Source organism: Bradyrhizobium sp. GW821-FHT13H06 (assembly GCF_058803975.1).
On sequence record NZ_JBXAPN010000001.1, the window covers coordinates 1,065,146 to 1,119,580 of the forward strand.

At 64.2% G+C, this 54,435-nt stretch carries 57 protein-coding genes and 4 pseudogenes (2 of these 61 only partly in view); 24 read left to right on the forward strand and 37 right to left on the reverse strand.

The genetic code is table 11. From position 1 onward, the window contains the following. The 6 genes from AC1RQP_RS05125 to AC1RQP_RS05150 form a co-directional block, all read left to right on the forward strand. Window positions 1-818: the 3' portion of an adenylate/guanylate cyclase domain-containing protein gene (locus AC1RQP_RS05125; RefSeq protein ID WP_492936125.1), read on the forward strand. 586 nt of this gene lie to the left of the window's left edge; the window shows 818 of its 1,404 coding nt (coding positions 587-1,404); the start codon falls outside the window, past its left edge; its stop codon occupies window positions 816-818. Window positions 819-913: 95 nt separating this feature from the next. After that, window positions 914-2,359: a DNA repair protein RadA gene (gene radA, locus AC1RQP_RS05130; RefSeq protein WP_492936126.1), complete on the forward strand. Its 1,446-nt coding sequence runs from the start codon at window positions 914-916 to the stop codon at window positions 2,357-2,359. Between the two features lie 167 nt (window positions 2,360-2,526). Continuing rightward, window positions 2,527-3,156: a CvpA family protein gene (locus AC1RQP_RS05135; RefSeq protein ID WP_061876699.1), complete on the forward strand. Its 630-nt coding sequence runs from the start codon at window positions 2,527-2,529 to the stop codon at window positions 3,154-3,156. A gap of 28 nt (window positions 3,157-3,184) precedes the next feature. Further along, complete coding sequence (purF, locus tag AC1RQP_RS05140) at window positions 3,185-4,708, forward strand: amidophosphoribosyltransferase (protein WP_239623218.1); 1,524 nt, start codon at window positions 3,185-3,187, stop codon at window positions 4,706-4,708. Window positions 4,709-4,849: 141 nt separating this feature from the next. Continuing rightward, entirely contained in the window at window positions 4,850-5,590 is a 741-nt protein-coding gene (locus tag AC1RQP_RS05145) for an SDR family NAD(P)-dependent oxidoreductase (protein ID WP_492936127.1), read from the forward strand. 272 nt (window positions 5,591-5,862) lie between these two features. Then, entirely contained in the window at window positions 5,863-7,089 is a 1,227-nt protein-coding gene (locus AC1RQP_RS05150; RefSeq protein WP_239623216.1) for an ABC transporter substrate-binding protein, read from the forward strand. Window positions 7,090-7,209: 120 nt separating this feature from the next. On the opposite strand, the gene AC1RQP_RS05155 is transcribed toward AC1RQP_RS05150, so the two are convergent. The 8 genes from AC1RQP_RS05155 to AC1RQP_RS05190 all read right to left on the reverse strand — a co-directional run bounded on the left by AC1RQP_RS05155 (window position 7,210) and on the right by AC1RQP_RS05190 (window position 16,076). Then, window positions 7,210-8,463 (reverse strand): TCR/Tet family MFS transporter, encoded by a 1,254-nt coding sequence (locus tag AC1RQP_RS05155; RefSeq protein WP_492936128.1) that lies wholly within the window; start codon window positions 8,461-8,463, stop codon window positions 7,210-7,212. Further along, window positions 8,460-9,845, reverse strand: a complete 1,386-nt coding sequence (gene der / locus AC1RQP_RS05160; protein ID WP_492936129.1) for a ribosome biogenesis GTPase Der — start codon at window positions 9,843-9,845, stop codon at window positions 8,460-8,462. The genes AC1RQP_RS05155 and der overlap by 4 nt, the downstream gene beginning before the upstream one ends. 50 nt (window positions 9,846-9,895) lie before the next feature. Continuing rightward, window positions 9,896-10,441 carry a hypothetical protein gene (locus AC1RQP_RS05165; protein ID WP_239623213.1) on the reverse strand — a complete coding sequence of 182 codons (546 nt, stop codon included), beginning with the start codon at window positions 10,439-10,441 and terminating at the stop codon, window positions 9,896-9,898. 32 nt (window positions 10,442-10,473) lie between these two features. Next, the gene (locus AC1RQP_RS05170) at window positions 10,474-11,127 is read right to left on the reverse strand and encodes a tetratricopeptide repeat protein (RefSeq protein ID WP_239623212.1); all 654 of its coding nucleotides are present in this window, start codon (window positions 11,125-11,127) and stop codon (window positions 10,474-10,476) included. Between the two features lie 167 nt (window positions 11,128-11,294). Beyond that, complete coding sequence (locus AC1RQP_RS05175; protein WP_492936130.1) at window positions 11,295-12,887, reverse strand: class I adenylate-forming enzyme family protein; 1,593 nt, start codon at window positions 12,885-12,887, stop codon at window positions 11,295-11,297. Between the two features lie 73 nt (window positions 12,888-12,960). Next, a complete protein-coding gene (locus tag AC1RQP_RS05180) occupies window positions 12,961-13,545 on the reverse strand; it encodes an NnrU family protein (protein WP_082821888.1) in 585 nt (194 codons plus the stop codon). A gap of 200 nt (window positions 13,546-13,745) precedes the next feature. Continuing rightward, window positions 13,746-14,288: a UCP034077 family protein gene (locus AC1RQP_RS05185; RefSeq protein ID WP_492936386.1), complete on the reverse strand. Its 543-nt coding sequence runs from the start codon at window positions 14,286-14,288 to the stop codon at window positions 13,746-13,748. A gap of 165 nt (window positions 14,289-14,453) precedes the next feature. Further along, on the reverse strand, window positions 14,454-16,076 hold the full coding sequence (locus AC1RQP_RS05190) for a peptide chain release factor 3 (protein WP_492936131.1): 1,623 nt from the start codon (window positions 16,074-16,076) through the stop codon (window positions 14,454-14,456). Between the two features lie 157 nt (window positions 16,077-16,233). Here AC1RQP_RS05190 and sugE point away from each other — a divergent pair, with 157 nt between their 5' ends. Continuing rightward, window positions 16,234-16,548, forward strand: coding sequence for a quaternary ammonium compound efflux SMR transporter SugE (sugE, locus tag AC1RQP_RS05195; protein WP_492936132.1), 315 nt, complete (start codon window positions 16,234-16,236; stop codon window positions 16,546-16,548). On the opposite strand, the gene AC1RQP_RS05200 is transcribed toward sugE, so the two are convergent. From AC1RQP_RS05200 to AC1RQP_RS05230, 7 genes are all read right to left on the reverse strand, one after another. Further along, complete coding sequence (locus AC1RQP_RS05200; RefSeq protein ID WP_492936133.1) at window positions 16,541-17,548, reverse strand: inorganic phosphate transporter; 1,008 nt, start codon at window positions 17,546-17,548, stop codon at window positions 16,541-16,543. The two genes, sugE and AC1RQP_RS05200, sit on opposite strands and share 8 nt — an antisense overlap. A 69-nt stretch (window positions 17,549-17,617) precedes the next feature. Then, window positions 17,618-18,262, reverse strand: coding sequence for a DUF47 domain-containing protein (locus tag AC1RQP_RS05205; RefSeq protein ID WP_061876714.1), 645 nt, complete (start codon window positions 18,260-18,262; stop codon window positions 17,618-17,620). 155 nt (window positions 18,263-18,417) lie between these two features. Next, window positions 18,418-19,386: a branched-chain amino acid ABC transporter permease gene (locus AC1RQP_RS05210; RefSeq protein ID WP_239623207.1), complete on the reverse strand. Its 969-nt coding sequence runs from the start codon at window positions 19,384-19,386 to the stop codon at window positions 18,418-18,420. Window position 19,387: 1 nt separating this feature from the next. After that, window positions 19,388-20,251: a branched-chain amino acid ABC transporter permease gene (locus tag AC1RQP_RS05215; protein WP_028178028.1), complete on the reverse strand. Its 864-nt coding sequence runs from the start codon at window positions 20,249-20,251 to the stop codon at window positions 19,388-19,390. A gap of 72 nt (window positions 20,252-20,323) precedes the next feature. After that, window positions 20,324-21,547 (reverse strand): ABC transporter substrate-binding protein, encoded by a 1,224-nt coding sequence (locus AC1RQP_RS05220; protein ID WP_239623206.1) that lies wholly within the window; start codon window positions 21,545-21,547, stop codon window positions 20,324-20,326. Between the two features lie 111 nt (window positions 21,548-21,658). Then, window positions 21,659-22,405 (reverse strand): ABC transporter ATP-binding protein, encoded by a 747-nt coding sequence (locus AC1RQP_RS05225; protein WP_028178026.1) that lies wholly within the window; start codon window positions 22,403-22,405, stop codon window positions 21,659-21,661. Further along, complete coding sequence (locus AC1RQP_RS05230; RefSeq protein WP_028178025.1) at window positions 22,398-23,153, reverse strand: ABC transporter ATP-binding protein; 756 nt, start codon at window positions 23,151-23,153, stop codon at window positions 22,398-22,400. Before AC1RQP_RS05230 ends, AC1RQP_RS05225 begins: the two co-directional genes overlap by 8 nt. Before the next feature lie 309 nt (window positions 23,154-23,462). Here AC1RQP_RS05230 and AC1RQP_RS05235 point away from each other — a divergent pair, with 309 nt between their 5' ends. Continuing rightward, window positions 23,463-24,143 (forward strand): hypothetical protein, encoded by a 681-nt coding sequence (locus AC1RQP_RS05235; protein ID WP_492936134.1) that lies wholly within the window; start codon window positions 23,463-23,465, stop codon window positions 24,141-24,143. A 3-nt stretch (window positions 24,144-24,146) separates the two neighbouring features. Here AC1RQP_RS05235 and AC1RQP_RS05240 read toward each other — a convergent pair whose 3' ends face one another. Beyond that, complete coding sequence (locus AC1RQP_RS05240) at window positions 24,147-24,506, reverse strand: ArsC family reductase (protein ID WP_492936135.1); 360 nt, start codon at window positions 24,504-24,506, stop codon at window positions 24,147-24,149. Between the two features lie 104 nt (window positions 24,507-24,610). Between AC1RQP_RS05240 and AC1RQP_RS05245 the strand changes: the two genes are divergently transcribed. Further along, on the forward strand, window positions 24,611-24,982 hold the full coding sequence (locus tag AC1RQP_RS05245; RefSeq protein ID WP_239623203.1) for a tRNA-binding protein: 372 nt from the start codon (window positions 24,611-24,613) through the stop codon (window positions 24,980-24,982). 6 nt (window positions 24,983-24,988) lie between these two features. Here the strand turns inward: AC1RQP_RS05245 and AC1RQP_RS05250 are convergent, their stop codons facing one another. After that, the gene (locus AC1RQP_RS05250; RefSeq protein WP_239623202.1) at window positions 24,989-25,693 is read right to left on the reverse strand and encodes a glutathione S-transferase family protein; all 705 of its coding nucleotides are present in this window, start codon (window positions 25,691-25,693) and stop codon (window positions 24,989-24,991) included. 89 nt (window positions 25,694-25,782) lie between these two features. Continuing rightward, window positions 25,783-25,929 (reverse strand): hypothetical protein, encoded by a 147-nt coding sequence (locus AC1RQP_RS05255; RefSeq protein ID WP_239623201.1) that lies wholly within the window; start codon window positions 25,927-25,929, stop codon window positions 25,783-25,785. Between the two features lie 166 nt (window positions 25,930-26,095). Between AC1RQP_RS05255 and AC1RQP_RS05260 the strand changes: the two genes are divergently transcribed. Beyond that, the gene (locus AC1RQP_RS05260) at window positions 26,096-26,308 is read left to right on the forward strand and encodes a hypothetical protein (RefSeq protein ID WP_492936136.1); all 213 of its coding nucleotides are present in this window, start codon (window positions 26,096-26,098) and stop codon (window positions 26,306-26,308) included. Between the two features lie 6 nt (window positions 26,309-26,314). Here the strand turns inward: AC1RQP_RS05260 and AC1RQP_RS05265 are convergent, their stop codons facing one another. Next, window positions 26,315-26,980, reverse strand: a complete 666-nt coding sequence (locus AC1RQP_RS05265) for a DUF429 domain-containing protein (RefSeq protein WP_492936137.1) — start codon at window positions 26,978-26,980, stop codon at window positions 26,315-26,317. Window positions 26,981-27,467: 487 nt separating this feature from the next. On the opposite strand from AC1RQP_RS05265, the pseudogene AC1RQP_RS05270 reads away from it, so the two are divergent. From AC1RQP_RS05270 to AC1RQP_RS05280, 3 genes and pseudogenes are all read left to right on the forward strand, one after another. Beyond that, window positions 27,468-27,575, forward strand: a pseudogene (locus AC1RQP_RS05270) (hypothetical protein); the annotation flags it as partial. 89 nt (window positions 27,576-27,664) lie between these two features. Then, the gene (locus AC1RQP_RS05275) at window positions 27,665-28,237 is read left to right on the forward strand and encodes a hypothetical protein (protein WP_492936138.1); all 573 of its coding nucleotides are present in this window, start codon (window positions 27,665-27,667) and stop codon (window positions 28,235-28,237) included. Between the two features lie 383 nt (window positions 28,238-28,620). Then, window positions 28,621-29,592: pseudogene (locus AC1RQP_RS05280) on the forward strand (RtcB family protein); the annotation flags it as partial. Window positions 29,593-29,774: 182 nt separating this feature from the next. On the opposite strand, the gene AC1RQP_RS05285 reads toward AC1RQP_RS05280, so the two are convergent. The 4 genes from AC1RQP_RS05285 to AC1RQP_RS05300 form a co-directional block, all read right to left on the reverse strand. Further along, window positions 29,775-30,962: a serine hydrolase domain-containing protein gene (locus AC1RQP_RS05285; protein ID WP_492936139.1), complete on the reverse strand. Its 1,188-nt coding sequence runs from the start codon at window positions 30,960-30,962 to the stop codon at window positions 29,775-29,777. 70 nt (window positions 30,963-31,032) lie between these two features. Next, on the reverse strand, window positions 31,033-31,725 hold the full coding sequence (locus AC1RQP_RS05290) for a GNAT family N-acetyltransferase (RefSeq protein ID WP_492936140.1): 693 nt from the start codon (window positions 31,723-31,725) through the stop codon (window positions 31,033-31,035). 4 nt (window positions 31,726-31,729) lie between these two features. Then, window positions 31,730-32,077: a Lin0512 family protein gene (locus AC1RQP_RS05295; protein WP_492936141.1), complete on the reverse strand. Its 348-nt coding sequence runs from the start codon at window positions 32,075-32,077 to the stop codon at window positions 31,730-31,732. Between the two features lie 204 nt (window positions 32,078-32,281). Next, window positions 32,282-33,946, reverse strand: coding sequence for an acetolactate synthase large subunit (locus AC1RQP_RS05300; protein WP_492936142.1), 1,665 nt, complete (start codon window positions 33,944-33,946; stop codon window positions 32,282-32,284). Between the two features lie 152 nt (window positions 33,947-34,098). Here AC1RQP_RS05300 and AC1RQP_RS05305 point away from each other — a divergent pair, with 152 nt between their 5' ends. Beyond that, entirely contained in the window at window positions 34,099-34,971 is an 873-nt protein-coding gene (locus tag AC1RQP_RS05305) for a GNAT family N-acetyltransferase (protein WP_492936143.1), read from the forward strand. Window positions 34,972-34,986: 15 nt separating this feature from the next. On the opposite strand, the gene AC1RQP_RS05310 is transcribed toward AC1RQP_RS05305, so the two are convergent. Further along, window positions 34,987-35,712 carry an SDR family oxidoreductase gene (locus tag AC1RQP_RS05310; protein WP_492936144.1) on the reverse strand — a complete coding sequence of 242 codons (726 nt, stop codon included), beginning with the start codon at window positions 35,710-35,712 and terminating at the stop codon, window positions 34,987-34,989. A gap of 103 nt (window positions 35,713-35,815) precedes the next feature. Here AC1RQP_RS05310 and AC1RQP_RS05315 point away from each other — a divergent pair, with 103 nt between their 5' ends. Next, window positions 35,816-36,706 carry a LysR family transcriptional regulator gene (locus tag AC1RQP_RS05315; protein ID WP_239623191.1) on the forward strand — a complete coding sequence of 297 codons (891 nt, stop codon included), beginning with the start codon at window positions 35,816-35,818 and terminating at the stop codon, window positions 36,704-36,706. A gap of 16 nt (window positions 36,707-36,722) precedes the next feature. Beyond that, window positions 36,723-37,109, forward strand: a complete 387-nt coding sequence (locus AC1RQP_RS05320; protein WP_492936145.1) for an ester cyclase — start codon at window positions 36,723-36,725, stop codon at window positions 37,107-37,109. 21 nt (window positions 37,110-37,130) lie between these two features. On the opposite strand, the gene AC1RQP_RS05325 is transcribed toward AC1RQP_RS05320, so the two are convergent. From AC1RQP_RS05325 to AC1RQP_RS05335, 3 genes are all read right to left on the reverse strand, one after another. Further along, window positions 37,131-38,351, reverse strand: coding sequence for an MFS transporter (locus tag AC1RQP_RS05325; RefSeq protein ID WP_239623189.1), 1,221 nt, complete (start codon window positions 38,349-38,351; stop codon window positions 37,131-37,133). 453 nt (window positions 38,352-38,804) lie between these two features. Next, window positions 38,805-39,788: an NAD(P)H-quinone oxidoreductase gene (locus AC1RQP_RS05330; RefSeq protein WP_492936146.1), complete on the reverse strand. Its 984-nt coding sequence runs from the start codon at window positions 39,786-39,788 to the stop codon at window positions 38,805-38,807. After that, complete coding sequence (locus AC1RQP_RS05335; RefSeq protein WP_492936147.1) at window positions 39,785-40,336, reverse strand: hypothetical protein; 552 nt, start codon at window positions 40,334-40,336, stop codon at window positions 39,785-39,787. Before AC1RQP_RS05335 ends, AC1RQP_RS05330 begins: the two co-directional genes overlap by 4 nt. Window positions 40,337-40,459: 123 nt before the next feature. Between AC1RQP_RS05335 and AC1RQP_RS05340 the strand changes: the two genes are divergently transcribed. Beyond that, the gene (locus tag AC1RQP_RS05340; protein ID WP_492936148.1) at window positions 40,460-41,377 is read left to right on the forward strand and encodes a LysR family transcriptional regulator; all 918 of its coding nucleotides are present in this window, start codon (window positions 40,460-40,462) and stop codon (window positions 41,375-41,377) included. Window positions 41,378-41,446: 69 nt separating this feature from the next. Beyond that, complete coding sequence (locus tag AC1RQP_RS05345; protein WP_492936149.1) at window positions 41,447-41,908, forward strand: cupin domain-containing protein; 462 nt, start codon at window positions 41,447-41,449, stop codon at window positions 41,906-41,908. Between the two features lie 18 nt (window positions 41,909-41,926). Here AC1RQP_RS05345 and AC1RQP_RS05350 read toward each other — a convergent pair whose 3' ends face one another. After that, the gene (locus tag AC1RQP_RS05350; RefSeq protein ID WP_492936150.1) at window positions 41,927-42,505 is read right to left on the reverse strand and encodes a DUF308 domain-containing protein; all 579 of its coding nucleotides are present in this window, start codon (window positions 42,503-42,505) and stop codon (window positions 41,927-41,929) included. An 88-nt stretch (window positions 42,506-42,593) separates the two neighbouring features. Continuing rightward, window positions 42,594-43,178: a TetR/AcrR family transcriptional regulator gene (locus AC1RQP_RS05355; protein WP_492936151.1), complete on the reverse strand. Its 585-nt coding sequence runs from the start codon at window positions 43,176-43,178 to the stop codon at window positions 42,594-42,596. A 79-nt stretch (window positions 43,179-43,257) separates the two neighbouring features. Here AC1RQP_RS05355 and AC1RQP_RS05360 point away from each other — a divergent pair, with 79 nt between their 5' ends. Beyond that, the gene (locus tag AC1RQP_RS05360) at window positions 43,258-43,755 is read left to right on the forward strand and encodes a peptide deformylase (protein WP_492936152.1); all 498 of its coding nucleotides are present in this window, start codon (window positions 43,258-43,260) and stop codon (window positions 43,753-43,755) included. Between the two features lie 176 nt (window positions 43,756-43,931). Here AC1RQP_RS05360 and AC1RQP_RS05365 read toward each other — a convergent pair whose 3' ends face one another. Then, entirely contained in the window at window positions 43,932-44,585 is a 654-nt protein-coding gene (locus AC1RQP_RS05365; protein ID WP_492936153.1) for a hydrolase, read from the reverse strand. Between the two features lie 151 nt (window positions 44,586-44,736). Here AC1RQP_RS05365 and AC1RQP_RS05370 point away from each other — a divergent pair. Beyond that, window positions 44,737-45,618, forward strand: a pseudogene (locus tag AC1RQP_RS05370) (LysR family transcriptional regulator). Window positions 45,619-45,649: 31 nt separating this feature from the next. On the opposite strand, the gene AC1RQP_RS05375 reads toward AC1RQP_RS05370, so the two are convergent. Continuing rightward, entirely contained in the window at window positions 45,650-46,012 is a 363-nt protein-coding gene (locus AC1RQP_RS05375) for an ArsR/SmtB family transcription factor (RefSeq protein ID WP_492936154.1), read from the reverse strand. Next, a complete protein-coding gene (locus AC1RQP_RS05380) occupies window positions 46,012-46,674 on the reverse strand; it encodes an SRPBCC family protein (RefSeq protein ID WP_492936155.1) in 663 nt (220 codons plus the stop codon). The genes AC1RQP_RS05375 and AC1RQP_RS05380 overlap by 1 nt, the downstream gene beginning before the upstream one ends. 174 nt (window positions 46,675-46,848) lie before the next feature. On the opposite strand from AC1RQP_RS05380, the gene AC1RQP_RS05385 reads away from it, so the two are divergent. Further along, window positions 46,849-47,211 (forward strand): cupin domain-containing protein, encoded by a 363-nt coding sequence (locus tag AC1RQP_RS05385; RefSeq protein ID WP_492936156.1) that lies wholly within the window; start codon window positions 46,849-46,851, stop codon window positions 47,209-47,211. A 37-nt stretch (window positions 47,212-47,248) separates the two neighbouring features. Here the strand turns inward: AC1RQP_RS05385 and AC1RQP_RS05390 are convergent, their stop codons facing one another. The 3 genes from AC1RQP_RS05390 to AC1RQP_RS05400 form a co-directional block, all read right to left on the reverse strand. Next, window positions 47,249-48,502 (reverse strand): serine hydrolase domain-containing protein, encoded by a 1,254-nt coding sequence (locus tag AC1RQP_RS05390; RefSeq protein WP_492936157.1) that lies wholly within the window; start codon window positions 48,500-48,502, stop codon window positions 47,249-47,251. Window positions 48,503-48,632: 130 nt separating this feature from the next. After that, window positions 48,633-49,706: a linear amide C-N hydrolase gene (locus AC1RQP_RS05395; protein WP_492936158.1), complete on the reverse strand. Its 1,074-nt coding sequence runs from the start codon at window positions 49,704-49,706 to the stop codon at window positions 48,633-48,635. A gap of 120 nt (window positions 49,707-49,826) precedes the next feature. Then, complete coding sequence (locus AC1RQP_RS05400; RefSeq protein ID WP_492936159.1) at window positions 49,827-50,420, reverse strand: TetR/AcrR family transcriptional regulator; 594 nt, start codon at window positions 50,418-50,420, stop codon at window positions 49,827-49,829. A gap of 162 nt (window positions 50,421-50,582) precedes the next feature. Between AC1RQP_RS05400 and AC1RQP_RS05405 the strand changes: the two genes are divergently transcribed. The 3 genes and pseudogenes from AC1RQP_RS05405 to AC1RQP_RS05415 all read left to right on the forward strand — a co-directional run bounded on the left by AC1RQP_RS05405 (window position 50,583) and on the right by AC1RQP_RS05415 (window position 51,824). After that, window positions 50,583-50,981 (forward strand): RidA family protein, encoded by a 399-nt coding sequence (locus tag AC1RQP_RS05405; protein WP_239623174.1) that lies wholly within the window; start codon window positions 50,583-50,585, stop codon window positions 50,979-50,981. 122 nt (window positions 50,982-51,103) lie between these two features. Next, window positions 51,104-51,403 (forward strand): hypothetical protein, encoded by a 300-nt coding sequence (locus tag AC1RQP_RS05410; RefSeq protein ID WP_492936160.1) that lies wholly within the window; start codon window positions 51,104-51,106, stop codon window positions 51,401-51,403. Beyond that, window positions 51,400-51,824: pseudogene (locus tag AC1RQP_RS05415) on the forward strand (type II toxin-antitoxin system VapC family toxin). The gene AC1RQP_RS05410 and the pseudogene AC1RQP_RS05415 overlap by 4 nt, the downstream one beginning before the upstream one ends. A 241-nt stretch (window positions 51,825-52,065) precedes the next feature. Here AC1RQP_RS05415 and AC1RQP_RS05420 read toward each other — a convergent pair. Together AC1RQP_RS05420 and guaA are read right to left on the reverse strand one after the other, a co-directional pair. Continuing rightward, window positions 52,066-52,899, reverse strand: a complete 834-nt coding sequence (locus tag AC1RQP_RS05420; RefSeq protein ID WP_492936161.1) for a hypothetical protein — start codon at window positions 52,897-52,899, stop codon at window positions 52,066-52,068. Window positions 52,900-53,352: 453 nt separating this feature from the next. Next, window positions 53,353-54,435, reverse strand: partial view of a glutamine-hydrolyzing GMP synthase gene (guaA, locus tag AC1RQP_RS05425; protein ID WP_492936162.1) — the 3' portion only. 516 nt of this gene lie beyond the right edge of the window; only the last 1,083 of its 1,599 coding nucleotides appear in the window; its start codon lies beyond the right edge, outside the window — the gene reads right to left on this strand; the stop codon is at window positions 53,353-53,355.

A 54,435-nucleotide genomic window follows, 5' to 3' on the forward strand; every position in this document is an offset into this window, starting at 1 on the left:
GCATGTTCAACATCCTCGACCCCTCCTCGATTGGTTTCGGCGAGCGTTTCCAGCAAGTGATCGTATTCATTGTCGTCGCCGCTATCCTGGCGCTGGCGGTGCGCCGTTCCAATGCGCTCTTGATCAGTCATGCCGGACTCGAGCGCGAACGCGCCAATCTGGCGCGTTACTTCTCCCCCAACGTCGTCGATGAACTCTCCGGCAATGACGAGCCCCTCGCGAAGGTCCGCACGCAGGACGTCGCGGTGCTGTTTGCAGATATCGTGGGATTCACCGCCTATGCCGATGGACGCAACCCGAAGGACGTCATCGAGACGCTGCGGCAATTCCATGAGCGAATGGAACGGGAAGTGTTCCAGCACGGCGGAACGCTCGACAAGTATCTCGGGGATGGCCTCATGGCTACTTTCGGTACGCCGTTCGTCGGCGATTCCGATGCGCTGAACGCCTTGCGTTGCGCGAGGGGCATGATCGCCTCGATCGCCAAGTTGAACAGCGAGCGTAGTGATCGCAACGAACCGCCGATCCAAGTCAGCGTCGGCTTGCACTACGGGCAAGTGGTGCTGGGCGATATCGGCCTCAACCGGCTCGAATTCGCCGTGATCGGGACCACCGTGAATGCGGCGAGCCGCCTCGAAGCGCTGACCCGCGAATTCGGATGCGCTATCGTCGTCAGCGACGCGCTGGTACAACAGGCCCACGCCGAACCGAATCACTCGAGTACCGATTTCGCGGCGCTCGTCGAGCGGCCGGCACAGACCATTCGCGGTCTCGAGCGCCCCGTCGGCATCTGGACATGCGCTAACGTCGCCCCTTGAAGCTTGCGGTGGATGCATCGGCACCCATCGCCCTTCACAGCTCCTATTCGTGCTAAGAACTGCTCGCCCGCTGCACCGAGACCGCTATTTCCCCCATGGCCAAGAGCACCCTCTCCTTCGTCTGCCAGAACTGCGGCGCGGCCTATAACCGCTGGCAGGGCAAGTGCGAGTCCTGCGGCGAGTGGAATACGCTCGCGGAGGAAGACACGAGCGGCAGCGTGCCGGTATCGATCCGCTCCAAACGCAAGGGCCGAACGTTTGCGCTGGAGAGCCTTGCCGGGAAAAGCCCGGATGCGCCGCGCCTGTCCTCAGGCATGACCGAGCTCGACCGCGTCACCGGCGGCGGCTTCGTCCGCGGCTCGGTGCTGCTGGTCGGCGGCGATCCCGGGATCGGCAAGTCGACGCTGCTGACGCAGGCCACCAGCCTGCTGGCGCGCGCCGGCCACCGCGTGGTCTACATCTCCGGCGAAGAGGCGGTCGCTCAGGTGCGCCTGCGCGCCGAGCGGCTCGGGCTGTCGGACGCACCGGTCCAACTCGCCGCCGAGACCTCGGTGGAGGACATCGTCTCGACGCTGTCGGAGGGGGCGGTGCCCAGGCTGATCGTGATCGACTCGATCCAGACCATGTGGACCGACACGGTGGAATCCGCGCCGGGGACCGTCACCCAGGTGCGCGCCTCGGCACAGGCGCTGATCCGCTTTGCCAAGAAGACCGGTGCCGCCATCATCCTGGTCGGCCACGTCACCAAGGACGGCCAGATCGCAGGTCCCCGCGTGGTCGAGCACATGGTCGACGCGGTGATGTCGTTCGAGGGCGAAGGCTCGCAGCAATTCCGCATCCTGCGCGCCGTGAAGAACCGCTTCGGCCCGACCGACGAGATCGGCGTGTTCGAGATGACGGGCCTCGGGCTGCGCGAGGTCACCAACCCCTCAGAGCTGTTCCTGTCCGAGCGCGATCTCGGCACGCCCGGCACCGCAGTCTTTGCGGGCATCGAGGGCACAAGGCCCGTCCTGGTCGAATTGCAGGCGCTGGTGGCCCCGACCTCGCTCGGCACCCCGCGCCGCGCCGTGGTCGGCTGGGACCCGAGCCGATTGTCGATGGTGCTGGCGGTGCTGGAGGCGCATTGCGGGGTCAAGCTGTCGGGCCATGATGTCTATCTGAACGTCGCCGGCGGCCTGCGCATCCATGAGCCCGCGGCCGACCTCGCCGCCGCCGCGGCGCTGGTGTCGTCCCTGGTTAATGCGCAGTTACCCACCGATGCCGTTTATTTCGGCGAGATCTCGCTCTCCGGCGTGGTGCGTCCCGTGGCGCAGACCCCGGCGCGGCTGAAGGAGGCGGCAAAACTCGGCTTCCAGCGCGCCGTGCTGCCCGAATCGGCACGCGGCGAGAGCGGCGGCGATGCCGGATTGTCGCTGAAGGCGGTGAACAGCCTGACGACATTGGTGGCCGAGATCGCCGCCCGCGGCTCCCGCCGAGGCGAATCGAACGCCCCGGCAGAGAAAAATGCCACACCGGCAAGATTCCGCCGCGGAGAGGGTTAGGTGGAGGTGACGTCCCCGGCCCCCGCCGCTATACAGCCGTCACAAAAGCAGCATGGGATTGCGTGGTTGCGGCCTTGCCGGGAACGCCGTCTGCCCCTCTTTTAAGGCAGCGGCCCAACACCGATTCGCTGAGCACCTTTGAGAGTACGAGCGGACCAGACCAGCCGATGCCAGTAACACTCCTCGACCTGATCCTGCTCGGTGTGATGCTGATCTCGGGCCTGCTCGCGATGGTCCGCGGCTTCATGCGCGAAATCCTGTCGATTGCGGCCTGGGGCGCGGCGGCGATCGTGACTTTGTACTCGTTCTCGAAGCTGCTGCCGACCGCCAAGACCTATTTCAACAACGACACGGTCGCGAGCGTGGTTGTCGTCGCCGGCGTGTTCGTGGGCACCCTGGTCGTGGTCTCCGTGATCACGGTCCGGATCTCCGACATGATCCTGGATTCGCGGATCGGCGCGCTGGACCGCACCCTCGGCTTCCTGTTTGGCCTGGCTCGCGGGCTTTTGATCGTCGTGGTCGCTTTCCTGTTCTTCACCTGGCTGGTTCCGGACAAGCAGCGTCCGGACTGGGTCTCGGGGGCGAAGTCCCGCGTGGTGCTCCAGGGAACCGGGGACTGGCTGATGGCCCTCTTGCCTGACGACCCCGAGAACACCATCTTGAAGAGATTCAAGAAAAACAAACCAGATGATGACCAAGCTGAATCCGAGCAGCAGCCTTCGGGCAGTGGCGACGGATACAGTAAACCTGCTCGTGACAGCCTGAAAAAGCTGATCGAGAAACCTGCGGCGCGTTGATTGAGCCCAAAAGAGAGGCGCGGACGAGATGCGACACCCTGACCAGGACGCCCAACTTGATCTCGATCCCAACGCCGGTCCGGGCCCGGCCGCGCTGGAGCTTCAGGACGATCTGGAGGGGGATACGCTGCGCGAGGAATGCGGCGTGTTCGGCATCTACGGTCACCCCGATGCGGCCGCCATCACCGCGCTCGGCCTTCACGCCCTTCAGCACCGCGGCCAGGAAGCCGCCGGCATCGTCTCCTACGACGGCAGCCGCTTTCACTCGGAACGCCGCCTCGGCCTCGTCGGCGACACCTTCTCCCGCCGCGAGGTGATCGACCGCCTGCCCGGCAATGTCGCGGTCGGCCACGTCCGCTATTCCACCACCGGCGCCACCATCCTGCGCAACGTGCAGCCGTTGTTCGCCGAGCTCAATGCCGGCGGCCTCGCCGTCGCGCATAACGGCAACCTCACCAACGGCCTGACGCTGCGCCGCGAGCTGGTACGGCATGGCGCGATGATGCAGTCGACCACCGACACCGAGGTGATCCTGCACCTGGTCGCGCGCTCCAAACGGAGCCGCTTCATCGAGCGCTATATCGACGCGCTGCGCGAGATCGAAGGCGCCTATGCGCTGGTCTCGCTGACCAACAAGAAGCTGGTCGGCGCGCGCGATCCGCGCGGCATCCGCCCGCTGGTGCTCGGCGAGCTCGACGGCTGCCCGATCCTGACCTCCGAGACCTGCGCGCTCGACATCATCGGCGCGCGCTTCGTCCGCGACATCGAACCCGGCGAAGTCATCGTGTTCGACGAGAACGGCCAGGACATCCACAAGCCGTTCCCGCCGATGGCACCGCGTCCCTGCATCTTCGAATACATCTACTTCTCCCGGCCGGACTCCATCGTCCACGGCCGTTCGGTGTACGAAGTGCGCAAGGCCTTCGGTGCGCAGCTCGCGCGCGAGAGCCACGTGCCGATCGACGTCGTCGTGCCGGTGCCGGATTCCGGCGTGCCCGCTGCGGTCGGCTACAGCCAGTATTCCGGCGTGCCGTTCGAGCTCGGCATCATCCGCAACCATTATGTCGGCCGCACCTTCATCCAGCCGACGCAGGCGATCCGCGAATCCGGCGTGCGCATGAAGCATTCGGCCAACCGCGCCGCGATCGAAGGCAAGCGCATCATCCTGATCGACGACTCCCTGGTGCGCGGCACCACCTCGAAGAAGATCGTGCGCATGATGCGCGATGCCGGCGCCAAGGAAGTCCATTTCCGCCTCGCTTCGCCCCCGATCCTCTATCCCGACTATTACGGCATCGACCTGCCCGACCGCGGCGGGCTCCTGGCGGCGACGCATTCGCTCGAGGAGATGCGCGAGATCATCGGCGCGGACTCGCTCGCGTTCCTGTCGATCGACGGCATGTACCGCGCCATGGGCGAGCCCGGCCGCGACCCCGCCAATCCGAAATTCTCGGACCATTGCTTCACCGGCGCCTATCCGACCCACCTCACCGACCAGACCCAGAGCGAGCCGCAACCGCGGCAATTGTCGCTGCTGGCGGAGGCGAGCTGACGAAGGGGCGTCCCGGGGAGCTCGTCAGCGGCTGCCTTTTTCGTCATGGCCGGGCTTGTCCCGGCCATCCACGTCTGTAATACCCGCCGCAAAGAACGTGGATGCCCGGGACGAGCCCGGGCATGACGGAAGTATTCGACGATGACACAAGCCCTCGCCTCCCGCATCGCTCTCGTCACCGGCGCCTCGCGCGGCATCGGCTTCGCCGCGGCCAAGGCCCTTGCCAAGGCCGGCGCGCATATCGTTGCGGTGGCGCGCACGCAGGGCGGGCTGGAGGAACTCGACGACGAGATCCGCAAGGACGGCGGCAGCGCCACCCTGGTGCCGCTCAACCTCACCGACTCCGACGGCATCGCGCGGCTGGGCGCCGGCCTGCACGAACGCTACGGCAAGCTCGACATTCTCGTCGGCAATGCCGGCGTACTCGGCCCGTCCTCGCCGATCGGCCACATCGAGCTGAAGGCGTTCAACGACGTGATGGCGGTGAACGTCTCCGCGAACTTCCAGCTGATCCGCTGCATGGAGCCGCTGCTGCGGCAGTCCGACGCCGGGCGCGCCGTGTTCGTCACCTCCGGCGCCGCCAACAAGGCGACCGCCTATGTCGGCCCCTACGCGGCCTCCAAGGCCGCACTGGAAACGCTGGCGCGTGCCTGGGCGCAGGAGATGGCGAACACCAAGCTGCGCGTCAATCTGTTCAACCCCGGCCCGGTCCGCACCCGCATGCGCGCCACCCTGATGCCGGGCGAGGACCCCGCGACGCTCGACACGCCCGAGCAGGTCGCCGAATTCATCGTGCCGATGTGCGCGCCTGACTGGACCGAGACCGGCAAGTTCTACGACTACAAGTCCCGCACCCTGATGAGTTTCCGCGCGCCGGCCTGATTGACACCATGGCGATTGACGCCAAGGGTAACGTCTATACCGCCGAGGTCGACACCGGAAAGCGCATTCAGAAATTCAGGCTGACATCGGACGCGCTCAAATAGCGCCTCAACGCATCTTGCCCAATAGTTAACCGCCGGATGACGCTAAGACGCAGCGTCATCCGGCTTTAGGTGCATTGCCGCCGGCCGCGGGACAGGTTAGAGCCATCAGCCGGAAACAAGGCTCCGGAAGAGAGCCGTCCGCATATTTGACATTGGAGGAGACCTTTTATGACGACGACGTTCGCACGCCGCTCCGCGGCGCTTCTTGCCTGCGCCGCTTTCGGTTTTGCCACATCCGCCTACGCCCAGGACAAGACCGTCAAGATCGGCGTGCTCAACGACATGTCGAGCCTCTACGCCGACATCGGCGGCCCGAATTCGGTCGCGGCGGTGAAGATGGCGGTCGAAGATTCCGGCCTCAAGGCCAAGGGCTGGACCATCGAGGTCCTCTCCGGCGACCACCAGAACAAGCCCGACATCGGCGTCAACATTGCCCGGCAATGGATCGATGCCGACAAGGTCGACGCCATCGCGGACACGCCGAGCTCCGGCGTTGCGCTCGCGGTGAGCAACCTCGTCAAGGAAAAGAACGCGGTGCTGCTCAATTCGGGCGCGGCCACCGCCGACCTCACCGGTAAGGCCTGCACGCCCAACACCGTCTCGTTCACTTACGATACCTACATGCTCGCCAACGGCACCGGCAAGGCGCTGACCAAGGCGGGCGGCGATAGCTGGTTCTTCCTCACCGCGGACTATGCCTTCGGCCATGCGCTGGAGCGTGACACCGGCGCGGTCGTCACAGCCACCGGCGGCAAGGTGCTCGGCGGCGTCAAGCACCCGCTGAACACGGCGGACTTCTCCTCGTTCCTGCTCCAGGCGCAGTCCTCCAAGGCCAAGATCATCGGCCTCGCCAATGCGGGCGGCGACACCACCAACGCGATCAAGCAGGCCGCCGAATTCGGCATCGTCCAGGGCGGTCAGAAGCTCGCCGCCCTGCTGCTGTTCATCAACGACGTGCACTCGCTGGGCCTGAAGACCGCGCAGGGCCTGACCTTCACAGAGTCCTTCTATTGGGACCTCAACGACCAGACGCGCGAATGGTCGAAGCGCTTCCAGAAGGTCTCGCCCAAGGGCTCGATGCCCTCGATGACGGTTGCGGGCCTCTATGCCGAGATCCTGCATTACCTGAAGGCGATGGACGCGCTCGGCAGCAATCCGCATGACGGCGCCAAGGTCGTCGCCAAGATGAAGGAGCTGCCGACCGACGATCCGCTGTTCGGCAAGGGACCGCTGCGCGCCGACGGCCGCCGCCTCATCCCGGCCTATCTGTTCGAGGTGAAGAAGCCCGAGGAGTCGAAGGGCCCATGGGACTATTACAAGCTGGTCGCCACCATCGCGCCTGAGGACGCGGCCAAGCCGCTCAAGGACAGCGACTGCCCGCTGGTGAAGAAGTGACCGCGTAGCGGTCGTGCAAGGTCTTAACGGCGTCATGCCCGGGCTTGTCCCGGGCATCCACGTTTCAGGCCAGAGGGAAAGAACGTGGATGGCCGGGACAGGCCCGGCCATGACGGACAATCAGGCCGTCTTCGTCGCGCCCAGCGTCCGCACCGCAATCGCCACGCACACCACCATCAGCACCGCTGCGAGCAGGAACGGCGCGCCGGGCAGATGCAGCGGCGCGCTGGCGCCGATGAAATAGGAAAACGTCAGGGTGAACAGGAACGGGCCGACGAGTTGCGAGACGCTCTGCACGCTCGCGGTCGCGCCCTGCAACTGGCCCTGCTGATCGGGCGCGACCAGCCGCGTCATCAGGGATTGCGAGGCGGCACCCGAGATGCCCCACAGCGACAAAATGGGAATGCCGAGCCAAGACAGCGGCCCGGTCGGCGCCACGCCCAGGACCACGAAGCCGATCGCACCACAGCACAGGCCCATCAAGAGTGCATTCCGCTCGCCGAGCGCGCGCACGATCGGGCCGATGGCGAGCCCCTGCACAACCATGGCGCAGATGCCGACCATCGCGAGCGTCAGTCCCACGGTCTTGGAATCCCAGCCGTAGCGATAGGTCGCATAGAGCACGAAGGTCGAGGGCAGCACGACATGCGCGACCTGCGCGATGAAATTCACGACCGACAGCGCGGCCAACACCGCGTTGGATCGCAACAGATGCAGTGCCCCGACCGGACTGGCACTTCTCCAGCGGAACGGCGCGCGCTGGTCGGGCGCCAGCGATTCCGGCAGGACGAAGAGCCCATAGAGCGCATTGGCGAAGCTCAGGGCTGCCGAGGCCCAGAACGGCAGGCGTGGATCGATGTCGCCGAGCAGGCCGCCGAGCGCCGGCCCCAAGATGAAGCCGGCCCCGAAGGCAGCGCCGATCCTGCCGAAGACCGCCGCGCGCCGCTCCGGCGGCGTGATGTCGGCGATATAGGCAAAGGCGGTCGAGATGCTGGCCGAGGTAATGCCTGATATCACGCGGCCGATGAACAGCCAGAACAGAGACGGGGCCAGTGCCATCAACACGTAGTCGGCCGCGAGCCCGAAATTCGACAGCAGCACCACCGGCCGCCGTCCGAAGCGATCCGACAACGCGCCGAGCAGTGGCGAGAACACGAACTGCATCAAGGCCCAGGCGGTGCCGAACAGGCCGAAGATGCGCGCCGCGTGTGCGGTGTCGTTGTCGACGAAGCTCTCGATCAGCTTCGGCAGGATCGGCATGATCACGCCGAGCGCGAGCATGTCGAGCAGGATGGTGACGAATATGAAGGCGACCGCGCCGCGCCGGGCTGGCGCAGCGCTTGCCGCTGCCGCCTCGCCCGCACCGTCACTCACGACGGCCGCTTGCGCTTGTGTGCGAAGGGATTGGCCTTCTCGCGCAGGGTGATGCGCACCGGCGTGCCCGGCAGTTCGAAGGTCTCGCGCATGGAGTTGGTGAGATAGCGCAAGTAAGATTGCGGCACAGCGTCCGCACGCGAGCAGAACAGCACGAAGCTCGGCGGGCGCGCCTTGTTCTGCGTGATGTAGTTCAGCTTCAGCCTGCGGCCGGACACCGCCGGCGGCGGATTGGCCTGGACCGCCTGCTCGAACCAGCGATTGAGCGCAGAGGTGGGCACGCGCCTGTTCCAGATCGCGTAGGCGTCCTGGATCGCCTGCATCAGTCGGTCGATGCCCTCGCCCATCAGGCCCGAGACGGCGACGATCGGCACGCCCTTGAGCTGCGGCAGCCAATGATCCGCGTCGCGGCGCAGGCCCGAGATGGCGCCGCCGCCCTTGGTCTCCATCAGGTCCCATTTGTTCACGGCGAGCACGACGGCGCGGCCCTCGCGCTCAATGAGGTCCGCGATACGCAGATCCTGCTCCTCGAAGCGGTTCTGCGAATCCATCATCAGCACGACGACTTCGGCAAAGCGCACCGCGCGCAGCGCATCGGCGACCGAGAGCTTCTCCAGCTTCTCCTCGATCCGCGAGCGCCGGCGCAGGCCTGCGGTGTCGAAGACGCGAAAATCGCGGCCCTTCCAGTTGATCTCGACCGCGATGGAATCGCGCGTGGTGCCGGCCTCCGGGCTCGTCAGCAGACGCTCCTCGCCGAGCAGATGATTGATCAGCGTCGACTTGCCGGCATTGGGCCGACCGACGATGGCGACCCGGATCGGACGCGTCGCGGCCTCCTCCTCCGAGAGCGGCGTGTCGTCCTCGCCTTCGTCGTCCTCGTCGACGGGCTCCGGCATCAGCTTGGCCAGCGCGTCATAGAGCTCGCCCATGCCCTCGCCATGCTCGGCCGAAATCTGGATGGGATCGCCGAGGCCGAGCGCAAAGGCCTCCATTGCGCCGGCATCGCCATGCTTGCCCTCGCTCTTGTTGGCGATCAGCAGCACCGGCTTGTTGGCCTTGCGGGCGAAATCGGCGAAGGCGCGATCGGTGGGCGTGAGACCAATGCGGGCATCGACGACGAAGAACAGCGCGTCGGCTTGCGCGATCGCGGTTTCGGTCTGCTCCTGCATGCGCGCGGTCAGCGAGCCCCTGGCGCCCTCGTCGAGGCCGGCGGTATCGATGATGGTGAACTGGAGGTCGCCGAGCCTGGCCTCGCCTTCGCGGCGGTCGCGGGTGACGCCCGGCAGGTCATCGACAAGCGCGAGCTTCTGTCCAACCAGGCGGTTGAACAGCGTCGATTTGCCGACATTGGGCCGGCCGATGATGGCGATTGTGAAGGACATCGGTCATTCGTGCGCTGCCGGGGCTGCGCCTGTCAATGCAATGAAGAATATCAGCGCGAGAAGCTGCCACTCGGCAGCGGCGCCGGGAAAGCGCTCTGCGATTGCTGCTGGGTGGTCTGGGCCGGTTGCGCCTGCTGGACGGGCTGATCCGGCGGCGGTGCGGTGGTGCGCTTGCGGACGATCTTGTGCTTCGGCGGCGGAGCGGCCGTGGGTGGCGCAGCCTCCGGCTGGGCCTCGCCGTCGATCTCGCCGGCGGGCGCTTCAGCCGGCGCCGCTGCGGCTGGCTGCCTCGTCTGCTTCGCCTTGGCCCCCTTTGCTGGCCTGGCGGGTTCCGGCGGGGGCTCCGCGGGCAGAGCCGCGACGGCAGGCGCGTTCGGATCAGGCTGCTGCTGCGCGCCCTTGTACAGCTCCCTCGGCACGCCCTGCTCGAGGCCCGGAACGCCCTCCGGGAAGACCGGCTTGCGGTCGCCCGGCAGCTTCTTCTTGGTGTCGAGGAAGTCGAGCATGTCGCTTGGATCGAAGCTGGAGCAGCCGCCCAGAACGCCCGTGAAGGCGATCAGGACGGCGGCTGCGATCAAGCGTGGCGTGCGGCGCATCTTGTGTCTCGTCTCAAGTCAGAGGGCCGGCATCAGCTCTTGGCGACGGGCGGCAGCAGGGCCTGGAGCGCCTCGGCGCGCGAGCGCAGGCCGGGCGGCGTTTCCCCGTCTCCGTCAATCGCGTCGAGCCATTTGCGGGCTGCGGTCATGTCGTTGTTACGCCAGGCCGACAATGCCAGCATCTCACGGGCGCTGTGCCGGAAGGTCGACTTCGGCGCGGCGGATGGCTCCAGCCGCTGCTGCATGTCGGCATAGCTGGAGCTGTCGAGCAGCAGGCCGGCGGCGCGGATCTTCGCCAGGTCCTGCCACTCCCCGCCGACGCTGCGATCGGCGGCAATGTCGTCATACATCTTCGCGGCGGCCTTGGGATCGCGGCTCGCGGCCTCGGCGGCAGCACGCAGCCGCGCCAGGGTGCGATAGCCGGACGGAGCCGTGGCGGCGAGCTCGGTGAAGGCCTTCTCGGCGTCGGCGTGCTTGTCCTGCTCGGATAGTTCGACGGCCTTCTCGAAGGCGGCGCCGGCCTCGGCGGCCTTCCTGGCCTCCAGATATTGATAGCCGCGCCAGCCACCGACGGCGGCCACGACCAGCACCATCAGGGCGATGAAGACAATCGAATACTTGTCCCACAGCTTCTTGAGCTGTTCGCGACGTACTTCCTCGTCGACTTCGTTAAATAATTCAGACACTTATGTTAATCCCATACCCGTCCGGGTGCGCGCGCCGAAGCGTCCGCGTCAGGAATCCCGTCCCCGCTTGGCGGCGAGGTACCCTAACGATATGGCGGTGGCAAGGCAAAGCGAGCCCGATCAAGGCGTTAACCACCCGGGAGAGCCCGGGATGGCCGCTGCCCGGCTCAAGCCCCCAGGAGCTCCCGCAGCTGCCGTTTCAGCACCTTGCCGTTGGCATTGCGCGGCAACGGGTCTGCGATGATCGCCATGGTTTCGGGCACCTTGTAGTCCGACAGCCGCTCCGCGCACCAGGCCCGCAGCTCGGTGTCCGCGACCGGGCTGCGCGTCACCACGACCGCGTGGACGCGCTCGCCCAGCACGGGGCATGCCCTGGCAATGATCGCGCTCTCGACCACGGCGGGATGCCCCGCCAGCACGGATTCGACCTCGGCCGAATAGATCTTCAGGCCGCCACGGTTGATCATGTCCTTTTGCCGGTCGAACACGCGGACAAACCCCTCCGCGTCGACCGAGCCGAGATCGCCCGAGTGCCAGAACCCGCTGGTGAAGCTTTCGGCCGTCGCTTTGGGGTTATTCCAATAGCCCTTGATGACGGAGGCGCTCTGGATCCAGATCTCGCCGATCTCGCCGTGAGGCAGTTCGCGCCCATCCGGATCCATCGCCACAATGCGCGCGCCGGGGCACGGCAGGCCGACGCTGTCGATGTGGCTCGCCGTCAATTCGCCCGGCATGATCGTCGAGGGCGACGTCGTCTCGGTCGCGCCGTAGCAGTTCATCAGCTTCAGGCCGGGAATCTTCTCCTTGAGCTTCTCGATGGTCGCGACCGGCATCGGCGCGCCGCCGAAGCCGCCGATGCGCCAGCTCGAGAGATCGTAGCCGTCGAAATCGGGCTGCAGCAGGCAGAGATTGTACATCGCCGGCACCATCACCGTGTAGGTGACGCGCTCGCGCGCGGCGAGCTTGAGGTAATCGGCGGCCTTGAACTCCGGCATGATGATCAGCGCGCCGCCGCAGCGGATCATGGTCGTGATGTTGGCGACGACGCCGGTGACATGGCCGAGCGGCACCGCTGCGATGGAACGGTCGGTTTCCGTCAATTGCAGGCAGGAGACGAAGACCATCGAGGAATGTACGATGTTGCAATGGGCCAGCATCGCGCCCTTCGGCTTGCCCGTGGTGCCCGAGGTGTAGAGGATCATCGCGGTGTCCTCCTCGCTGACCTCGACAGGCGCCGCGGCCGACGGGTTGTCGGCGAGCACCGCGAAACGCGACAGAGCCGGATCATCGTCGACGGCGATACGGTGCATCACATCGGGCACATCCTGCGCATCCGGCAGCCGCTCGGCGAGCGCCGCTTCGTGGATCAGGATCTTTGCGCCGCAATCGGTCAGCACATAAGCGATTTCCGGTTTCTGTTGGCGCGTGCCGAGCAGCACCGTCACCAGCCCCTCATGCGCGGCGGCAAACAGCAGCAGGGGAAACTCGACGCGGTTACCGAGCAGGATCGCGACACGGTCGCCGCGCTGCAATCCAAGCCTGCGAAATCCCGCTGCAATCCGTGCGGCCTGCTCCACGGCCTGCTGCCAGCTCAGGCGGACATTGCCTGCGATCAGCGCTTCACCATCGGGATTGCGGGCGCAGGCTTCCGCGATCATCGCCCACAGGCTCGCCGGCCGATCCCGGAAGGCGGGCACGACCCGATCACCAAAACGCGCCTCGTACCGCATCGGCGGGAGCTGCGATTGCGACCAGTCCATCGGCGTGCCTCGGTGTTGTTGCTCTTGCTCCCTTCCGCGCATAGGCAAGCAGCTCCTGTCTTGTGCCGAATGGCTAGACGCCGATGACGGGAACACCGATCACGACCGGATGGAATGCGAACGCCAGCGCCAAATAGGCGACGATGCCGACCGCCACTGCGATCAGATCGTTGGTGATGCCGCCGACCGGAATCGGCGGGCCGCCGGCGTCGGTGCGATGCTTGAGCGAAATACGGTCATACACGGCCCAGCCCAGGAACGAGCCGAACAGGATGATGGAGCCGAGATCGCCGTTGGCGAGCAGGTGCGCGGCAGCCCACAGCTTGATGCCCGCCAGCATCGGGTGCTTCAATGTCACATAGATGCGGCCGCGCAGATATGACGCGACCACCAGGATGACCGCGGGCAGCATCAATGCGAGCGTGATGTGCTTCATGGCCTTCGGCGGATACCAGACGTCGATCCAGCCGGTGGCGCGATACTGGGCATAGCCCCAGATGATCATCGCGAGCCCCGCCAGCGAGATGAGCGAATAGAGGATCTTGTAGGACCCCTCGCCCAGCCTTGCGATCGCCTCGGCGCGCATCTCGCGTTTGGTTGTGAACACATGCGCCGCAAAAAACAGCGCAAGCCCCAGGATCATGACCAGCAGACCCACGACATCCTCCCCTTTTGGCCACAGCCCCCGCCTCTGAGGTATCATCGATTGGCTCGCGGTCGCAACTCTTCCTCCTCATGGTGAGGAGGCGCGTCAGCGCCGTCTCGAACCATGCAGGCCCGGCTGTCGCGACAGCGGGGCCTTTCATCCTTCGAGACGCGCGCGGTGCGCGCTCCTCAGGATGAGGAGACAGAGCGGTGCTACTTCGCAAGCTCGCGATTGTCGACATAGCGGATCGCGATCGGCCTGCCCGCCAGCGCGCCGCCAAAGCCGCTGGTGAATTTCAGCGGCAGGCAGGCCTTCAACGATGCGTTGATGGCATTGAGATAGGTTGCGCGGGTGTCGGCGGGGACGCCCGCGGTCGCAAATGTCATGCGCGGCGGGCCGATCAGACCGCCCGACCGGTTGAGGCTGAACCGCACCGACATCTGCATGCCCGCCCGCGCATCGTCAGCGGGAGGAGGTGACCAGCACGAACGCAGCTCGGCGAAGAGATCGCCGATCGTATCAAGGTCATGATCGGGCCGCCGGTACTTCGCAATGTCGGCTTGCGATGGAACGCTCTCGACCGTGAGCTGGAGAGTCTCGCCGAATGGAAATGGAATTTCGGTGATGCAAGGTCCCTGAAACGGCCCGCCGCACGGCTCATACGAGAACGGCTCCTCTTCGAGAGGGCGGCGCCATGCATCGGCCGATGCCGGCAGGATTGTCACAAGGAGGAGTACAAGGAGAGTGCGCCACATGACCACGAAACCACGGTACCCGTCCCGATGGAAAGTGGCACTGGCCGCGCGTGTATCAAGCCTGCGCTCGTTCACATACGCGTTCAAATCCGCTCCTGGATGCCCCGGTCAAGCCGGGGCATGGTAGCGGAGGGTATGGCTGCGCGGCGGAGGGACGTGGCTGCCCTACCCCTTCTTCTTGACGTCCTTGACGTTGCTGAACTCGATGCCCTCGGCGCGCTCCCTGGTGTAGCCGAGATAGAATTCGTTCCGGGCGAGATACACGGGATCGCCGTCGACGTCGTCGGCGATGCTGGAGGTGTTGGCGGCGATGAAGGTGTCGAGCTTCTTGCGGTCCTCCGAGGAGACCCAGCGCGCCAGCTGAAATTCGCTGACCTCGAACTCGACCGGCAGCGAATACTCCGCCTCGAGCCGCGCCTTCAGCACGTCGAGCTGGAGCGCCCCGACCACGCCGACCAGCGCCGGCGCGCCGTCGCGCGGGCGGAACACCTGCACCACGCCCTCCTCCGACATCTGCTGAAGCGCTTCCTTCAGCTTCTTCGCCTTCATCGCGTCGGTGAGACGGACGCGGCGGACGATTTCCGGAGCGAAGCTCGGTACGCCGACGAAGTTGAAATCTTCCCCTTCCGTCAGGGTATCGCCGATGCGCAGCGTGCCGTGGTTGGGAATACCGACGACGTCACCTGCGAAGGCTTCGTCCGCGACCGAGCGGTCCTGGGCGAAGAAGAATTGCGGGCTCGACAGCGGCATGCTCTTGCCGGTGCGCACGAGCTTCGCCTTCATGCCGCGGCTGAGCTTGCCGGAGCACAGACGAGCGAAGGCGATGCGGTCGCGGTGGTTCGGATCCATGTTGGCCTGGATCTTGAACACGAAGGCGCTCATGCGCGGATCGGTGGCCTCGACCTTGCGCTGGTCGCTGTCCTGCGCACGCGGCTCGGGCGCGAACTTGCCGAGACCTTCCAGGAGGTCGCCGACGCCGAAATTGCGCAGCGCGCTGCCGAAATAGACCGGCGTCAGATGACCTTCGCGGAACGCCGCGAGCTCGAACGGCTTTGACGCCGCGGTGACGAGTTCGAGCTCGTCCTTCACGGCAGCGACGTCGAGATTGGCGTTGAGCTTGGCGAGTTCCTCGATCTCGATCTGCTGCGCCGCACCGGTCTTGGCGCCACCGCCTTCGAGCAGGCGCACGCCGCCATTGACGACGTCATAGGTGCCGAGGAAGTCGCGGCCGCGACCGACCGGCCAGGTCATCGGCGTGGTATCGAGCGCCAGCGTCTTCTCGATCTCGTCGAGCAGCTCGAAAACGTCGCGGCTCTCGCGGTCCATCTTGTTGATGAAGGTGATGATCGGAATGTCGCGCAGGCGACACACCTCGAACAGCTTCCGGGTGCGCGCCTCGATGCCCTTGGCGGCGTCGATCACCATCACGGCGGAATCGACCGCGGTGAGCGTGCGATAGGTGTCTTCCGAAAAGTCCTCGTGGCCCGGCGTGTCCAGGAGGTTGAACACGAGGCCTTCGAACTCGAAGGTCATCACCGAGGTCACGACCGAGATGCCGCGTTCGCGCTCGATCTTCATCCAGTCCGAACGCGTATTGCGCCGCTCGCCCTTGGCCTTGACCTGGCCGGCGAGATTGATGGCGCCGCCGAACAGCAGCAGTTTTTCGGTCAGCGTGGTCTTGCCGGCGTCAGGGTGGGAGATGATCGCAAAGGTCCGCCGCCGCGCCACTTCAGCGGCAAGCGGGGAACGGGCCGGCGATTCGGCTGTGGTGATGGCGATGTCGGACATGGCGGGAGCGTGTGGCAGGGAAAACGGGCCTGATCAAGCCTCATTTGGTGATTGCGGAGCCATTCGGCCAGCCCCATATCGGCTTTCGGGAAGGACGGCCTTCCGTTTCTCAGCACCTCAGCCGCGGGGACGACCCTGCCTGAAATGGAGGGCCGTCATGGCCTGGAGCATCCTGTTTGTCGCCGGCCTTCTCGAGATCACGTGGGCGATTGGCCTGAAATACACTGAGGGGTTTACCAAGCTTGTGCCGTCGGTGATCACCCTGGTTGCCATGGCCGGCAGCGTCATCCTGCTCGGACTTGCGCTCAAATCGCTTCCGGTCGGAACCGCCTATGCGGTCTGGACCGGCATCGGCGCGGTGGGCACTGCGACGCTCGGCATCGTCCTGTTCGGCGAGCCGGCAACGGCCATGCGCCTTGCCAGCATCGCCCTGATCGTCGCCGGGATCATCGGACTGAAGCTCGTCACTTGACGAAGATCTGGACCAGCCACCACGTCAGCGCCGCGACGATGGCCGAGGCCGGGATCGTGATCACCCAGGCATAGACGATCGAGCTCGCGACGTTCCAGCGGACCGCCGAGACGCGGCGGGCGGCGCCGACGCCGACGATGGCGCCGGTGATGGTGTGGGTGGTCGAGACGGGAACTCCGAGATAGGTCGCCATGAACAGGGTCGCGGCGCCCCCCGTTTCGGCGCAAAAGCCCTGCATAGGCGTCAATTTCGTGATGCGCAGGCCCATGGTGCGGACGATGCGCCAGCCGCCCATCAGCGTGCCAAGCGCCATCGCCGCCTGGCAGGACAGCACCACCCAGAACGGCACCGAGAACTCGCTGCCGAGATGACCCTGCGAATACAGCAGCACCGCGATGATGCCCATGGTCTTCTGCGCGTCGTTGCCGCCATGGCCGAGCGAATAGAGCGAGGCGGAGGCGAATTGCAGGATGCGAAAGGCGCGATCGACCGCGAACGGCGTCGAGCGCACCGAGGCCCAGGACACGATCGCCACCAGCATCATGGCGAGCAGGAAGCCGACCAGCGGCGACAGCACGATTGCCAGCACCGTCTTGGACAGGCCGCTCCATACCGCGGCCGAAATCCCCGCCTTGGCCATGCCGCCGCCGACGAGGCCGCCGATCAACGCGTGCGACGACGAGGACGGGATGCCGAGCGCCCAGGTCACGAGGTTCCAGACGATCGCGCCGACGAGCGCTGCGAAGATCACCTGGGCGTCGACGACCGCGGGATCGATGATGCCGGTGCCGATGGTCTGGGCGACGTGCAGTCCGAACACCATGAAGGCGATGAAATTGAAGAAGGCGGCCCAGAACACCGCGAATTGCGGCCGCAACACGCGGGTCGAGACGATGGTCGCGATCGAATTGGCGGCGTCGTGCAGGCCGTTCAGGAAGTCGAACAGCAGCGCGACGGCGATCAAGCCGACCAGGATGGGAAGACCCAACGCGGCATCCACGGCGGCCCTGCCTTACACCTTGCGCATGATCTGAGCGGAAAACCGCAGGACACTTTTCCGGATCATGCGTTACACCTGCTCGATGACGATGCTGTTGATCTCGTTCGCGACGTCGTCGAAGCGATCGGCCACCTTCTCGAGGTGGTCGTAGATCTCGACGCCGACGATGAAGTCCATCGCATTGCCCTCGCGATGCTTCAGGAACAGCTCCTTCAGGCCGATGTCGTGGAGATCGTCGACCCGGCCCTCCAGCTTGCCGAGCTCTTCGGTAATGGCGGTCAGCATGGCGACGTTCGGGCCGATCGACTGCATCAGCGGCAGCGCACGCCCGACCAGATTGGCGCATTCGATCAGGAGCCCGCCGATCTCACGCATGGGCGGCTCGAAGGTACGGACCTCGAACAGCATGACCGCCTTGGCCGTCTGCTGCATCTGGTCGATGGCATCGTCAAGCGACGTGATGAGGTTCTTGATGTCGCCGCGGTCGAACGGGGTGATGAAGGTGCGCCGCACCGCCGTCAGCACCTCACGGGTGATGTTGTCGGCGTCGTTCTCGAACTGGTTGACGCGCTGGCAATAGACCGGCGTCTCCTCGCCCCCATTGAGCATGCCCTGGAGCGCGATCGCGCCCTGGATCACCGTCTGGGCATGCCGGTCGAACAGGTCGAAGAACCGTTCTTCCTTGGGCAGGAACGCACGAAACCAACGCATCATGGGGATAGGCTACCGGTTGGAAATGGTCAGGCCCGGAGGGCTGTCATGAAACTGTCATAGACCATTTTCGATCCGCGCGCGTGTCATCTCACGCCCGCGGAGCCGGGTCATCCACCGCTTTCATGCACCAGTGAAATTGATGCAAGATCAATCGCTTAGAGCGACCTGCGGAAGTAATGCGCGATTTCGCCGATGACGCCGCGGCGGAAGGTGAGCACGCAGATCACGAAGATCGCGCCCTGGATCACCGTCACCCACTGGCCGAAACCCGCCAGATATTGCTGCATGGCGATGATGACGAAAGCGCCGACCACGGGGCCAAAGATGGTGCCGAGGCCACCGACCAGCGTCATCAGCACGACCTCGCCCGACATCGTCCAGTGCACGTCGGTGAGCGAGGCGTTCTGCGCCACGAACACCTTCAGCGAACCGGCAAAGCCCGCCAGCGTGCCCGACAGGACGAAGGCCAGGAACTTGTACTGGTCGGTGCGGTAGCCGAGCGAGATCGCGCGCGGCTCGTTCTCGCGGATCGCCTTCAGCACCTCGCCGAACGGCGAGTTGATGATGCGGAAGATCAGGAGGAAGCCGGCAAGGAAGCCCGCCAGCACGACGTAATAGAGCACCGTCGGCTTGGAGAGATCGAAGATGCCGAACATGTGCCCCTGCGGGATGCCCTGGATGCCGTCCTCGCCGTGGGTGAATGGGGCCTGGAGATAGATGAAGTACAGGAGCTGCGACAGCGCCAGCGTGATCATCGAGAAATAGATGCCCTGGCGGCGAATCGAGATGTAGCCGGTGATGATCGACAGGACGAACGCCGCAGCGATGCCGACGAGGATGCCTAGCTCCGGCGGCAGCGCCCACACCTTCAGCGCATGCGCGCTGCAATAGCCCGCCGTGCCCAGGAACATCGCGTGGCCGAAGGACAGCAGGCCGCCGTAGCCGATCAGCAGATTGAAGGCGCAGGCAAGCAACGCAAAGCACAGCGCCTGCATCACGAAGAAGGGATAGACTCCCGTGAATGGCACGGCCGCCAGCAACAGCGCCATCACCACGAACACGATCATCTCGTCGCGCATCGCGCGAGGGGTCACCGGCAGTGTGTCGTCCGTCAGGGTTGTCATCTCAGGCCGCCCTTCCCGTCAATCCCGTTGGCTTCACCAAGAGCACCAGCACCATCAGCACGAACACGACGGTGTTGGAGGCCTCGGGGTAGAAATACTTGGTCAAGCCCTCGATCACACCGAGCGCGAAGCCGGTGATGATGGAGCCCATGATCGATCCCATGCCGCCGATCACGACCACCGCGAACACCACGATGATGAGGTCGGCGCCCATCAGCGGTCGCACCTGGTTGATCGGCGCCGAGAGCACGCCGGCGAGCGCGGCAAGGCCGACGCCGAGACCGTAGGTCAGCGTGATCATGCGCGGCACGTTGATGCCGAAAGCGCGCACCAGCGTCGGATTTTCGGTGGCGGCGCGCAGGTAGGCGCCGAGCTGCGTCTTCTCGATCAGGAACCAGGTCGCAAGGCACACCACCAGCGAGAACACGACGACCCAGCCGCGATAGACGGGTAAGAACATGAAGCCGAGATTCATGCCGCCCTTGAGCTGGTCCGGAATGGCGTAAGGCAGGCCGGAGGAGCCGAAATAGTTCTGGAACACGCCCTGCACGATCAGCGCAATGCCGAAGGTCAGCAGCAGGCCGTAGAGATGATCGAGCCCGGTCAGCCATTGCAGCATGGTCCGCTCGAGGATCATGCCGAAGATGCCGACGATGATGGGCGCGAGCAGCAACGCCCACCAGTAGTTGATCCCGCCGAGGTTCAGCAGGAAATAGGCGACGAAGGCGCCCATCATGTAGAGCGCGCCATGGGCGAAATTGATGATGTTGAGCATGCCGAAGATCACGGCAAGCCCGAGACTGAGCAGCGCGTAGAACGAGCCGTTGATCAGTCCCACCAGTAGCTGAGCGTATAGAGCCTGCATCGATCCCGCACCCGGTCCCTTCGGCGTTCCCTGAAAGTCGCCCGCAGGCCTCGAGGCCTGCGGGCCGTTATCTTACTTCTTCAACAGCGCGCACTTGCTCTCGGCCAGCGGCGTGAAAGCCTGGTCGCCCGGCACCGTGCCGACCAGCTTGTAGAAGTCCCATGGCCCCTTGGACTCCGAGGGCTTCTTGACCTCGAACAGATAGGCGTTGTGGATGGTGCGGCCGTTGGGCTGGATCTCGCCCTTGCCGAACAGGTCGTCCTCGGTCGGCATCGACTTCATCTTCTCGACGATCTTGGCACCGTCATGCGAATTGCCGCCGAGCGCTTCGAGGGCCTTGAGATAGTGACGCACGCCGGCATAGACCCCGGCCTGCACCATGGTGGGCGGGGCATTGTTCTTCATCTTCTCGGCGAAGCGCTTGGAGAACGCCCGCGTCTTGTCGTTCATGTCCCAGTAGAACGTCTCGGTGAAATTCAGTCCCTGCGCCGTCTCCAGGCCGATCGCCTTGACGTCGGTGAGGAAGAGCAAAAGCGCCGCGAGCTTCTGGCCGCCCTTGCCGATGCCGAACTCGGCCGCCTGCTTGATCGTGTTGGTGGTGTCGCCGCCGGCATTGGCAAGGCCGATGATCTTGGCCTTGGAGGCCTGCGCCTGGAGCAGGAAGGAGGAGAAGTCCGGCGTGTTGAGCGGGTGCTTGACGCCGCCGACCACCTTGCCTCCGTTGGCCGTGACGACCGCGCTGGTGTCGCGCTCGAGCGCCGCACCGAAGGCGTAGTCCGCGGTCAGGAAGAACCAGGTGTCGCCGCCGGCCTTCACCAGCGCCTGGCCGGTGGTGTGGGCCAGCATGTAGGTGTCGTAGGTCCAGTGCACGGTGTTGGGCGAGCACTGCGCATTGCTGAGGTCGGAGGTCGCCGCACCCGAATTGATGTAGACGCCGTTCTTTTCCTTGATCACGTTGTTGACGGCGAGCGCCACGCCCGAGTTCGGCACGTCGACGATGACGTCGACCTTGTCGACGTCGAACCACTGCCGCGCGATCGCGGTGCCGATATCGGGCTTGTTCTGGTGATCGCCGGAGATGACGTCGATCTTCCAGCCCTTCGCGGCGAGGCCGGAATCCTCGACCGCCATCTGCGCGGCGAGCGTCGAACCGGGGCCGCCGAGGTCGGCGTAGAGCCCGGACTGATCGGACAGCGCGCCGATCTTGACCGTCTTGTCCTGCGCCGACGCGACGCCTGTTGCGGCGAAGGTGAGCGCGGTGGTCAGCAGCAATGACGCAATCGACCTGGTCTTCATGCAACTTTCCTTTTTGAATTTTCTCGTTGGCAGTTCTTCAACTTGAGCGGTCTCTTCGGAAAATCGCTACACACTTTGCGCTGACGCGGCGCTCCGGGTCCTGATCATGCTCTAGACACCCAAATAGGTGTGCAGCTTGTCCATGTTGGCGGCGAGCTCCGAGTTGGAGAATCCGTCAATGATCTTGCCGTGCTCGACCACGTAGTAGCGGTCGGCGACGGTGGACGCGAAGCGGAAGTTCTGCTCGACCAGGAGGATCGTGAAGCCCTCCTTCTTGAGCCGCGCAATGGTGTGACCGATCTGCTGGATGATGACGGGCGCAAGGCCCTCGGTCGGCTCGTCCAGCATCAGGAAACTCGCACCGGTACGCAGGATGCGCGCGATCGCGAGCATCTGCTGCTCGCCGCCCGACAGCTTGGTGCCCTGGCTGCCCAGCCGCTCCTTCAGGTTCGGAAACAGATCGAAGATCTGGTCGAGCGGCAGTCCGCCCTCGCGGACGACCGGCGGCAACATCAAGTTCTCCCGCACGTCGAGGCTGGCGAAAATGCCCCGCTCTTCCGGGCAGAACGCGATGCCCATGCGCGCGATCCTGTCGGAGGTCGCGCGTATGATCTCCTGGTTGTTGAACTTCACCGAGCCGGAGCGCTTGCCGATGATGCCCATGATCGACTTCAGCGTGGTCGTCTTGCCGGCGCCGTTACGCCCGAGCAAGGTGACGACCTCGCCCGCGTTCACGTCGAAGTTGATCCCGTGCAGGATGTGGGACTCGCCGTACCAGGCTTCGAGGTTGCGGACTTGGAGGATGGGTCCGCCGGTCGCGGCCCTGGCCGGGGCCTCGGCGATCGCAGTGTCAGGCATGACCGGCTCCCAGATAGGCTTCCTTGACGCGCTCGTCCTTGGTGAGCTCGGAGTAATGGCCCTGCGCGAGCACCTGCCCGCGCGTCAGCACGGTGATGATGTCGGAGAGATTGGCCACGACGCTCAAATTATGCTCGACCATGAGGATGGTGTATTTCGCCGAAATGCGCTTGATCAGCGCCGCGATCTTGTCGATGTCCTCGTGGCCCATGCCGGCCATCGGCTCGTCGAGCAGCATCATCTCTGGGTCGAGCGCGAGCGTCGTTGCTATCTCAAGTGCGCGCTTGCGCCCATAGGGCATCTCGACCGCCGGCGTGTTTGCAAACTCGCTGAGGCCGACATCGTTGAGCAGCTCGCGCGCGCGATCGTTGAAGCGGTTGAGCACGGACTTGGAGCGCCAGAAATCGAACGAGGAGCCGTGCTGGCGCTGAAGCGCGACACGGACGTTTTCCTGCGCGGTGAGATGCGGAAATACCGCCGAAATCTGGAACGAGCGCACGAGGCCCATGCGGGCCACGTCGGCCGGCGCCATCGCCGTGATGTCCTGCCCCTTGTACAGGATTTTCCCGGCTGACGGTTTGAGGAACTTGGTCAAGAGATTAAAGCAGGTCGTCTTGCCGGCCCCGTTCGGGCCGATCAACGCGTGAATGCTCCCACGGCGAACCTTGAGCGCAACGTCGCGGACGGCGAAGAAGCCCGCAAACTCCTTGGTCAAGCCTTCCGTTTCGAGAATGAACTCATCGGCCAAACAGATTTCCCCCTGCCCGCACGCGGCGCGTGGCTGTCCTTGTTGCTTCGGCTGTCCGGAGGACTTGGAGCCCAACCGGAGCGCCGCCTCCGGGCGCGGAATATGCCGGAGGTGACGGGGGTTAGGCAAGGCGGAAAGCTGAGCAGGTCAGGCCTCCGGCTGGGATACAAATGCTCCCTTAGTCGGAGATGTCTGGATGTCGTGCCTGCCCGGCCTCCCGGTTCGCAAGGCACCGGCCATCAAGCCGTCGTTAACGGTCTTTCGTTCCGTGCGCCAGCCTTCATCGAAAATTTTCCCACAAGCGGGATCATGCGCGCGTCTTCTCGTGCGGAGAATATTGCTTTGGATTTTGCAAACGCCGCTCCCTCCGTCGTCAAATCGATCCGGCAACGCGATCTCCTGAACACGTGGCTGCGACTTTATGCGCGCCAGCAGGTCGCGCCGGCGATCTGGGAGTATCAGCCCGCGCGACTCGAGGAGGAGCTCTCGGATCTCATCTACTATACGGTCGAATTTTCGACGCCGACGCCGCGCCTCATCATCCAGAGCGAAGGCACGCGCATCTCGCGTGCCTATGGACATACCGGCAAGGGCGTTCTGCTCGATGATTATGTCGGGCCGCGGCTCGCCCCGTTCGTGATGCCGATATATCATGAATGCGTCGCGCGCGGGCTGCCCGTCTACAGCATCGCCAATGTCGAGGACACCTACGGGCGCATCGTCGCCTATGAACGGCTGCTGCTGCCCTTCCAGACCGACGGCAAGGTCTGTCACGTCATCGCGTCGATCAAGACGTTCTGCGAGGACGGCGGCTTCGAGATCAAGAACCTGATGCGCGGAAATGACGCGCTGCCCCGTCCAAAGTTACGCGCTGTGATCGATCGCGAGCTGTTTCACCGCGCCCCTGCCCGCATCGCGCCCGCCGAGACGGTCGAGTTCTCCGACCAGCCGAGGCCCGGCACCACCGCCGAGACCATCGAGCTGAACTAGCGGTCAGCGCGCTTTGGCGCCGACCTCCTTGGCATAGATATCCGGCTTGAAGCCGACCAGCAGCTTGCTGCCGATTTCCAGCACCGGCCGCTTGATCATCGATGGTTGCGCTAGCATCAATGCCAACGCCTTCTTCTCGCTCAAGCCCTCCTTGTCGGAGTCTGGAAGCTTCTTGAAGGTCGTCCCGGCGCGATTGAGCAGCGTCTCCCAGCCGACCTTGTCGCTCCACTGCTTGAGCTTGTCCTTCTCCACGCCCGCCGCCTTGTAGTCGTGAAACTCGTAAGACACGCCATGAGCATCGAGCCAGGCGCGGGCCTTCTTCATGGTGTCGCAGTTCTTGATGCCGTAGATGATGTTGGACAAGACGTTTCCTCGCGCATGCGTGATGCTTCGGTTGCGGCGTTGTACGAAACTCCGGTTCGCGCGACAATATTGCGGACCACCCCAACTCTCCGAGCGGACATCCCATGCACGTTACCCACGATCCCGCAGCTGCCGCCTCACCGACCATCGACTTCAACAGCTTCCTCGCGGTCGATGTCCGTGTCGGCACCATCGTCGACGCCAAGCCGTTTCCGGAGGCGCGCAAGCCGGCCTGGCGGCTGTGGATCGACTTCGGCCCCGCCATCGGCGTGCGCAAGAGCTCGGCCCAGATCACCGAAAACCACCCGCTCGATACCCTCGTTGGGCAACAGGTCGCGGCCGTCGTCAACTTCCCGCCGCGCCAGATCGGCCCGGTCGTGTCCGAGGTGCTGACCCTCGGTTTCCCCGATGCAAGCGGCAAGGTCGTGCTGGTGCAGCCGAGCAAGCCCGTGCCGAACGGCGGACGCCTGTTCTAGGGAAGGTCACGGCCGCTTCGGAATGTTCAGCCCGCGCTGCACCGCCGGACGCGCCAGCCCGCGTTCGAGCCAGGCGCCGACCGCCTTGAACCGGCTGAACTCCACCAGATCGCCGGCGCCGTAGAACCCGATGAGATTCCGCACCCAGCCGAGCATGGAGATGTCGGCGATGGTGTAGTCGTCATCCATGAACCACCGCCGGCCGGAAAGATGCGTCTCCATCACGCCGAGCAGGCGTTTGGACTCATTGACGTAACGCTCGAGCGGCCGCTTGTCCTCGAAATCCTTGCCGGCGAATTTGTGGAAGAAGCCGACCTGGCCGAACATCGGCCCGATGCCGCCCATCTGAAAGTGCACCCACTGGATGGTCTGGTAGCGGCGAGCGGGGTCCTCCGGCAGAAGCTTGCCGGACTTCTCCGCGAGGTATTGCAGGATCGCTCCGGACTCGAACAGCGGCAGCGGCCTGCCCCCGGGACCGTTGGGATCGAGGATCACCGGGATCTTGCCGTTCGGATTGAGCGAGAGAAACTCCGGCGTCTTCTGATCGTCCTTGCCGAAATCGACCAGGTGGACTTCGTAGGGAAGTCCGATCTCCTCCAGCATGATCGAGACCTTGACGCCGTTTGGCGTCGGCAAGGAATAGAGCTGGAGCAGTTCGGGATGTTTCGCCGGCCAACGTTTGGTGATGGGAAAGGCGGACAGATCGGACATCGGGACCTTTGGTGCATGGACTGAGGCGTGCTCAATCTAGGCGAGGCGCCGTGCGGCGCAAGTCACACTTCGTCCCGGCGAACCTGCGCTTATGGCGGCAGCGTCGCCATCGCCACAATCGGGGTCATCGCCTCATGCTGCAGTCGATGCTCGATGAACCGTTCACCCGTGATCAACAGCACCGCCGTAAAGGCGATCGCAAGCATCGCGGTCGCCAATTGGCACACGTCGTACATGGCATTTTGTCCCTCAACAGCCTATGGCGTAAAACGTCGGCTCCAGCGCCACGTTCCGAGGCGGCATGGAAATATTGCTGTTTTTTCCCGGATTGCGCTGCGAAGACATCGCGCTGTTCCGGCAGCCCGCGGAGGGACCAATGCCCCCCTCGCGCGTTGTCGCGGGATGAACATCGAGAAACGCGCTCTGCTCGATCACGCTGAACGCTGTCGCCGCGTCGCGAACGATCTCGCGCACAGCGAAGCCGCGCAACGGTTGCGAGCGATGGCCGAGGAATACCAAGCGAGAGCAACAAGACTGAACGACGAGGGCGTCTCCTCGAATCCAGGCCGCAATAGTCGCAGCCACTTCGAAGGCGAAGGCGATCGGGACGGCTGATCGACCTCAAAAGTTGATCTCCATCCGCAATCCGCGCGGATCGATCTCCTCTCCGCCGACACGTTGCGTACTGTCGCGTGCCGCGACCGCGCAGGCACACGCATCGATGAGATCGTCGCGGCCGATGCCGGTGCCGTGGCGAAGCGTCAGCCATCTTTGGACCCTGGTGAAGCCCCGGTCTGTCAGCAGCGCAACGCGTTGCTCGCGGCCCCGCGGCGACGTCTTCGGCTCGAGCCGCACACGCCCTGCCAGATTCCGGAACACCAATTCCGGATGCGCTTCGCCGATCGTTGCCTGCCGCGCCGGTGTCATGACCTCGTCGACCTCTCTGATCTTGTCCCTGATATTCCAGAGCTGCGCCGATACTCCCCTGCCCTTGCCTTCATGCGTCCAATAGAAGCGGTTGGCCGCCGCCATGTCGGGAAAGCTCCAGAGGTCTCTGCGCGCGCCAAGAAACACGGCAGGGCCGATCAGCTCGCGCGCACGCAGATCGCACGCGCGATAGCCGCTCGGCTTCAATCCGATCGGCATGTCGATCATCGCACGCACATGCGGCAGCGCGAGCAGACGCGTCAGGCCCGGCGAATAATCGAAGCCGTGATCGCCGCGCTCGTCGATCCAGGCGGCGACCCAACCGAAGCGAAATCCATCAAGGCCGAGATAGTTTGGCACCTCATGCGTCCGTCATTGCCAATTTCTTCGCGCGCGTCTCGCTTGACATCCGCAAGTTGCGGGCGTATGTCCCGCGCCCTCGCAAGCACTTCCGTTTGCGACAGACACCATGAACCGAGCGATGTCGTACCGCTACGAAAGAATTGTCCGCATGCCGAATAGCCCAAAGCTATTCGATTGCGCATGCCCGGCTCATGGGAGCGATCTTGCCTGACCGCAAGATCGACAGTCCGCTTCTCACGGACCCTCCCGAGCCTGCCGCTCCGGAGGGTTTTTTATTGCCCGCCGCGCGGCCCAACCGAACAACCCGGCATCGGCCGGAACGGGAGACCCGGATCCCGGGGCTCGCGCTGAGAAGGGTCTTGCCCGCGCGCTAACCAAGTTCGACGCCTACCAGCTCGCCAAGTGGGATCGCGACGGCGCCGTGCGGATCAGGGACGTGCTGTTCCTGGTCCACGCCAAGCCTTGGGATGCCGAGCAGGAGAATGTGTGGAAGCAGCTCGTCGATGGCGAGCTCGCCTCCCCCGACACCTGGGAGGTTTCGCTCTCGGCCGGCAAGAGCAAGCGCGAAACCTTCGAGCGGCTGATCGCCGAGCGAAAGCTCGGCGGCCTGGCGCTGCTGCGCAATCTGCGGCTGATGCAGACTGCGCAGGTCCCGCGTGAGACCATCGCAGGCGCGAGGCGATGCGGACGGATCGTATCCTGCCCTACCGCTTCATCACGGCGGCGCGCTATGCGCCGGACTTCGAGCCCGAGCTCGAGGCTGCGATGCTCAAGTCGGTCAAGGACAATGTGCGGCTTCCGGGCCGGACACGGCTCCTGATCGACGTCTCGGGCTCGATGTTCGCAACCCTCTCCGCGCAGTCGGAAATGACGCGCGCGGAGGCGGCGTGCGGTCTTGCCATCCTCGCGCGCGAGATCTGCGACGAGGTCGAGATCTTCACCTTCTCCAACGAGGTCGTGAAGGTCCCGCCCCGCCGCGGCTTCGCGCTCAGGGATGCGATCATCAACTCGCAGCCGCATGGCGGGACCTATCTCGGCAAGGCCGTGACGGAGATCGACCGCAAGGGCGATCGCCTGATCGTCTTCACCGACGAACAGAGCCACGACCAGGTGCCCGAGCCCAGGGCGCGCGGCACCATGGTCAACGTGGCCTCGTATCAGCACGGTGTCGGCCACGGCGCCTGGACCCGCGTCAACGGCTTCTCTGAGGCCGTGGTCGCGTGGATCGCGGCGTCGGAGACGGCTTTGCACTGATGCGCACGACGACAGCGGCCCCGGACGCGAGACGCGCCCGGGGCCTTTCAAAATCTCTGAAATGATCCGCCGCCCCGGTTAGGGTGCGCGTGGAATGACAAGGACCCACGACCATGCGACGACCCGATCCCTACATGGAACGCGCCCGCGAGCTCTGCCTCGCCGCCGGTGTCGATCCCGACTCGCGCGTCGGCGAAGGACGCGGCCAGCCGGCCTGGTGCCTGTACAAGGACGCCGCGCGCAAGGAGCATCTGGCCCGCGAGGCCAATGCAACCGCGAGCTCGATCGCCGAGTTCCGAATGCAGGACGGCCGCTTCCAGAATGCGCCGCTGAAGGTGTTCGGCCCGCACGAGGACGCGACGATCGCGCAGATGCGCAACTGCATGGCGGTCGGCAACGTCGTGTCGGGCGTGATCTGCGCCGACGGTCATCTCGGCTATGCGCAGCCGGTCGGCGGCGTCATCGCCTATGAGAAGCAGATCAGCATCTCCGGCGTCGGCTTCGATATCGGCTGCGGCAACATGGCGGCAAAGCTCGATACGCGCTTCGACGACATCGCAGGCCTCCTGCCCACGATCATCCGCGACGTCGCCAGGACGATCTCGTTCGGCGTCGGCCGTGCCAATGCCGAACGGGCCGAGCACGATCTGTTCGACGACGGCGATGCCTGGCGCGAGAGCGACATGGAGGCCTACCGTCAGAAGGCGGTGAGCCAGCTCGGCACGGTCGGGTCGGGCAACCACTATGTCGACCTCATGCGCGACGAGGAAGGCTTCGTCTGGATCGGCGTCCACTTTGGCAGCCGCGGTCTCGGCCACACCTCCGCGACGCGCTACCTCAAGGCCGCCGGCGGCAAGGACGGCATGAACGTCCCGCCCGCCGTGGTCGACGAGGATAGCGAGCTCGGCCGCCGCTACATCGCGGCGATGCAGCTCGCCGGGCGTTACGCCTATGCGGGCCGCGAGTGGGTCGTCGAGCGCGTCCGCCGGATCATCGGCGGCAGCGTGACCGAGAGCGTGCACAACCACCACAACTATGCCTGGCGTGAGACCCACGACGGCAAGGATCTGTGGGTGGTACGCAAGGGCGCGACGCCGGCGTTTCCCGGCCAGAAGGGATTCGTCGGCGGCTCGATGGGCGACGACGCCGTCATCCTCGAAGGCGTCGACAGCCCGGAAGCCAAGGCTTCGCTCTACTCGACCGTGCACGGCGCCGGCCGCCTGTTCGGACGACGGGAGGCGAAGCGGCGCTTCTCGCGCGCGGAGATGGACCAGTGGCTCAACGAGCGCGGCGTCACCTTGATCGGTGCCGACCTCGACGAGAGCCCGATGGCCTATCGCCGCCTGCCGGACGTGCTTGCCCAGCACGCAGGCACCGTGCGGGTGCTGCACACGTTGCGGCCGTTCGCCGTCGCCATGGCCGGCGAAGGCGAGTTCGATCCGTGGAAGGACTGAGGACAGCATCGCGAGCGGGAGGCAACGCCTTCCGCTCGCCTTGCTTGTCGCGGCAGAGCTCGATGACCGGGCCGCGTTTCGCGTCAGCCCGCGCCGACCGCCTGATACGCCAGGCGCTTGAACTCGAAGAAGAACGGATTCCAGAAGCCCATGTAGCGCTGCGTCATCAGCACGCCGGCGGTATCGGCCTCAGGGCAAATCCACCAATGGGTGCCGGCAAGGCCGCCCCACTGGAATTCGCCGATCGAGTTCGGGGGATCGAATGGCGTCGGCGCGAAGGTTACGGCGCCGCCGAGGCCGAACCCCTTGCCGGGGATCGGCCCGAGAGTGGCAAAGCGGATGGTCTGCCCCGTGGGCAGCTGGTTCGTCATCATCTGCCGCTGAGTCTCCGGCTTCAGCAGCGTGTCCGAACCGGGCAGCAGCGCGCGGACCAGCGCCAGCATGTCGGACAAGGTCGAGACCAGACCGCCACCGCCCGACAGCCGCGGCAATTGCCGCCGATAGGCTTGCGGATAAGGCAGATGGTCCGCCCGGGTGAGGCCGGGTTTCATGGGATCGAGCACATCCGCGCCATTGTAGAGCGCAACCAGCCTGCCTTGCTGCGCCTCCGGAACGTGGAAGCCCGTATCGGCCATGCCGAGCGGATCGAGGATGCGCAACTTCAGAAAGACATCGAGCGCCTGGCCGGAGACGACCTCCACGACACGGCCGAGCACGTCCGTCGCCACCGAATATTCCCAGGCCGTACCAGGGTGATAGGACAGCGGCAGATCAGCCAGCCTGTCGATCAGGTCGGCGAGCGGCGTCAGCGGATTGAGCACGCGCGCCTCGTTGTAGCCCTTGAACAGCACCGTGCCGGGATCAAAGATGCCGTAGCTGAGGCCGGAGGTGTGGGTCAGGAGCTGGCGGATCGTGATCGGGCTCTTTGCCGGCTCGACATCGGCAAGGCTCGAAGCGCCCGGCTTCAGCACCTTGCGATTGCCGAGCTGCGGCAGGAATGTCTCGACCGGATCATCGAGCCCGATGCGGCCTTCCTCGACCAGCAGCATGATCGCGGACGTGACGAAGATCTTGGTGTTGGAGAACGCGCGGAAGATATGATCGGGCCGCAGCGCGGTGTTGGCCTCGCGGTCGGCAAAGCCGACGCATTGCTGGTCCACCACCTCGCGCCCGCGCAGCACGGCCCAGGATGCGCCCGGAATGATCTCCTGATCAACGTAGCGCTGCATCGCCGTCCGCACGGCGGAAAAATCTGTCGTCCTGGCGTCCATGTGCTTCCCCCAAATTCTGGTTGGCTTCGATATAGCGCGAATTCGCGGGATATGAAGCCCACCGCGCAGCTCATCCCTGTTTCATCAGCACTGTGACGTGCAGGCGACGCCGAATCCGCATGCCCTGCCGTTGGTACAGGGCAATCGCGGACGTATTGTTGGAAAACACGTGCAGGAACGGAATCTCGCCGCGCGCCTCGATCCGCCGCGCGACCGCAGCTAACAGCGCCTGCGCATAGCCGCGCCCGCGATAATCGGGATGCACGCAGACGGCCGTCATCTCGACGAACTTGCCCGGCTTCATCCGCTCCCCCGTCATCGCAACCAGTTCGCCGCCGGAGCGAATGCCGAGGAACGTGCCGAGCTCATGGGTACGCAGCGAGAATGGACCGGGCTTCGTCAGTTCGGTCAGCGCCATCATCGCGGGAACGTCGGCAGCACCCAATGTGACGATCTCGGCATCGCGAAGCGAGCTGTCGGCCGGCGAGCCGATCATCTGCTCGCCCGTATCGGTGAGCACCACCTTGAAGCCGCCGGGAACTTCGACCGGCTCCGGCGTGAACAGCGCGGCGACCTGAGTGCCGGACAGCAAATCTCCCAGCGCTGCAAAGCTTGCGGCGGACATGTCGACCATGTCGGCAAAGGGCGTCATGTCCACGGGGTAACGCAGCGCCCGCGGACCACCCTCGGCCAGGTGCTTCTGGCTGGTTGTCAGCGCGCTCCAGATCGGACGATCCAGCAGCGCCTCATCGCTGTCGGACATCGGCCTAGTCCTTGTCGAAACTGACGATGACGGCGGCGTTGGCGATGAGAATGGGGTCGTTGGCCACTTCCGTAGCCGAGGGAATCTCCAGCCCGCCCTTGACCGCGTTGACGGTCACCGTGCCGTAAGGCAGCTCCCTGGCGACGGCTTCCTTGTCCACGCTTTCCGGATTGGGCACGCCGATGGTGACATCGACGAACATGTCGTTTGCGGTCTTGCCGATCATCCGGAAGAAGCCGAGGCTGGAATGCCTGATGGCATCCGACACGGCACGCTTGGCCGCCTTGGTGGCGTCCCTGCCGTGAACGTCGACGCCCATGCCCATCTCGGTGACACAACGAACGCGGGTCATTCTCTATTCCTGTGGTTGATTTGGTGATTGCGAGTGTGGGCGATCGGGGCGCGCGAGACAAGTGCGCCCCTCATGCAGGCTGGACGTACCCGCCCAGACCTCCGTCATTGCGAGCGCAGCGAAGCAATCCAGGATCTTTCCGCGGACGCAGTCTGGATTGCTTCGCTGCGCTCGCAATGACGAGGTGAGAGCCACGAACATCAATCACGCCTTCGCCGTTTCATGCGCCCGCAGCTCGTCGACCAGTACCCGCACATTCTCCGAATAGTCGATCGGGATCGACACGAGGTGCACGCCGCCCTCCTTGAATGCCGCCTCCAGCGTCGGGCCAAAGCCGTCGATGCTCTCGATCCGATGCCCTTTCGCCCCATAAGCCCTCGCGTAGAGGACGAAGTCGGGATTGCCAAAGGTCATGCCGTAATCGGCGAATTGATCGACGGCCTGTTTCCAGCGGATCATGCCGTAGGCGTTGTCCTCCAGCACCAGCACGACGAGATTGAGCTTGAGACGGACCGCGGTCTCCATTTCCTGGCTGTTCATCATGAAGCCGCCGTCGCCGGCGACCGCGAGCACGCGGCGGTCCGGATAGAGCATCGCGGCCATCATCGCCGACGGCAGGCCGGCACCCATGGTCGCCAGCGCATTGTCGAGCAGAAGCGTGTTGGCGACGCGGGTGCGGTAGTTGCGCGCGAACCAGATCTTGTACATGCCATTGTCGAGCGCGACGATGCCGTTCTCCGGGATCACCTGGCGGATGTCGTGCACGATGCGCTGCGGCGTCGGCGGCCAGCGCGCCTCGGTGGCGCGATCGGCGATATGCCCCAGGATCTCTTCGCGTAGCGGGAGCAGCGCCGCGGCCTGCGGCAGCTTGCCTTCGAGCCGATCCGCCAGCAGCTCCAGGCTCGGGCCAACATCGCCGACCACCTCGGCGTCCGGAAAATAGACCTGCTCGACGCTGGCCGACGTGTAGCTGACGTGAATCACCTTCGGCCCGGACGGGCCCATGATGAAGGGCGGCTTCTCGACCGGATCGTGACCGATCGCGACGATCAGGTCGGCGGCGTCGATGGCATCATGCACGTAGTCGCGTTCCGAGAGCGCGGCGGTGCCCATGTAGAGGTTGGTGCCGCCGGGCACGGTCCCCTTGCCCATCTGCGTCGTGAAGAACGGAATGCCGGTGCGACGCACGAAACTCGCGATGCCATGTGTCGACCGCGGCCGGCTGGTCGCAGCTCCCATCATCACCAGCGGACGCCGTGCGGCCATGATCATCTCTGCGGCGCGGTCGAGCGCGGCGCGATGGGCGACGGGAATCTCAATCGGATGGACGGGGACTACGGGGACATCAGGCACCTCGTCACCCGCGATATCCTCGGGCAATTCGAGGTGCACCGGTCCAGGACGCTCCTCCATCGCCGCGCGGAACGCATCGCGCACCACGGTCGGAATGCTGGAGGCACTGACGATCTGTCGTGACAGCTTCGTCAGCGGCTTCATGGTCGCGACCACGTCCACGATCTGGAAACGCGCCTGCCGGCTGCTCATGATCGGCTTCTGGCCGGTGATCAGGATCATCGGCATCGCACCGAGATGCGCATAGGCGGCACCGGTAGACAGGTTGAGAGCACCGGGGCCGAGCGTCGACAGACAAACGCCGGGCTTTCCGGTCAGCCGCCCGTGCGTGGCGGCCATGAAGGCGGCGGCCTGCTCGTGGCGGGTCAGGATCAGCTCGATCCTGGAGGCACGCAGCGATTCGACCAGATCGAGATTCTCTTCGCCGGGAATGCCGAAGATGCGATCGACACCTTCGTTTTCGAGCGCCGCTACAAACAGGTCCGATCCTTTCACCTTGCGTTCCCGCTCGCTCAATGTCGCCTCCACCTGTTGTAGACCCGAATTCCCCGCGCGGGCGCATGGTAGCGGCTCGCGGCACGGGAACAACTCACAAAGAGGCGCGCTACCGGAAGCTCGATCGGCTCTCGCGATTGACAGGCCACGATATCTGACTAAAGTCAGACATTATGCTCGATGCCGTCTCCCGCGTCCGCCGCTTCAACCGTGCCGTCACGTCCGCCGTCGGTGCGCTCGACAATTCCTTCCTCGGGCGCAGCCGGCCGCTCGGCGCGGCGCGCGTGCTCAATGCGATCGGGCACGGGCGCTCGGACGTTGCGGAAATCCGCGACTATCTCGGTCTCGATTCCGGGTTGATGAGTCGGCTGCTCCGCAGCCTCGAGGACGAGGGGCTGATCGAGACCACCGCGCGCGAAGACGATGCGCGCCGGCGCACGGCAAAGCTCACGCGGGCGGGCCGTCGCGAGTTCGCGGCCTACGAGGCGCTGTCGAACGCGCAGGCCGAAGGCTTCCTCGCACAACATTCGCAGCGCGAGGCGCTGCTGGCGGCGATGGACCTGATCGCGTCCGCACTGACGCGCGAGCGCGTCACTCTGGACGAGATGGACCCGCGATGCGAGGAAGCGCGCTACTGCCTCGGCGAATACTATGCCGAGCTCGGCCGCCGCTTCCGCCAAGGCTTCGACGTCTCGCTGTCGCGCGACCCTGACGCCAAGGACATGCGCCGTCCGCGCGGCACCTTCATCGTCGCGATGTCGGACAGGCTGCCGATCGGCTGCGTGGGCTTGAAGGGAACCGATCACGGCTATGCCGAGATCAAGCGGCTGTGGGTGGCGCCTGCCGCGCGCGGATTGCGGCTCGGCCGCCACCTGATGGATGGGGCCGAGAACGCGGCGCGGGAACTCGGCATCGCGCTGCTGCGGCTCGACACCAACAGTGCGCTGCCCGAAGCCGGTCAGCTCTATCGCAGCACGGGTTGGCGCGAGATCCCCCGCTTCAACGACGATCCCTATCCAGACCTGTTCTTCGAAAAGCGGCTGTGATGCCGCGGGAGGGAATCACGTCGTCCGCGTCGGGCGCACGACGATCTCGTTGACGTCGACGTCATCGGGCTGCTCGATCGCAAAGCGCACCGCGCGTGCGATCGCATCCGGCTGAAGCGCGATGGCGCGATAGGTCTTCATCGCTTCGGCCGCTGCGGGATCGGTGATGGTGCCCGCGAGTTCGCTCTCCACCACGCCGGGATGGATGCAGGTGACGCGGATGTTGTCGTGCTCCTGGCGCAGGCCGTCCGAGATCGCCCGCACTGCATGTTTGGTCGCGCAGTAGACCGCCGCGGTCGGCGATACGCTCAGTGCCCCGATCGAAGCGATGTTGATCACATGGCCGGAGCCGCGCGCGACCATTTCCGGCAGCACGGCCGCGATGCCGTAGAGCACGCCCTTGATGTTGACGTCGACCATCCTGTCCCATTCCTCGACCTTGAGAGAGGCCATCAGCGACAGCGGCATCACGCCGGCATTGTTGACGATCACGTCGACGCGGCCCCACACCCCGCGCGCGGCGTCTGCAAGGGCTGCAACGCTCGCGCGATCGGTCACGTCGAGCGGATGCGCGAGCGCCGTCCCGCCCGCCGCCTTCAGCTCGGCCGCGAGATCCTTGAGACGATCGATGCGACGCGCCCCCAGCAGGAGCTTTGCGCCGCCTCTCGCCAATTCGCGCGCGATGCCCGCGCCGATGCCGCTTGAGGCGCCGGTGATGAGAATGACTTTGTCGATTGGCATGAGGTCCTTCCTCGCGTTCGGATTGATGGCGTGGAAGATGGACCTGGGCCGCTGTCGTGATAAGACGACGATCCCTTACCAGCACGGCAAGCATATCTAACCAATGGAACCCGATCTCAACGCTCTCGCCGTCTTTGCGCTGGTCGCCGAGGAGCGGAGTTTTCGTGCCGCCGCCGACCGGCTCGGCGTGACCCGCTCGGCCGTGAGCCAGACCATCCAGCGGCTGGAGGAAAATCTCGGAATCGCACTGGTCCAGCGTACCACGCGCAGCGTCGGCCTCACCGAGGCCGGTGAGCGGCTGCACGCGGAGGTCGCCCCCGCCATCGCCGACATGCGCGCCGCGCTCGGCAACACTGAAGCGCTGCGAGGGCGGCCGCGCGGATTGCTGCGCCTTGCGGTCTCCTCGATCGCCGAGCATTTTCTCTCGGGGCCGTTTCTTGCGGCCTTCGCCGAAGCCAATCCGGAGGTACAGCTCGACGTCACCGTGACTGACGCGGAATTCGACATCGTCGCCGCGGGCTTCGACGCGGGAGTCCGGCTCGGTGAGGTCATCGAGCAGGACATGATCGCGGTGCCGATCGCCGGCGAGGAGCGCCAGCTTGCGGTCTGCGCTCCTTCCTTTCGCGACCGTTTCGGCGTGCCGGCGCACCCGTCCGAGCTTGCATCGTTTCGCTGCATCGGCTGGCGGCCTGCGCCGACCGTCGCTCCCTATCGCTGGGAGTTTGCGGAAGACGGCAGGGAGTTCAGCGTTGCGGTCGCTCCTGACATCACGACCAACGACATGGCACTGATGATCAAGCTCGCCGTCGCCGGCGCCGGCATCACCTTTGGAATGGAGGCGAGCTTCCGTCCCGCGATCGAGCGCGGCGAGCTCGTGCCGATCCTGGAAGACTATTGCCCGTTCTTCGCCGGCTTCTATCTCTACTACCCGAGCCGCCGCAACGTCGCGCCGAAACTGCGCGCGCTGATCGAGCACTTACAGCGGCGCAGTTGAGCCGAAGGAACCTGCCATGACCAGGGACGAGCTTGCCGCCATCTATCGCGATTACATCGGCTGTCTCAATCGGCGGGACTGGCCGGCCCTCGGACAATCCGTGCATGAGGAGGTCGTCCACAACGCGCGGCCCCTTGGGCTGGCCGGTTATCGCGCGATGCTGGAACGGGACGTTCGTGAGATCCCGGATCTGCAGTTCCGCATCGAGATGCTGATCTCCGATCCTCCCCGCCTCGCGGCCCGGCTGAAGTTTGATTGCACGCCAGCCGGGACATTCCTGGGTCTTGCGGTCAATGGAAAGCGCGTGTCCTTCTGCGAGAACGTGTTCTACGAATTTCAAGGCCGAAAGATCCGGCAAGTCTGGTCGGTGATCGACAAGGCCGCGATCGAGGCGCAGCTCTGACGCCGCGCCTCGATCCGGAGCTCACGCCGCCGCCGGCGCCACCTCCCCTTGCGGCTTTGCGAAGGGGCGGAACGTCATCGCCATCAGGAAGGCACCCAGGCCCATCGCCCAGGAGGCGATATAGAGCCAGGCATAGCTGGAGAAGGCGTCATAGATCAGGCCTCCGGCGAGCGGGCCGGTCGCCATACCGAGGCTGCCGGCCATCGCGGTGCCGCCGATCACCGTGCCCATCATCTTGAGCGGGAAGTTCTCGCGGATGAGCACGGCGTAGAGCGGCATGGTGCCGGCATAGATGAAGCCGAAGATGGCGCCGACCGCATAGAACGTCGTGAGCTGGTGCGCGAAGACGTAGGCGAGCGCGCCGAACGCCTGCAGCAGCAGGCCCGAGACCAGCACGCGCTTGGCGCCGAAGCGGTCGCCCATCAGGCCGAAGGCGATGCGTCCGCCGAGGCCGGCAAACCCCTCGATGCTGTAGATCGTCACCGCCGCGACCAGCGGGATGCCGCAGCTCACGGCATAGCTGACAGTGTGGATGATGGGGCCCGAATGCGTCGCGCAGCAGAAGAAGTTGGTGGCGAGCAGAATGAGGAATTGCGGCGAGCGCAACGCTTCGCCCATCGACATCTCGCCTTGCGCAGCGCCCTCGCCCCCCGATGCGGCCGCGGCATGCACCAGCGCCGGCGGACGGCGCACCAGGAACGAGACCGGAATCATGATGGCGCCGACCACCAGCGCGACGATCTGCATCGAGGTGCGCCAGTCGTGGCCGGAGACGAGCCAGGCCGCCAGCGGCGACATAGTCATCGGCGCCATGCCCATGCCGGCGGAAACCAGCGACACCGCGAGGCTGCGATTTGTGTCGAACCAGCCGGTGACGGTCGCCATCATCGGCGCGAAGATCGCCGCACAGGAGGCGCCGACCAGGAGGCCGAATACGACCTGGAACACGAGGAGCGAGGTCGCGTGGCTCGCCGCGAACAGGCTGAGCGCCAGCACGATCGATCCCGTCAGCACCACCGGCAGCGGCCCGAACCTGTCCGTCGCCGTGCCCCAGGCCATGCTGGTGAAAGCCATCGCCAGAAAGCCGATCGTCATCGCGCTGGAGATGCCCGTCACCGACCAACCGGTGTCCTTTGCGATCGGCTGCAGGAACACCGGCAGCGAAAACATGCCGCCGATCGCGACGCAGCCGAGCAATCCGCCGGCGGCGACGATCACCCAGCGATAGTTGGAAGAGGTCATTTCGGTCTCCCGTCAGGTCTGTCCGGGTGGAAGACGAAGGGGAACGGCGCGGACCGACAACGCTCACGTCATTTTTGCTGCACGCTCTTGTGACCTGCCAACAAGAAAGTCGAAAAACAACCCCATGCACAGTAGCCGGCCATTGTGGAATCAATGACTTACGAGGTCCGTCATTTGCGATGCTGGACGGCGAGTTGACCTGTCGGGCAAAACACCGGCACAATGTCATCATCCCCCAATCGACAGCATCGCAGCCCAGAGGCCAACGCCAGCCTGGGCTCACCGCAGCGCCGCGCTCGGTCAAGCCTCGAACAAGGCCTTGACGTCGTCCTCGGTGATCGATCGAGGTCGGCTCGCGCTCGCCCGGCTATCTCACGACATGCTCCGACCCGACATGATCAGCGCGAATTCAGACGGTCGGTTCGCGCACAAGCACGATACCCCTGCCCGCGCTCAATCCACCGCCAAGATAACCTTTCCAAATCCTCCGCCGCGCTCCACGCTGCGATGGGCATCGGCGGCGCGTGCCAGCGGAAACACCTCGTCGACCAACGGTTTCAGCCCGCCCGACTCAAACAGCGGCAAAAACCCTTCGGAGAAACGACGGACCATCGCCCGCTTCTCGTCCACGCCTCGCGATTTCATGACGGTGCCCACCAATCGCAAGTGGTTGTGTAGCAGCAGGTTGAGCGGAATCGAGGGCGCGTGCTGGCCGCTCAAAATGCCGACTTGAACCAGGGTCCCGCCAGGCCGAAGGCTGCGAAGGTTGCGCGGCAGGTAATCGCCGCCGACGAAATCGATCACGGCGTCCGCGCCGCGACGATCGGTAAGCCTTGCGACGACGCTTTCGAAATCATCGGCACGATAGTCGATCACAGCGGCGGCGCCGATGCTGCCGACATCCGCCAACCGCGAAGCGCTCGCCGTTGCGTAGACGGTGGCGCCCAGCGCATGGGCGACCTGCACGCAGGCGGAGCCCACTCCGCCCGCGCCGCCGTGAACTAGAACGGTTTGACCTTGCCCGACGCCTGCAACATGTGAGACCGCTTCGACGGCCGTCACAAATGATTCCATGATTGCCGCACCCTCGACGAACGAGACATTGCCTGGGATGCTGATCGCCATGCGACGGTCGACCCGGGCGAATTCGGCATACGCCCCCCCGCCGACGATCGCCATCACACGCTGCCCGATTGAGGCTTCGTCGACTTCGCTGCCGACGCCAACGACTTCACCGGCCAGCTCGAGGCCAAGCAGGGCGCTCTCGCCAAAGCTCTGATTGCCGTAGGCGCCGTTTCGCTGGAGAATATCCGCGCGGTTGACGCCTGCCGCCTTCACACGCACCAGCAGGTCGTGGGGACGAATCTCCGGCCTCGGCACTTCGGCCAGGCGGAGAACCTCCGCCGGACCGAAGCCGTCATAGACGACGCCTCTCATTTTGCCTGCTCCTGCGCATGGGCCTTGGCGCGCCGCGCGATGCTGGCGGCGAACAACGGCGTCTCGCGGCGATTGTGGTCGCTTCCGGCCGCTTGGCGTGCGTTGGCGGCGTCTTCGAAGGCAATGCCGTGCTTGTCCAGGAATGCCATGAAGACATCGGTCGGATGTGCCGTGACGCTGTTCGTATAGCGGGTGCGCCCGTCATCGATGGTTTCGGCCTTCAGCTCCCAGATCACGTTGACCTGGGTCCGGCCATTTGTCGTAAACACGTCCGAGATTGAATTCATGCGGCAGTAGGTCTTGCTGGCCACTTCCGCCACATAGTGTTGGATGACCAGCCCGGTGCCGATCTGCTCGACGTTGATCATCATGCGGCGCCCGTCGTCTGTGGTGCTGACGCCGGCCGCGATGTGATCAGGCGGGCAGCAGCGCAGATATTCGGCTTCGGAGAGCGTGAACAGCCATTCGGCGATGTCCACCCGGTCGAGCGGCACATCAATGACCGCGGTATAGGCCGATTGCGACAGGATGCGATCGAGAACCTTCATGATAATCTCCTTTCATTCAAGGGCTTAGCCCGCAAGGCCCGCCTTTCGAGAGAGGAGATACGGCCTTTGAGGGATGATGATAATGAACGCTGAGCTCGAAACCCTTTTGCGAAAGGTGCAAAGATGAAAGACCCGCGCTTTGCGGAACATCTGGCTATCTATGTTGACGTGGTTCGTGGCGGGAGCTTCTCCAGCGCCGCACGTCATCGCGGTGTGACGCCCTCGGCCGTCGTCCGGCAGATCGACGCGCTGGAGCACAGTGTCGGGGTGCCGCTGCTGGTGCGCTCGACCCGCGCGCTCGCGGTGACCGATGCCGGAGAACGACTGTTTGAACGCGCGCAGCGATTGCTCGACGACCTGGCCGACACGCACGCAGAGATCGCCGCTTTCAATGGTGCGGTCGCCGGCGTTCTTCGCCTTGCCTGCTTTCCGACCTTTGGCAAGCGCTACGTGGTCCCCACCCTGGAAACGGTCATGCGGAATCATCCCGGCCTCACGGTCGAACTCGATCTCACCGAAAGGCTTGCTGATCCCGTGCTGGAGCGGCTCGATGCCGTGATCCGGATCGGCGAACTTGCCGACAGCACCCTCATCGCGACCAAGCTGGCATCGCAGAACAGAATGCTGGTCGCCGCTCCTGCCTATCTCGATCGTCACGGCATACCGACCGAAACGAAAGACCTCACCGGCCATCGGCTGATTGACAAATTGCACGGCGCCGACCTGCTGGGCTGGACGGACGTGCTTGGTCACCCCGCGGGCGCAGCGCCCGGGCCGCAAGCCGTTTTTCGATGCGACGACTTCGAAGCGATGCGGCTCGCGGCACTCGCCGGCATCGGCATCGCATTCCTGGCAGACTGGGTCGTCGGGACAGACATACGCGCCGGTTCACTGACACGAATTTCGCTCGACGACGAACGGTGGAATGAGGCGAAGGCCGGCGTCTATCTGTTGCGTGCCCTGGCCCAGCCGTCTGCCAAACTGACGATCCTGACTGCCGCGTTGCGGGATTCCATCGGGTCGCCGCCGGTGTGGGCGTAGTTCCAACGCCAATGACATCATGACCATCCGCCCCCATCATTAGTGCCTGAAATTGCAGGAGACCCCTCCATGCCAAAGATCGACATTGCCGTCGTGCCGGCCCGCAAGGGCTCCGGCTACCCCGCACCATTCGATGCTCCCTGTGCCGAGCGCATCCGGCAGCGGCTCGGCGATGCCGGGGGCTTGTCGGAGTTCGGCGTCAACCTGATGCGCCTGCCGCCGGGCGGCTGGTCGAGCCAGCGGCACTGGCATTCGCACGAGGACGAGTTCGTCTACATCCTCGAAGGCGAGGTGACGCTGATCGAGGATGGCGGCGAAACCCTGCTGCGCGCCGGCGATTGCGCGGCCTTCCCCAAGGCAAGCGGCAACGGCCATCACATGATCAACAGGTCGAATGCAACGGCTGTCTATCTCGAGGTCGGCTCGCGCTCGCAAGCCGACCTCATCACCTGCTCCGACATCGACATGATGAGCCCGGCATCCGACGGCCGCTTCCTGCACAAGGACTGGACGCCCTATCCGGACGCTTGAAGCGTCTGGAGCAACGCCTCACATGGCCGCGCTGCGGCGCCACGTGCTGACGGTGAGCCAGACCGCCGAGACCAGGAAGTAGAGCGCGCCGACCGCAGCGTAGCCCGCGACGTTCGCGATCGATGGCACCGCAGGCATCGAGGCCTGGAAGATGAAGAAGCCGCCCGCCAGCGCCGACTGGCCACCGCTGAGCACCATGGCCCATTGCGCGCCGAAACGCTTCCAGCGGCGCACGGCCGTGCCGAGCTGGAGCAATCCGGAGAGGATCGCCCAAGCCCCGAAGATTCCGAGCACCCAGTTCATGCTCACCTGCAAGGCCAGGATGACCGCGATGGTGGTCGCCAGACTGACCAGCACGTTCAGGCCCTGCGTGCGGTTCTGATTCAAGCCGCCGCTGGAGAGCGCGTCGAGATAGTTGGCGGCAGCGTCCCAGGCCGGATAGGCGACGAGCAACGCCGCTGCGATCACCGCGGACGTTGGCGCGATCACGAAGGCCGCAATGACCCAGGCGACGGAAAACGCGGCACGCAGGAAGTAGTATTGCTTCAGCCATTGCGCCTGGTCGGCCGCCTCCAAAGCGATCTCACGATTCTTCATTTGCCTTCTCCTTACCTACTAGTTGGTAGTTCGCGTACGATGCGGAAACGTCGTGCCGCCCTGACCGGCATGGCCTGTGTCGACCTCGTCAGTGCCTGGTGGAAAGCCGGTCCAGCAGCGGCCGGGTGATGGTTCCGAACATCTTGGGATCGCCATAAGCGCGCGACGACAGCATCGCGCCGTGAACGGTCGCCATGAATCCCTCCGCCTCGACCCGTGCCGTGCTGGCGAGATGGAGCCGTCCTTGCCGCTTGCCGCGCTCCATGACCGATGCCAGCCAGGATGCCAGGAAACGGAAGTGCGCGCGGACTTCGAGCGCCACCTCCTCAGGCAGGATCGGAAGCTCGCTGGCCAGGAGCGCACACACGCAGAACGGAGCCGTCGCATCCTTGATGCACGCCTCCCAATACCCCACGTAGTTCCTGAGCTGGTCGGCGGGATCAGCGACATTGCGTTCGAGCGCCGACAACCCCGCCTGGGCCTCCTCGCGATAGCGCGACACGAGGGTGCGGACCAGGTCGACCTTGCTGGCGAAATGGTGATGGATGCTCGGCTTGCGGATGCCCACGACATCGGCGATGTCGGCGTAACTGAAGCCGTTATAGCCACCCGCGATGATCAGCGTGCGGGCGCAGGCAAGAATGTCGTCGGCGGTCGAGGAAACGGTGCTCATGGCGTCTAGCTACCTTCCAGTAGGTAGGTCGTCAACCTCGGATGCTTCAATGATCCGTGAGTGAGTGATAGGAGCCTGCATGACCATCCGCCCGATCGTGCGCTATCCCGACCGCCGGCTCGCGCTGCCGGCCCACCCCGTCACCGCCTTCGACGAGTCCTTGCGCGACCTCGCGAACGACCTGCTCGAGACCATGCGTGCCGCGCCCGGCATCGGCATCACCGCGCCGCATATCGGCGTGCCCTTGCGGGTCGTGGTGCTGGAGCTCGACGCCAAGGATGGCGCGCGCACTTACGTCAATCCGGAGATCACATGGGCCTCGCCCAAGATGATCCTGCACCGCGAGGGCAGTGTGTCGATGCCTGGGGTCAACGACGAGGTGCAGCGCCATGCGCGGGTGCGGATCAGCTATCAGGATCTCGATGGCAACATGCAACACGAGGAATCGGACGGCCTGCGCGCGGTGTGCCACCAGCACGAGATCGATCAGCTCGACGGCATGTTCTGGCTCCAGCGGCTGTCGCGGCTGAAGCGCGAGCGGCTGGTCAAGAAGTTCGAGAAGATATCGCGACCTTGAAAGGTCAGCGAAGCCATGCGCCAGCGCCAGAGGCCAGGCGGATGGACTACGCCAGCGGCCTGCGCGCCCGCGCAAGCCGCTGGCAAATCCATGGCGTGTTCGTTGAGAGGACGTGACGAGCTTCGAGATGCAACCGCTTTTTCGGAGCGATGCAGTTGAACCCTCACACGCTCAGATCATCCCGCGTTGCCGGGTACGGGCGTGTTGAGCAGCTGCTGCTCCCACAGATACGCGATGCCGCTACCGCCGGCATGTTGGATGATCACCTTCGTCAGCGCGGCAGCTTGATCGGTCCGAGCCCAGTCGCGCTGCCATTCGGCCGCGAGCGCCAGCCAGGTCATCATATTCACGCCCGCCGCGATCATGCGCTGGATTGCGACCTGGTGGGCCTCCACCGAAACGGCGCCAGATGCGTCGGTGATCACCGTTACATCCCAGCCTTCGCCACGAGCCTGAATCGCCGGCATCGCAACGCAAATTTCGGTCCACAGGCCAGCAATGATGAGCTGCTTGCGGCCCGTTGCCTTGACTGCGTCCACCACCTTTCGATCCTCCCAGGTGTTGATGAACGTCCGGTCGATGACTTCCTGGCCGGGGAAAACGTCCGTGATCTGAGGGAAAAGGAGACCACCCCGTTCAGCGATCACGGTGGTGAGGATCGTGGGGACGCCGAAGGCTTTGGCGGCCTTGGCCAGACCGGCGGTGTTGTTGATCACCATCTGCGGTTCGTGGCTGTTCACGTTCGCGAGCTGGTAAGGCTGGTGGTCAATCAGAACGAGCACGGAGTCTTTGGGACGAAGAAGCGAAGCAAGGCCGTTACGAAAAGTCATCGTTGCATCCTTTACTGCCGTTGTGAGCGGCACTGGTTTTTCGAAGACGTACGCCAGCAGCGACGTAGCCGACGCCGAGATTGGTGTTCCCGGATGCGATACGGTAGTGTCGCGGCGAGGTACACCGTGTCGCGGAGCGAGGAACGCTGAATTGGATATTGAAGAAATACGAACGTTCGTCGAAATCGCTGATGCCGGAGGAATTTCGTCCGCCGCGGCCCGGCTGGGCGTCGCCAAATCGATCGTCAGTCGTCGGCTGCTGCGGCTTGAAGCGGAGCTTGGCGTCCAACTGCTTGCAAGAACGACCCGCGGGGCTGCGCTCACGGAAGCCGGCGTCACTTTCCGAGACCATGCCGCCAGAGTCAGCGCCGAGATCGACGCAGCGAGGGAGGCAGTTCTACCCGCCGGAGACTTGCGCGGCCGCTTGCGAGTTGCAGTGCCGCTTTCTTTCGGCCCGATCCACTTCGCGCCCATCCTTGCGGAAATGGCCCGGCGCCATCCCCATCTTCAGATCCAAACCTGCTACAGCGACCGGTTCGTCGATCTCATCGCAGAAGGATATGATTGCGCGATAAGAGTTGGCTATCTTCAGGACTCCGATCTGATCGCAAGACGCGTCGGACCCGTCTATGGGAAGCTTGTCGCGAGCCCGGACTACATCAAGGCCCATGGGTCGCCTGAATAGCCAGAGGAACTCGTCGCCCATGAAGCCCTCATGCAGGGCACCGAAGTGTGGCAACTCATGGATGGCGACAAGATCCTCACGGTGCGTCCGCAGGGTCGCTTCAAGGCCGACAACGGCACAGCTCTGGTTTTCGCTGCGCTGGCAGGACTTGGGATCGCCTATCTTCCCGACAGGCTCACCCATGAATACGTAACCTCGGGCGCGCTTGTGCCGGTCATGACACGATATCCTCCTGCTCCGGCGGGTGCATATGTGATCCGCCCGCCGGGCCAGCATCCCGCACGGAAGATACGGGTCCTCACCGAGTTGCTGATCGAGTATTGCGAGCCGGCTCCGCAGCCCGCGTAACCTCGCTCCTCACTCCCAGTTCGCGATCACCTCAAGCTCTTTTCCCGCTCCTTTTGGTGAGCGGCGCGTTGCGACGCTCACGTTTGCCGCGCGCGATCTCGGTGGCCAGCGCGTCCAGCTTCGGCTCCCAGAAATTCCTGAACTGACCGATCCAAGCATCGACCGCTTGAAGCCCCGCCACGTCGACCGAATAGAGGCGCCTTTGCGCCTCCGCCCGAACGGTTGCGAAGCCGCTCTCTCGCAGCACCTTGAGGTGCTGCGAGACCGCTGCCTGGGTAATCCCGAATTCGGCCCCGATCGCTTCGACGACCTCGCCGGACGCCATCTCCCCGGGCGCGAGCAGCTCGAGGATGCGACGGCGCACGGGATCGGCGAGGACCTCGAAGACGTGCATCAGCTTCCTGTGCCGGGATGTGCGATGTCGGGCGGCATCTCGCCGTGATAGAACGCAATGGTGCGGTCTGAGCGCTGCTTCGCCGTGTCGGGATCGACCCCGCTCGCGACATGCGCCGCACGCCAATACTCGCCGCTTGCCGTCATGAAGTCCTTGCCCTCGGGCGAGACCATCCACGCCTCGGCCGTCTCGTGGTCGACCGACGCCCCGGTCGCAAGATATCGCTCGAGTCCCGCGAGCGCGAGGTCCCAACCGATGCCCACCGCACCGGGGCCGAACTGATTCCAATGATCCTCGATGATCGCGGTGTGCTCAAGCGTCAAGCGCGCCTGACTTCGTTCTGCCGACAGCTTGACGTCGATCCAGCTCGTCGCGCCACCGAACTCCCATGTCGCGGCAAAATGGGTCGGCGGCGTACACGCCGTGATGGTGCCGCCGGCATTGCCCTTGACCTGATACCTTCCGCCGAGCCGGAGGTCTCCCTCGACCGGCGCAAACCAGCGCGGGATGCGCTCCCTGCTGGTCACCGCTTCCCAGAGATCGTCGAGGCCGGTGTCGTAGAGACGCGTCAGAGTCACCGCGCTGGCCGGCTTCCCGTCCTTCTCAAAGCTCCTCACCGAGCGCGTCACAAGTCCCAGGACCCTGGCGACGTCGATCTGCATTGCGCTTCTCCTTGTTTCTTTGGCAGAGGAATATCAATCGCAACTAATATAAGTCAATGCTTATATTAAGCCCTGCCGCTGCGTCAAACCGCCTCGTGCGGCGATGCGAACAAAATGCCTGCCCAGGCGTCTATCCGTGCCCCCTGCCAAGCCTGCACAAGACGGAATGAATTCATGAAAGTTCGCAAATTTGCCATCTCCGACGCTTCGCTCGAGCGTTCGCCGGGACAGGACGGCGATATCTTCGTCGGCAACCTGGTCGACCAACGTCACGGCGGACCGATCACGATCGGCTTCGGACGCTACGCACCGAACCAGAATCTCGAGGAGACGATGAGCGTCGACGACGTCATGATCGTCCTCGAGGGGAAGCTCTCGGTCACGAGCGCCGGCGACACCATTACCGCAGCTCCCGGCGAGATCGTCTACATGCCGAAGGGCGAGACGGTCACGATCCGCTCGCACGAGCAAGGCGCTCTCACCGCCTACGTCACCTATCCGCATTGGCAGGAGGCGCATGGTCAAGTCGGGCGATGACAGCGAGTGCGGGGCGCGAGGTCGCGATGCGGCAACCCTACCCGCCCGCCATCAGTGCCTTCGCCAGCGCCATGTAGGCCGGCAGCGTCACGGGGTCGTTGGCGGCGTTGCCCGCCATGGGGTGCGAGGCGTAGCGCGCGATCACCATCTCGGCCCTGGGATCGATGTAGATGCCCTGGCCGTAGACGCCGCGCGCCATGTAGGCGCCGTGGGCGTTGTGCGTGACCCACCATTGATTGCGGTAGGACGCGCCCGGCAGAGTGGTGTAGCCGGCCGGCTTGAATTTCTCGGGGTCGCCACCGCGCGCGATGTCCTCGACCACCTGTGACGGCACGATCTGGCGGCCGTTGAAGCGGCTGTGATTGCGCATGGTCTCGCCGAAGCGGGCGAGATCGCGCAGCGTGGTGGAGAGCCCGCCGCCGCCGCTCTCGGTGCCGATGCGGTCGACGTGATAATACGCATCCTCCTCCGCACCCATCGGCTGCCAGATGCGCTCGGAGAGCAGGTCGGACAGCGTCGTGCCGCTGGCGCGCCGGATGATCCAGGCCAGCACGTCGGTGTTGACGGTCTTATAGGCGAAGGCCTTGCCGTGCTCGCCCTGCTTCTTCTGCGCGACGAGGAAATCGAAGATGGTGGTCGGGCCGTCATAGTCAGGCGGAATCGGCGCCATGCCGTTGGCGCGCCGCAGACCCCACACGTCCGAATTCTTGTCGGTGTAGACCTCGGTGTAGGCAAGCCCCGTGGTCATATCCATGACCTCGTGCACGCGCGCGTCGCCGAACGCGCTCGCCTTCAGCTCCGGCACGTAGTCCGTCACCGGGGCCTGCGGATCGATCTTGCCCTCGGCGACCAGAATGCCGGCGAGAACGCCGGTGAACGACTTCGTCACCGACATCCCGATATGCGGCTTGTGCGGCTGCAACGCGCCGAAATAGCGCTCATAGATCAGCCTGCCCCGATGCAGCACGGCGATGCCGTCCGCATAAGTCTCCTCCAGCATCTTTGCGAAGGTCATGGGCCGGCCGTCCATCGTGGTCGAAGCCACCGCGCCGATGTCGTGGTCTTCGCGCGGCAACACGGATGCGGGCCCTGCCCCGCGCCAGACGTTCACCGTCGGCACCAGCTGGCGGATGTTGCTCCAGGCCCAGCGCAATTCGGGGAAGCTGCGGAACGAGCCGTCCTGGAAGGTGATGGTGCGATCGGGCGACGGCGGAAAGCCGCGCATCCAGCCAAGGGTTTCGGGGTCGGTGGCGGTGGCGGATGACTGGCTGGCGGCAGTAGCGACGGACATGAAGGCGAGCTCCGGAGGGGACCATACGGATCACCTATCACGGGAGAACATAACGGACATCCGACGTTTACGCCGGGGCGCTACGCGCGGTCCTATTGGCCCCGCTGCGACGCTTCGCAGCGGGCGGTGCTCACATGGGCGGGCCCAGGAACTTGAATGGCTCAGCCGCCTCGAATTTCGCGGTCGCATCGCCGGAAAAAATGCGCGACTGTTGGGGCCCCAGATCGAGCTTCTTCACTTTTCCCTTCTCAGGTGAGAAATCGATTCCCTTGAGATCCACCCAGAATATGTTCGGGGTCAGCACGGATTCGAAGAAGTACAGCTTGCGCTGATGGTCGGCGACGGTGCGCCACCGCGTCGAGGAAATGTTCGGCTGGTCCGGCGTTGAAATGCCGAACGGCACGGACACGTTGCGGATCACGCTGAAGACGCTGGCGACGGCGCGGTCGGGATCTTCATCTTTCGGAATCGCGTCGACGTAGAAGGACGCACGCGCGAACCGGTCTGCGGCACGGTTCGTGCCCGGCAGCATCACCGTGCCGCCGATCTCCTTCCAATACTCGTTCAGCGCCAGTTGCTGTTCGAAGATCGGGGAATTCGTCATCACCTGGTACTTGCGGTCGTGATGGATGACCGGCCGGCCATTGATGTATTCGATGATCGCGCTGTCACCTGTGGCGTCCGAAAGAGACAGGTGAAGCGTGGTGAGCAATTTCTGTCCGGGCACGTTGTCGGTGACGATCGTGAAAGGATCCGTCTCGAGGACCGCAACCGCATCCCGGACGGTGGCGAAATTGTCGAGCACGTATTGGGCCCAGGCGGCAATGGACAGGCCGGGTTTGCTGGAATCCAGCTTCGGGTATTCGGATTCGGTGAGCCAGAGGACGTTGGCGACCAGTCCTGCCTCGTTCATCCCGTCCGACGTCGAAACCTCGTAAGCGGAGGCAACAACGCTGCCGAACTTGGATTTCCATTTCAGCGAGTTCGGTCCGCCCTCTCCGCTGCGCGCCATGCCTCTCGGGAATATCCAGAGATTGGTCGGCATCTCAAACCGCCAGTCCATCGACCGCGCCGTGACGACCTGCCCGTTGGCGCCGAGATAAACCAGCCGCGTACAGGCGAGCGAGAGCGATGGTGCAACGGCGATCACAGCCGCCATGCTCGCCAGGAAAATGCGCGATAGGGCCGGACTCTTCATTGTCATCGAACTCGCGATAGCTCTTGAACCGACAGGAGCACGCTACCGGCTTCGATGATCGTCATCATGAGGTAAGTCAAACTGCGAGGTGCACGGGGCCAGTCGGCTTGTCCCCGGCGACTGAGGTCACAGCGGTTTTGCAAGCAGCCCCGAGGCCAGGCAACGGAAGGCCTCGACAGCTTTCGGGAGAACCTCTTTGGGATCTTTGCTGGCCGCAATCCAGAGGGCAGCGTTGAGCGCGGCGCCATTGAGAAGCCGCGCTGCGGCCTCAGTGTCCACCGGCCTCAGAATTCCCTGTGCGATCAGCCGCTCCACGGTCGCCTTGGTCGCCTGCAGGCAACTGTTCTGGCTCGGCCATTGCGATGGATCTCCGAGGACCGCCGGCCCGTCGAGCAGAACAATGCGCTGGACTTCGGGATCGAGCGCCATCTCGATATAGGCCGCCCCCTCAGCCAGCAGCCCCTCCCAGTCGTCTCCCGCCTGGCCGCCAATCTCCTGCGCACGCGAAGCCATCTCGGCGTCGATCTGGTGAACCACCGCAGCCAGAAGCCCACGCTTGTCCCCGAAGTTGTGGTAGAGGGCCCCTCGCGTCAGACCGACATCGGCGGTCAACTCATCCATGGAGGCGGCAGAGTAGCCCTTTTCGGCAAAGGCCTTTCGCGCCGCCGCGATCAGCTTTGCGTGGTTCTCCTCCATCTTTTCGATGCGCCGCTTCGCCATCATCGTCGTCCCACGTTCACATACGCAGCGTATATGAGTTGACATACGCCTCGTATGCCCGTATCTCACATACGCACCGTATGTCAAATGGCGCGACCGCGTGAACCTTGGAAGTTCGCGCCCGCTCCTTGCGCGCCGGCGACGATGAAAGGGAATCATGAGATGGCACAGCGAGAAGCGGTCTTTCCCGCCAACAGGCATGCACTTTACGAGGCCCATGGCTATTCGGCCGCGATCCGATCCGGCGACCTTCTCTTTGTCTCCGGGCAGGTCGGCAGCCGTTCCGATGGGAGCCCCGAACCTGATTTCGGACGTCAGGTCCGATTGGCCTTCGACAACCTCAAGGCAACGCTGGAAGCCGCCGGCTGCTCCTTCGCCGATATCGTCGATGTGACGACGTTTCACACCGATCCCGAAAACCAGTTCGAGACCATCATGGCCGTCAAGAACCAGATCTTCAGCGCTCCGCCCTATCCCAACTGGACGGCGATCGGTGTGAACTGGCTTGCCGGCTTCGACTTCGAGATCAAGGTGATCGCTCGCATTCCCCAAGCGACATAGGCGCTACTGCCGAAGCGGTCCGATGAGCTTCGGGCTGGCGCAGGCGCCCCGCTCCCATGTCGCGGTCGAACTCGCCAGCGGCGCGCTTTCCGGCTATATTACTGGAAATAGCCGAGGACCGCATGGGAAACTCACAGAAGCGCGCCATCCAGAACTATCGGTCACGCCTCGGTAAGCGCGGCTTGGCGCGTTTCGAAGTGCTTGGCCGGAATGCCGACCGCGATTTGATCCGTTCGCTCGCCAAACGGCTCTCGGAGGATACGCCAGAGGCCTTGGAGCTTCGCGCCACCGTGAGCAGATCGGTCGGGGGCCAGCCGCCGAAACCCGGCGGCATCCTTGCCGCATTGCGCCGCTCTCCGCTCGTCGGGGCCGATCTCGATCTGTCTCGCCCCCGTGAAAAGGGCCGCAAGGTCGACCTGTGACGCGCTATCTCCTCGACACCAACATCATCAGCAACGTCGTCAAACCGCGACCGTCGGAATCGCTGATGTCATGGCTGTCGATGCAACGCGACGAGGACCTGTTCATCGCCTCCTTGACCGTTGCAAAAATCCGTCGCGGCATTTTGGAGAAAGCGCGAGGCAAGAAGCGCGATATCCTCGACAATTGGTTCTCAGGCCTGAAGGACCGCAGGCGCTTTTCGCGGGCCGCATCCTGTCCTTCGACGACAAGGCCGGACTCGTCTGGGCCCGACTGATGGCCGAAGGCAAAACGGCGGATAAACCGCGAAGCGCGCTCGACATGATCATCGCCGCCGTCGCCAATACAAACGACTGCGTCGTGGTGACGGACAACGAAAAGGATTTCGCCGGGATCAAGATCCTCAATCCGGTACGCGGATGAGCGTGATGTAGTCGTCGGATGGGTGGAGTGCAGCGATACCCATCAAGTCCGCTCTACAAGCGCGATGGGTTTCGCTGCGCTCTACCCATCCTACGAGCTGAACGACCCAATATCAGTATAATGGATTGCGCTGATACAAGGAGTGGTAGAGCGGAAGCGAAATCCATCAGACACGTCTTTCGGCGCGATGGGTTTCTCTATGCTCTACCCATCCTACGCGCTTATGCCGCCGGGTGGGGCATCATATTCCCCCTACCGAATAGCTCAGGCTCGGGATGAAGGAGATGTTCCACATCCGTTCGATCATCACTTGTGCCGTTTTCAATGCAAGTTGAGTGTCCGTTGCGTTCGGCGAATATTTCGACTTATGGACAATCTTATTCCGAACCCCTCGAACGGCGTCTATGTCTTTGAACAAAGAATTTGGCAGTACATCCCAAAGCTCAAGCAGATTGGAGACCATGCTAATGGTGAAATCGCGGCCAACTAGAAAATCATGCCTCTCACGATTGATCTTCTTTTGGCCATTCTCAAATTCACGATTGAGGCTAGCGAGGTGACGCTCCCACAAGTGGGCAATGCTCCCCTCAGTAATGAACCAAGCAAGAACTAGAGATGTCTCGTAATTTCCAACTTTGTACTCGCCTAACGCCTTCGCGAGGGATGCCAAGTCCTTTTCGGAACCTGGCGAGCTGATGACTGAAGCAAACATAGTCGAGGCATGCTGAATAACCTCAACAGGGACGACTTGCCGCATTAGGATATTTGGTGCGTACTCGACTGGCACTCTATGCTGGCTTGAAAGATACCGGCCCATTTGGAAGACAGATGCGATGCTTTCCGTTGCTATGCTTTCGCCGACGCTCTTACCGTCTTCGTAACGGACGCGGAATGCATCTCGGTTGGTGATCTCATGGAGATTGAAATAGGCAAAGTTGCCGACTCCCAGCGTCGCCGAGTCCAGCAGCAGGTAGAAGGCGTTTAGGAAATCGAGATATTCACCCCACCTTTTTACGATTCCCTCAATCCCACCGGGTTGTTCCTGATCTCCTTCCAGAGCCTCAATGCGGAGCATGATCCGACCGTCCCTGCAAATCTTTATCGTGTAAGAATCCGTCTCATACGAAAAGACTTCCTCTGCCATTTGGTCATGAAACCAGCCTTCGCGTTGCCGGCTTGAGAAGTCGGGTTTACTGCACGCCCAAAACGGCCTTGATGGATAGAAGGCAGTGAATTGGCCTATTGCCACGGAGTGGCACTCCTTGATGATGCTCAGCAGCTATTCAACTGACCCTTGGGTCCGCATATTGATTTGATGCCCAGTTCCACGCCCCGTCCGGCAGAGTGCCGACCTCGCGCTACTCCGCGTCGTCCCGGCCGACAGCCAGCACTTCGCGCCGCCCATTCAAGCGTAGTCGCATTTATAGAATTGGTCCCTGTAGGAAAAACCGCCGCATACATCCCCGTCGCGGTCACCCACTTCGAATGTTTTCCCCTAGACCAACTGGGACGACTTGAGTGATCTTGATCACTCCCACTCAATCGTCCCAGGCGGCTTGCTGGTCACGTCATACACCACCCTATTCACGCCCTTCACCTCGTTGATGATGCGCGTCGCGGTCTCGCCCAGAAACTTCATGTCGAACTGGTAGAAGTCCGCGGTCATGCCGTCGGTGGAGGTGACGGCGCGCAGGCCGACGACGTAGTCGTAGGTGCGGCCGTCGCCCATGACGCCAACGGTCTTGACGGGGAGCAGCACCGCGAAGGCCTGCCAGATCTCGTCGTAGAGGCCGTGCTTCCTGATCTGGTCGATGTAGACGGCGTCCGCCTTGCGCAGGATGTCGAGCTTGTCTTTGGTGATCTCGCCGGGGCAACGGATGGCGAGGCCGGGGCCCGGGAACGGGTGGCGGCCGACGAAGATTTCGGGAAGGCCGAGCTCGCGGCCGAGCTTGCGCACCTCGTCCTTGAACAGCTCGCGCAAGGGCTCGACGAGCTTCATGTTCATGCGCTCGGGCAGGCCGCCGACATTGTGGTGCGACTTGATGGTGACGGACGGTCCGCCGGTGAAGGAGACGCTCTCGATCACGTCGGGGTAGAGCGTGCCCTGTGCGAGGAAATCGGCGCCGCCGATCTTCTTGGCCTCGGCTTCGAACACCTCGATGAAGAGGCGGCCGATGGTCTTGCGCTTCTGTTCGGGGTCGGTGACGCCTTCGAGCTCGCCGAGGAATTGCCTGGAGGCGTCCACGTGCACGAGCGGGATGTTGTAGTGGTGGCGGAACAGATCGACGACCTGCTCGGCCTCGTTGAGGCGCATCAAGCCGTGATCGACGAAGACGCAGGTGAGCTGGTCGCCGATGGCCTCATGAATCAGCACGGCCGCCACGGCCGAATCGACGCCGCCGGACAGGCCGCAGATCACCCTGCCCTTGCCGACCTGCGCGCGGATCTTGGCGATCTCCTCCTCGCGGAAGGCGCGCATGGTCCAGTCGCCGGTGAGGCCGGCGATCCTGCGCACGAAGTTGCGGATCAGTTTCGCGCCGTCGGGCGTGTGCACCACTTCGGGGTGGAACATCAGGCCGTAATATTTGCGCTTCTCGTCCTGGATGATCGC

What these genes read in the sequence shown, in the direction of transcription:
- AC1RQP_RS05420 (WP_492936161.1), bottom strand. Translation starts at nt 52,899, where the DNA reads ATGCTCCGCATTGAGGCTCTGGAAGGAGATCAGGAACAACCCGGTGGG.
- AC1RQP_RS05165 (WP_239623213.1), bottom strand. Translation starts at nt 10,441, where the DNA reads ATGCGCCGCACGCCACGCTTGATCGCAGCCGCCGTCCTGATCGCCTTC.
- AC1RQP_RS05395 (WP_492936158.1), bottom strand. Translation starts at nt 49,706, where the DNA reads ATGACAATGAAGAGTCCGGCCCTATCGCGCATTTTCCTGGCGAGCATG.
- AC1RQP_RS05290 (WP_492936140.1), bottom strand. Translation starts at nt 31,725, where the DNA reads ATGTCCGACAGCGATGAGGCGCTGCTGGATCGTCCGATCTGGAGCGCG.
- AC1RQP_RS05190 (WP_492936131.1), bottom strand. Translation starts at nt 16,076, where the DNA reads ATGTCCGACATCGCCATCACCACAGCCGAATCGCCGGCCCGTTCCCCG.
- AC1RQP_RS05295 (WP_492936141.1), bottom strand. Translation starts at nt 32,077, where the DNA reads ATGACCCGCGTTCGTTGTGTCACCGAGATGGGCATGGGCGTCGACGTT.
- AC1RQP_RS05145 (WP_492936127.1), top strand. Translation starts at nt 4,850, where the DNA reads ATGACACAAGCCCTCGCCTCCCGCATCGCTCTCGTCACCGGCGCCTCG.
- AC1RQP_RS05340 (WP_492936148.1), top strand. Translation starts at nt 40,460, where the DNA reads ATGAAAGACCCGCGCTTTGCGGAACATCTGGCTATCTATGTTGACGTG.
- AC1RQP_RS05150 (WP_239623216.1), top strand. Translation starts at nt 5,863, where the DNA reads ATGACGACGACGTTCGCACGCCGCTCCGCGGCGCTTCTTGCCTGCGCC.
- AC1RQP_RS05335 (WP_492936147.1), bottom strand. Translation starts at nt 40,336, where the DNA reads ATGAAGGTTCTCGATCGCATCCTGTCGCAATCGGCCTATACCGCGGTC.
- AC1RQP_RS05320 (WP_492936145.1), top strand. Translation starts at nt 36,723, where the DNA reads ATGACCAGGGACGAGCTTGCCGCCATCTATCGCGATTACATCGGCTGT.
- sugE (WP_492936132.1), top strand. Translation starts at nt 16,234, where the DNA reads ATGGCCTGGAGCATCCTGTTTGTCGCCGGCCTTCTCGAGATCACGTGG.
- AC1RQP_RS05275 (WP_492936138.1), top strand. Translation starts at nt 27,665, where the DNA reads ATGCGGACGGATCGTATCCTGCCCTACCGCTTCATCACGGCGGCGCGC.
- purF (WP_239623218.1), top strand. Translation starts at nt 3,185, where the DNA reads ATGCGACACCCTGACCAGGACGCCCAACTTGATCTCGATCCCAACGCC.
- AC1RQP_RS05330 (WP_492936146.1), bottom strand. Translation starts at nt 39,788, where the DNA reads ATGAGAGGCGTCGTCTATGACGGCTTCGGTCCGGCGGAGGTTCTCCGC.
- AC1RQP_RS05390 (WP_492936157.1), bottom strand. Translation starts at nt 48,502, where the DNA reads ATGTCCGTCGCTACTGCCGCCAGCCAGTCATCCGCCACCGCCACCGAC.
- AC1RQP_RS05250 (WP_239623202.1), bottom strand. Translation starts at nt 25,693, where the DNA reads ATGTCCGATCTGTCCGCCTTTCCCATCACCAAACGTTGGCCGGCGAAA.
- AC1RQP_RS05365 (WP_492936153.1), bottom strand. Translation starts at nt 44,585, where the DNA reads ATGACTTTTCGTAACGGCCTTGCTTCGCTTCTTCGTCCCAAAGACTCC.
- AC1RQP_RS05385 (WP_492936156.1), top strand. Translation starts at nt 46,849, where the DNA reads ATGAAAGTTCGCAAATTTGCCATCTCCGACGCTTCGCTCGAGCGTTCG.
- AC1RQP_RS05405 (WP_239623174.1), top strand. Translation starts at nt 50,583, where the DNA reads ATGGCACAGCGAGAAGCGGTCTTTCCCGCCAACAGGCATGCACTTTAC.
- AC1RQP_RS05375 (WP_492936154.1), bottom strand. Translation starts at nt 46,012, where the DNA reads ATGCACGTCTTCGAGGTCCTCGCCGATCCCGTGCGCCGTCGCATCCTC.
- AC1RQP_RS05215 (WP_028178028.1), bottom strand. Translation starts at nt 20,251, where the DNA reads ATGCAGGCTCTATACGCTCAGCTACTGGTGGGACTGATCAACGGCTCG.
- AC1RQP_RS05285 (WP_492936139.1), bottom strand. Translation starts at nt 30,962, where the DNA reads ATGGACGCCAGGACGACAGATTTTTCCGCCGTGCGGACGGCGATGCAG.
- AC1RQP_RS05345 (WP_492936149.1), top strand. Translation starts at nt 41,447, where the DNA reads ATGCCAAAGATCGACATTGCCGTCGTGCCGGCCCGCAAGGGCTCCGGC.
- AC1RQP_RS05360 (WP_492936152.1), top strand. Translation starts at nt 43,258, where the DNA reads ATGACCATCCGCCCGATCGTGCGCTATCCCGACCGCCGGCTCGCGCTG.
- AC1RQP_RS05210 (WP_239623207.1), bottom strand. Translation starts at nt 19,386, where the DNA reads ATGACAACCCTGACGGACGACACACTGCCGGTGACCCCTCGCGCGATG.
- AC1RQP_RS05225 (WP_028178026.1), bottom strand. Translation starts at nt 22,405, where the DNA reads ATGCCTGACACTGCGATCGCCGAGGCCCCGGCCAGGGCCGCGACCGGC.
- AC1RQP_RS05310 (WP_492936144.1), bottom strand. Translation starts at nt 35,712, where the DNA reads ATGCCAATCGACAAAGTCATTCTCATCACCGGCGCCTCAAGCGGCATC.
- AC1RQP_RS05380 (WP_492936155.1), bottom strand. Translation starts at nt 46,674, where the DNA reads ATGCAGATCGACGTCGCCAGGGTCCTGGGACTTGTGACGCGCTCGGTG.
- der (WP_492936129.1), bottom strand. Translation starts at nt 9,845, where the DNA reads ATGTCCTTCACAATCGCCATCATCGGCCGGCCCAATGTCGGCAAATCG.
- AC1RQP_RS05255 (WP_239623201.1), bottom strand. Translation starts at nt 25,929, where the DNA reads ATGTACGACGTGTGCCAATTGGCGACCGCGATGCTTGCGATCGCCTTT.
- AC1RQP_RS05350 (WP_492936150.1), bottom strand. Translation starts at nt 42,505, where the DNA reads ATGAAGAATCGTGAGATCGCTTTGGAGGCGGCCGACCAGGCGCAATGG.
- AC1RQP_RS05355 (WP_492936151.1), bottom strand. Translation starts at nt 43,178, where the DNA reads ATGAGCACCGTTTCCTCGACCGCCGACGACATTCTTGCCTGCGCCCGC.
- AC1RQP_RS05325 (WP_239623189.1), bottom strand. Translation starts at nt 38,351, where the DNA reads ATGACCTCTTCCAACTATCGCTGGGTGATCGTCGCCGCCGGCGGATTG.
- AC1RQP_RS05185 (WP_492936386.1), bottom strand. Translation starts at nt 14,288, where the DNA reads ATGTGGCGCACTCTCCTTGTACTCCTCCTTGTGACAATCCTGCCGGCA.
- AC1RQP_RS05305 (WP_492936143.1), top strand. Translation starts at nt 34,099, where the DNA reads ATGCTCGATGCCGTCTCCCGCGTCCGCCGCTTCAACCGTGCCGTCACG.
- AC1RQP_RS05205 (WP_061876714.1), bottom strand. Translation starts at nt 18,262, where the DNA reads ATGATGCGTTGGTTTCGTGCGTTCCTGCCCAAGGAAGAACGGTTCTTC.
- AC1RQP_RS05220 (WP_239623206.1), bottom strand. Translation starts at nt 21,547, where the DNA reads ATGAAGACCAGGTCGATTGCGTCATTGCTGCTGACCACCGCGCTCACC.
- AC1RQP_RS05400 (WP_492936159.1), bottom strand. Translation starts at nt 50,420, where the DNA reads ATGGCGAAGCGGCGCATCGAAAAGATGGAGGAGAACCACGCAAAGCTG.
- AC1RQP_RS05135 (WP_061876699.1), top strand. Translation starts at nt 2,527, where the DNA reads ATGCCAGTAACACTCCTCGACCTGATCCTGCTCGGTGTGATGCTGATC.
- AC1RQP_RS05175 (WP_492936130.1), bottom strand. Translation starts at nt 12,887, where the DNA reads ATGGACTGGTCGCAATCGCAGCTCCCGCCGATGCGGTACGAGGCGCGT.
- AC1RQP_RS05235 (WP_492936134.1), top strand. Translation starts at nt 23,463, where the DNA reads ATGCGCGCGTCTTCTCGTGCGGAGAATATTGCTTTGGATTTTGCAAAC.
- AC1RQP_RS05315 (WP_239623191.1), top strand. Translation starts at nt 35,816, where the DNA reads ATGGAACCCGATCTCAACGCTCTCGCCGTCTTTGCGCTGGTCGCCGAG.
- AC1RQP_RS05245 (WP_239623203.1), top strand. Translation starts at nt 24,611, where the DNA reads ATGCACGTTACCCACGATCCCGCAGCTGCCGCCTCACCGACCATCGAC.
- radA (WP_492936126.1), top strand. Translation starts at nt 914, where the DNA reads ATGGCCAAGAGCACCCTCTCCTTCGTCTGCCAGAACTGCGGCGCGGCC.
- AC1RQP_RS05410 (WP_492936160.1), top strand. Translation starts at nt 51,104, where the DNA reads ATGGGAAACTCACAGAAGCGCGCCATCCAGAACTATCGGTCACGCCTC.
- AC1RQP_RS05260 (WP_492936136.1), top strand. Translation starts at nt 26,096, where the DNA reads ATGAACATCGAGAAACGCGCTCTGCTCGATCACGCTGAACGCTGTCGC.